This window comes from Pectobacterium brasiliense, from assembly GCF_016950255.1.
Taxonomy (GTDB): Bacteria; Pseudomonadota; Gammaproteobacteria; order Enterobacterales; family Enterobacteriaceae; genus Pectobacterium; species Pectobacterium brasiliense.
The window spans coordinates 344,447-402,117 of the sequence record NZ_JACGFN010000003.1; the positions used below are offsets into that span (position 1 = coordinate 344,447).

Below are 57,671 nucleotides of genomic sequence, written 5' to 3' on the forward strand. Positions count from 1 at the left end.
GCGTTGATGTCAATGCCGCTCAGGCGCTGAAACAGGCCGAAGCCTCCCGACCGGCTTATCTCGCACAGATCATCGCTAACGAGCAGGCGGCACTCGGTCTGGCGGTGGCTCGTAACGATCGCCTATGGGATGTCTCGCTAATCGGGGGCGCGAGTCAGGTGCGTGACCGTGCAGCACAGAGCAGCACCTCACGAACCTGGGAGAATTATGTGGGTGTTCAGGTGGAGATCCCTATCGGCGATCTCAGTACCCGTCAGGCGGAGGTGCAAGCGCGAGTCAATGTGCGTAATCAGCACATTCAGCTGGATGAAGTCAGGCAGCAACTTGAACGCGATGTCGCCAATGCGGTGCGTGATATCGGTACGCGCTGGCGGCAGTTCGAGATCTCCCAGCGTGCCCGGGATTTGTCGCGCCGCAAGCTGGAAATTGAACGAGAAAAGCTCACGGTTGGGCGTTCCAGTAACTTTCAGGTGCTGAGTTTCGAGAACGATTTACGCAACGCAGAAAATGCCCGTCTTAATGCTCTGATCGGCTACCTCAATGCGCAGGCTGAACTGGATGAGACGCTGGGCACCACATTACAAAGCTGGGATATCGCACTCAATGATTAGACATCACTTTTGGTCTCAACTGCGCCGGCGTCATCTTATTGTATTGTTGCCGCTCGTGGTGCTTGGCATGCTCATTTGGCTGCTGGCAGGGCGTACGAATGAACAGGAAAGTACGCCTCAGGGGCAATGGTTATCTGTCCAACCCCAATTATTGGAGAATCAATTAGGATTGGTTGGACGCATTCAGGCCGCGAAGCAGACAACGTTGGCGGCTCCATTTGAAGGTATTATCCGCGAGGTTCTGGTACGTGAGGGACAACGAGTCGAGCAAGGGCAAACGTTACTGATACTGGACCCCGGGCAAATCGAGATTCAGCTACGTCAGGCGCAGGCCGAAGTGCTCAAGACTCAGCGCGAGGTACAATCGCTCAGGCAGTGGGAGCAAAGCGCTGAGGTATCACGGGCGCGGCGTGCGGTAAGCTCAGCCCGGTCTACTTTTAGCAATACGCAAGCCAATCTTCGGGATACACAGGCGCTGTTCGAACGTGGCATCGTTGCGCGTATGGAGGTTGATACGTTAAAGCAGCAAATTCATGCGCAGGAGCAGGACCTGATCGCAGCACAAGAGGAGCTGCGAACTGTGCTGGCGCGTGGGAACGGTGAGGATCGTAAGATTGCGGAGATGGAGTTGACCAACGCACAGGTGCGCTATCAAACGCTGGCTACTCAGGTTGAACGACAGACCGTCAAGGCTCCGTTTAGCGGTTTTGTGGTGCGCCCGGCTACGCCTGATAACAGCAAACCTGTAGTCATCCACCCTGGTTTGCTGGTCAGTCAGGGAGCGCCGCTGTTTGGCGTTATTGCTCAGGACCGTTTTCAGGTGGCGACTCGGGTAGAAGAGACGGATCTGCATCAACTGCAAGAGGGGATGGCGGTTAACGTGACCGGGGATGGGTTTGCCGGGCAGACTCTGACAGGCAAGGTTGCGTCGATTGATATGCAGGCCGATGCCGCTGAGATGTCAGGTAGCGGCGCTTATTATGATGTGGTGGTGTCACTTGATACGCCGTTGGCGGATTTAAGGCAAAATATTCGACTGGGGATGAGCGCACGGCTGGCTATTATTGTCTATCGTAATGAGCACGGTATCGCGGTGCCTGCACAGGCTGTGCAGACTGATGAGAATGGTCATGCCTACGTGGTTTACCGTCCGACTGCTGACACACCGTCAAAGAAAATCAACGTGACGTTAGGGAAAACGGTGGCACAGGGCGTCGAAATCTCCGGGCTAGAGGCGGGTGAAGTACAGATTCCGTAATTATCGGCTTAAGCATGTGCCGGATACTAGAAACGATAATGATGAGTATGTCGGTTTCTATTTTTTGATGCAGAAGTGGGTATTAGGGGCGCTAGCACATGCTGCCGTTTATTTCCCCTGAACACCCGCCTCGAAAATTAGCGATGGTAGGATTATTGATTTTGCTTATTCAGCCTTTCCCGCAGCGGTAATATTGCTTTCCATTGGGATATTACGTGGTAAAAGCAGGTCGAACAGATTGTTCAGCGGGTTTGCATTTTTCCCTGGCTCGCCGGTCACAAAGTTGTAATCCATTTCGATTAGATGTTTGAGTCGAGATTCGTAGTTGGCGGGAGCCTGTACCTGTTCGATTAACGGCAAGCCTTCATAGTGTTCCAGAACAAGTTTGAAGAACTCGGTTTGTTTAAATTCCCCAGCATTCCATTCCTGCTTACTTTTTAACACTACCCAATGGCTCCAGGCGCTTTCCTGCTCGCTTGATTCGATTAACGCCGCCCTGCGTTCGTTGACGGTAAAGGTGTTGCTGTCGTCATAAGCAATGAGCGCGAGTTGATCGCGAGATAGCCCTTTAAATGGGTTCGTACCGCGGCCATTAGCGAAGTCATTGGCCTGTTTGGCACGAGCAAGTAATTCTGGATCATCTGTATCTGGCAATTCTTCAGCATGTGTTTTTTGGCTGTTTATGTAGCTGACACCGACTAATTCTTCAATAACGGAATGAGCATACGACGCCAATTTGCTGCGGTTGTTGCTGGTATCTCTTTCTTCTGCATGTGCAGCGGCATTACTCAGTTGTCGGGCTAGCGACGATACGCTGCTATTATCTTTAGTTATTGACTCATCGGAGGATACGGATGACGTCGGTTTGTTCGACGTGCTGCCTGTTACCGCAGATGTGTTTGTTTTTGCCGTGTCTCTAACATCAATGCTTTTGGTGGCGGGAAGGTTATTTAAATTAATCATCTTCAGGTTTCCAGGTAGCAGACTGGTATTTAAAGGATAAGCCACGCAAGAAGGTTGGCTTATCCGATTAACTCATGTTGTTGCACACTGAGCTGTTTTATCTCATTGTGATTTCAACATCCGAATCATGAGTATTGATATTGGCATAAGTAACTCGCAGATCGCATCGAGCACCGTTGCTTGGCGTTGTACCCTTCGTCCACTGTGGGATTTTATTTCCCAGAACATACTTCACAGTATAGGTCATATCAAACTGACAGACCTTGGTTCCAATCTTGTAGCGAACGTGCATTGAACTCACATCGTTGTATGGGCTGGAGATCGTATAAGAATTTGACTGTTTAGCAGATACTACATTCACTGGTGTAGGAGATGCGTTTGCTTGTGAGAAAATTTCCGCACTTGTTGTTGGCGAGAATATAGCGACATCAGTTGAAGCCGAAGCTAAATTCTTAAACGTTACGTTAAATTTCGGTCCTGCATTGGCGGCAGCTGACGCTAACAGTGCTGTTACAACAATAGACGATAACAATACTTTCTTTGTATTCACTTGAAAAACTCCATGTATTTTCATCTGAGGCTACAGTCTTTTATCCTTACTCATACCATATGGCGGAATACAGCGTCTGCGCGCTGTAGCCATAAGACTCAGACAAACCGCGATATGGGCATTAGTATAAAATCGGCAATTGAGTTAAATAACTTTAATTCTTTGTGGTTATGTTGAAATAGATTTATAGCCCGTGTTGATATATATGGCGCGCTATTTTACTGAGCTTATTATTATTTAATTCTAGTGATGTTTTATTTTAATATTATTTCCATTGAATTATATTCATTGCTAATGTTTTGATCTGACTATTCTGAATGCGTTAAATTTTAGCGCATCCTCTCGTGGTGTTATTACAGGAAAACATGGTGTTGCAAACTTGTCACCGAAGCGTGATACCCGAAGCGTTTACTTGTAGACTGCTCGCACTATTTTCACCTTGCTACCCCACATCATTCGAGTGGTGAAAACGTGTCTACACCACCGCCCGACATGTGACGTACGTCGACAAAAGGATTTACCATGTCCGCCCATTCCCCATCGTTAAAGTTTTATCTGGCTATTGGCCTGATTCAGGGGCTGCTCCTTGTCGCGGCGCTGGAAATGAAAGAGGGCGCTCTTCAGGGAATGCTCATAACGATGGCGGTGGTTGGCGGCATCAGTCTGCAATTGCTGGAACGCACTCTCTTTGTGAAAAAGACGTGGCTGTTGGCTGGCGTGCTGACCGTGCTGATGACCGCTATCAGCGGCTGGGTCCTCTTCGAAAATGGACTATTCCGGCTGCTGGATTCCTGGGTGCTGTGTGGCATCCTCCTCGGCTATATCTGCTGTACTTTCATTTGCAGTTGGCCAGACCGTGAAGGGCGATGGCCGTCCTATGACGCACTTTGTAAACACGCCTGGATCAATATTTTTACTGTGCTGTTGGCCTGGCTACTCGTTCTGGTCGTTGTGTTGCTGCTCGTGCTGTGCGGCATGCTGTTCAACATGTTGGGATTCCGGCAGGTAAGTAAAGTATTCAGTCATTACCGATTCTATATGCTGCTTTTGCCGATGGTGTTTTCTCTCGGCATATATATCGGAATGACCAAAGAAACCGTAGTCGGGTTGCTGCGCGGGATTCTACTATCGGCGTGCCGTTTCCTGTTGCCGTTTAGTGCGCTGATCACGGTGGTTTTCACGTTAACGCTGCCTTTTAGCGGTCTGGAACCGATATGGAATACCGGCCGTTCCACCGTCATTCTGTTATGCCTGATGGGCGTAAACCTCTTTTTGATTAACTGCACGTCTCAGGATGATAACGAAGGCCGCGCTTACCCGGTAGTGTTACGCCGGCTGGTTAGCGCCAGTGTGATGTGCTTGCCGATTTTAGTTGGCTTAGCGGGCTATTCCAGCTGGCTGCGCATCGAACAGTATGGCCTGACGCCTTTCCGTTTTCAGTCGATCTTCGTCGTGGCGATCGCGATGCTTTATAGCCTGGCGATGGTATGGGCCGTCATCCGCCGCTCTGGCGTCTGGTTGGGGAATTTGCGCACGAGCAATCCGCTGCTCGCTGCTGTCACCTGCGTTCTGATGGTATTGCTGCATACGCCGGTGTTAAACCCAGAAGCGTTTAGTGCGAGAAATCAGGTTCAGCGTCTGCTTAGCGGGAAAACGCCGGTCGATGATTTTGACCTGTGGGCGCTGCGCGATGAGCTAGGGACGGCGGGCAGGCAGCAGTTTACCTGGCTGTCTGAAGAATTGAAGCAAGACCGGATACTGGATGAGACAGGGCGTCAGGCACTGCGCGATCGGTTGCAGGGACGTCCTGCAAAAGTCCGCCCCGTTCAGGTCGAATGGGTGGGACCGTTGGAAGACGGGGTCGAAAGCCTGTTGCAGGGTGATAATTTTGGTAATCGATGCAGAGAGGAGGCTTGCTTGCTCTTTGCGATTGATTTGACGGGTGACGGCCATAACGAAGTGCTCATTTTTCCTCGGGTGGGCTGGGGCGGCGGTGGCAAGATCCTTGCTCGAGATGAACAGGGGCAGTGGCAGATTGCAGCCAGTCTGTTTGGTGCGATAGGTACGCAGCAACTGATTGAGCTGATTAAGGACGGTGAGGTTGAGGTTGTTACGCCACGCTTCAAGACGGTCAGAATCGGCGACCAGAATATGGAGGTCACGTATCCCTGATTCTGCGTCAAGTTAGGTATTACTTATTGATTCGATAAAGACAACGGATTGGTGATAGTGATCACATTTCTGTACTTTAGCCACATGCGAAAACACATGAGGATAAAGTGATGTCAGTAATTAATACCCAAGTTAAACCATTCAAAAACATGGCTTTCAAAGACGGTCAATTCATTGAGGTGACTGAGAAGAACATCGAAGGCAAATGGAGCGTGTTCTTCTTCTATCCGGCTGACTTTACGTTTGTCTGCCCGACCGAACTGGGTGATGTCGCTGACTATTACGACGAATTCCAACAGCGTGGCGTGGAAATCTACTCTGTTTCCACCGATACCCACTTCACGCACAAAGCGTGGCACAGCAGCTCTGAAACCATTGGCAAAATCAAATACACCATGATCGGTGACCCAACCGGCCAGCTGACGCGTAACTTTGAAAACATGCGCGAAGCAGAAGGCCTGGCCGATCGCGGTACGTTCATCGTTGACCCACAGGGCATCATTCAGGCGGTAGAAATCACGGCGGAAGGTATTGGCCGCGATGCTTCTGACCTGCTGCGTAAAGTGAAAGCGGCGCAGTACGTTGCTTCTCACCCAGGCGAAGTGTGCCCAGCCAAGTGGAAAGAAGGCGAGGCTACGCTGGCTCCGTCTCTGGATCTGGTTGGCAAAATCTAAGCTGACACCTCGGAAAATATGACTGTTTTGTCGGGTGCGTTGCACCCGATTTTTCTGGCCCGGCCTTTTGGGGCCAGCACCCGCGCGATTTTGCCTTTGTACCACCTTGCCTAATTAAGGACGACCGATGCTCGACAATACGATGAAAGTCCAGTTGAAAGCCTATCTGGAAAAATTAACCAAACCTGTTGAGTTGATTGCGACTCTGGATGACTCTGCTAAATCTGCTGAAGTCAGAACCCTGCTGGCTGAGATTGCTGAGCTGTCCGATCGGGTAAGTTTTATTGAAAAGAATGATCTGGCAGTACGTAAGCCTTCATTCCTGATTACCAATCCAGATTCCCAAAGCGGCCCGCGTTTTGCTGGTGCGCCAATGGGACACGAATTTACCTCCCTGATTCTGGCGTTATTGCAGGTGGGCGGCCATCCGTCGAAAGAGGCGAAAGAATTACTCGACCAAATCCGCCATCTTGACGGTTCGTTCCACTTTGAAACGTATTACTCGCTGTCCTGCCACAACTGCCCGGACGTGGTGCAGGCGCTGAATTTAATGGCGGTCTTGAATCCAAATATCACCCATACCGCGATTGACGGTGGCGTGTTCCAGGATGAGATCCAAAGCCGTAATGTCATGGGCGTTCCGACCGTTTTCCTGAACGGCGAACACTTCAGTCAGGGTCGGACGAGCCTGGCTGAGATTGTGACGAAAATCGATACCGGCGCGGGCGCTAAACAGGTTGAGAAGCTGAATCAGCGTGACGTCTATGATGTGTTAATCATCGGTAGCGGCCCGGCGGGCGCAGCGGCGGCGGTCTATTCGGCTCGTAAAGGTATTCGCACCGGGTTGGTTGGTGAACGCTTTGGCGGTCAGGTACTGGATACCGTCGATATCGAAAACTACATTTCCGTTCCGAAAACGGAAGGGGCCAAACTGGCAACCGCGCTGAAGAGCCATGTGGATGACTACGATGTTGATGTGATCGACGCGCAGAGCGCAGAAGCCCTAATTCCTGGTGGCGAACCGGGTAAACCGCATCAGGTGATTACCGTATCCGGTGCGACGTTGAAAGCGCGGAGTGTGATCATTGCGACCGGTGCGCGCTGGAGAAACATGAATGTACCCGGCGAAGATCAGTACCGTACGCGCGGCGTAACATATTGCCCGCACTGTGATGGCCCGCTGTTTAAAGGCAAACACGTCGCGGTGATTGGCGGCGGAAACTCCGGTGTCGAAGCGGCTATCGATCTGGCTGGCGTGGTGAAACATGTCACGCTGCTTGAGTTTGCGCCGGAACTGAAAGCGGATTCGGTATTGCAGGAGAAAGTACGTAGCTTACCGAACGTTGACATCATCCTGAATGCGCAAACGACTGAAGTGAAAGGGGATGGACAGAAGGTGATGGGGCTGAGCTACAAAGATCGTCTTACCGATACGGTGCATGATTTAGCGCTGGAAGGGATCTTCGTACAGATTGGCCTGCTGCCTAACACCCACTGGCTGGAAGGTACGGTAGCCAGAAACCGCATCGGTGAAATTGAGATCGATGCCAAGTGCGAAACCAGCGTGAAAGGGGTCTTTGCTGCCGGCGACTGTACGACGGTGCCGTACAAGCAGATCATTATCGCGACGGGTGAAGGCGCAAAAGCGTCCTTGAGCGCCTTTGACTACCTGATCAGAACCCGTGCATAACATCGGCCTGTTGAGGACGAAGGTGGATATATTTGCCATCCTTCAGTTTCTCTGACGACGATCTTAACGTTCCGCGCGGCGATGCCTCATAAAGAGGTGTCGCCGCGTTTTTGCTTTTGATCGTAAAATTTTTTCTTTCGATCGTAAAAAGTAGATCTCAGCCCTTGCTAAAGGACAATAAGAAATTCATAATGCTCGCCGCTTTGTGCTGCTGCCCGTTTTTTACTGTCTACACAGCATCATATTTCGAGCACAAGCGTTACCTCAATCCGCATCATTTTTTATCAGTTAATACAAAAAATCATATTCTTCTTAACAGACTTATCCACAGGCTGTTGATTGGTTATTTATTGATCACGCCATGTTATTGATAAAATGCGGTAGAGTATCTTATTGATATCTATTCATAAATTTTACTTATAAAATGCTATAACTATCGCTTGTACTTTTTGTGACAGTTGATTGGCAAAGGTTTTTTTTATTTATTCACAGCGTGTGCGACAAACTGATGACAATAGTTTGAGCGGCTCACGCATCACGCGGTAATCCTTTCTCTACTGCACGAATAAGTCGTTTTTTCTGTGTGGATTGGACGTCGATTCCCAGTGATGCACGACGTTCCAACTGCTGATGAATCGCCCAGTGGATATGTTCATCCAACAGTTCGCTTTCACCCAGACGGGCTTGCAGCGCCAGTACGATACTGTCCTGATAGGGGGCATTCCCCAGTGCGACGGCAATATTGCGTAGCCAGCGGAGATGGCCGATGCGCCGGATCGGTGACCCTTCCGTAATTCGCAGAAATTTCTCTTCATTCCAGCCGAATAGCGCCAGCAGTTCTGGCGTATGCAGCGCGGCACGCGGGCTGAAATCCGCCTCGTCGGTAAGCTGCGAAAACCGATTCCACGGGCAAATCAGCTGACAGTCATCGCAGCCGTAGATGCGATTACCCATTAGTGGACGAAATTCTTCAGGAATCGGACCTTCCAGTTCGATGGTCAGATAGGAAATGCAGCGGCGGGCATCAACGGTATAAGGTGCGACAATCGCGCCAGTTGGGCAGGTGGTCATGCAGGCGACACATCGACCGCACTGTTCTTCCTGTGGGCGATCGACGGGTAGGGGTAAATCGATTAGCAGTTCACCGAGAAAGAACCAGGAGCCAGCCTCTCTGTTCAGAATTAGTGAGTGTTTACCAACCCAGCCAAGCCCAGCTTTCGCAGCCAAAGGACGCTCCATAATGGGAGCGGAATCGACAAAGGGGCGAAAATTTAATTCACCGCAGTATTCCTGAATTTGGTCGCCGAGTTTTTTCAGACGTTGGCGTAATAGCTTGTGGTAATCACGGCCGAGCGCATAACGGCTAACATAGCCGAGCTCTGGGTTTTTTAAGGTACTGGCGAATGCGGCTTTGGCTGGCAGGTAATTCATACGTACGCTGATGACGCGCAATGTGCCGGGCAGCAATTCATGCGGACGCGCCCGCAGCATGCCGTGGCGCGCCATCCAGTCCATTTCCCCGTGGTATTGCTTATCCAGCCAATCCTGAAGCCGAGGTTCTTCTGCGGACAAATCAGTGTCGCAGATGCCGACCTGCTGGAACCCTAATGCCTGTCCCCATTGTTTGATGTGTTGCGCTAATTCGTTGAGATCGTAGGGGTATGACATGATGGGGCCACAGAAATAAACAAGACGTGCCGATGTTACCATATTCGCGCCGCAGAGCCGATGCCTGCTGAGACGTGGAGAATGCTGGCGGTCGTTTAGGTTGCTTGCTAATTTTAAGTCATTGTAATGAAAACTAAGAGCAGATGATGGCGGGTTATGACCGGAAGCGAGAGGATGAGTTGCCTGATTCGGTGTTTTACGCCGAGTGGGTGCGGCGTGAGGAAGCCAGAGCAGCCAGCGAGTCGGGGCTTTCGCTGTGGGAACTCATGCAGCGTGCGGGAGAAGCCGCATTTCAGGTGGCTCGCCGATGCTATCCCTCAGCTCGCCGTTGGCGGGTGCTGGCTGGACACGGCAATAACGGCGGCGATGGATATGTGGTCGCCAGTTTGGCGCTGGCGGCGGGCATTGACGTGGATGTTGTTGCCTGTGTCAGCGATAAACCACTGCCCGACGAGGCTCATCTTGCGCGCCAGCGCTGGCTGGAAGAGGGCGGTCATGTTCAGGACGCGAGTGCGCAGGATGTTGATATACCTTGGCCGGATGGGATCGATCTCATTGTGGATGGTCTACTGGGAACCGGTCTTTCTGCTGCACCGCGTGCGCCTTATGCTGCGTTAATGACGAAGGCGAATGCCCATCCCGCTCCCATTGTTTCACTGGATATTCCCTCTGGTTTAGATGCCGAAACCGGCACCTGTGCGGGCGTTGCGATTTGTGCGGCACAGACGGTGACGTTTATCGCGCTGAAACCGGGACTACTGACCGGTCGCGCCCGTGAGCACGTCGGAACATTACATTATCATTCGTTAGGATTGCAGGCGTGGCTGGGCAATCAAACCGCGCCGATACGGCGACTGACTGCTGCGCAACTTCCCGAGTGGTTGACGCCTCGTCCAGCCGGACAACATAAAGGTGATAACGGCAGGCTGCTGGTGGTAGGCGGCAACGTCGGCTTAGGCGGTGCGGTATTGATGTCTGCGGATGCGGCGTTACACAGCGGCGCAGGATTGGTGCGAGTACTTACTCACAAGCAATATCAGTCGGCGTTTCTGACGGTTCGGCCTGAGCTGATGGTGCAAGAATTGACGACAGAGACGCTGCGGCAGGGGCTGGAATGGGCCGATGTCGTGGTGATTGGACCCGGTTTAGGGCAGGATGAATGGGGCAAAAGCGCGCTGCGTCTGGCAGAAAATTGTAACAAACCCATGTTATGGGATGCGGATGCGCTTAACCTGCTGGCAATCAATCCGCATAAGCGGCAGAATCGCGTGCTGACACCTCACCCCGGTGAGGCGGCTCGTTTACTGAATTGCCGCGTCTCTGATATTGAAAGTGATCGCTTACTTGCGGCCACAAAGTTGGTAAAACGCTATGGCGGCGTTGTCGTATTGAAAGGTGCGGGAACGGTGATTGCCAGCGAGCGAGACGAGGTTGCCATTGCTGATGTGGGAAACCCCGGCATGGCGACAGGCGGCATGGGTGATGTGCTGTCAGGTATCGTTGGCGGTTTGCTGGCGCAAAAGCTCTCGCTGTATGATGCTGCCTGTGCAGGGTGTGTCGTTCACGGTGCGGCGGCCGATTGGCTGGCAGCGCGACGAGGTACCCGAGGTATGCTGGCAACCGATTTACTGCCTGTGCTGTTCCGATATGTTAATCCCGAGCGGGTGTTTCCAGAGCCGATGCTTTCAGAACCTATGTTTTTAGAACAATAGATAGAATGAAAAAAATAGTCTTACTTCTGCCGGATGAGGCAGCAACGATCTCGTTAGGTACGGCGCTGGCGAAAGCCTGTGACGGTGCTTGTGTTATCCACCTTTATGGCGACCTCGGTGCGGGAAAAACGACGTTTAGTCGCGGTTTCCTACAGGCGCGCGGTCATCAGGGCAATGTTAAAAGCCCCACTTATACGCTGGTCGAGCCTTATGCGTTATCGCCGCTGGCGGTCTACCACTTTGATCTCTATCGACTGGCCGACCCGGAAGAGTTGGAGTTTATGGGGATCCGCGATTATCTGACACAGGATGCCATCTGCTTGATTGAATGGCCTCAGCAGGGCGCTGGCGTGCTGCCCGATGCGGATATCGAACTGCATTTACGCTATCAGGATCAGGGCCGACAGGCTGAGCTGTCCGCTGTCTCTGCGGCGGGAGACGCGATGTTGCAACATTTTTCTCTTCAGCCAGGAACAACAGAATCATGATGAGTCGTATGGTTAAGCTGTTCATCGGTGTATGGCTGTTGCTGGCAAGCTCGGCGTGGGCGGCCAACCTGTCGGATATTAAGGTGGATAATGCGTCAGGTCAGGCCACTGTGCGCCTGAGCTTTAGCGGTCAGCCTATTTATGCTTTTTTCCCGCTCAGTAACCCCGCCAGAGTGGTCATCGATATTCGTCAGACTGGCATTATTCAGGGGTTACCGTTGGATTTCAGCGGGCAAAATCTGATTAAGCGTGTGCGAACCAGCAACGCGCAGGACGCACAAAGCCTGCGTTTGGTGCTGGATTTAACCCAGGCGGCTAAAACGCGGGCGGTGACGCAAAAAGAAGGGTCTGGTTACGTTGTGGTTTTCACCATCACCGGTGACAAAGCAAAAACGGTGCAAGCCTCTGCGCCTCCTGCTTCACGTCAGCAAAATAGTGCGCCGCCAGAACCGGCCAAAAATCCGTTTACCAACAAACCGACTGTTGCCGTCAATACCAGTTCGTCATCTACCCGCGTGCCAGCACGACAGGGGAATGAACGCGTCGTTGTGGCGATTGATGCCGGGCACGGTGGACAGGACCCAGGGGCGATTGGCACGAACGGGCTGCGGGAGAAAAATGTCACCATTTCTATCGCGCGTAAGCTACAAGCCTTACTGAATAACGATCCGGCCTTTAAAGGCGTGCTGACGCGTGACGGCGACTACTTTATCTCCGTCATGGGGCGTTCGGACGTGGCGCGTAAGCAGGGCGCGAATCTGTTAGTGTCGATTCACGCGGATGCGGCACCGAACCGCAATGCGAAAGGTGCGTCTGTTTGGGTACTGTCCAACCGCCGTGCGAACAGTGAAATGGCAAACTGGCTGGAACAGCATGAGAAGCAGTCTGAACTGTTGGGCGGGGCAGGCGATCTGTTAGCAAACAGCAGCGCGGATCCTTACCTCAGTCAGGCGGTACTGGATCTGCAATTTGGTCACTCTCAGCGAGTGGGGTATGACGTCGCGACCAAGGTGCTGCGTGAGCTCCAGCGCGTCGGGGGGCTGCATAAACGACTGCCTGAGCACGCGAGTTTGGGCGTGTTGCGCTCGCCGGATATTCCTTCTCTACTGGTGGAAACCGGATTTATCACCAATGTCTCGGAAGAGCGACTGCTGGGGAGTAACGACTATCAGGAAAAAATCGCCAATGCGATTTATCAGGGGTTGAGAAGTTACTTCCAAACTCATCCGATTCAATCCCTCCCAAAGCAGGAAAGCCGCCCACGACAGTCGGCGGCAAGTGATAGAGCAACGTCGGGCGGTAACGTAACCGCAGCAAAAGCGAGTGCGGGCAGCATGCGTCATACCGTTGCACGTGGTGAAACGCTCTCTTCGATTGCCCGGCGCTATGGCGTGAGTCTCGCGGCTATGCGTGACGTGAATAAGCTGAACAAGGACATTGTCTGGGTTGGACAGCGCTTGAATATTCCGGCTACTGGGACGAGGCAGGCGGCATCCACACCTGCGCCTAAAAAGGCAGCGCCAGTGAAGCATAAGGTCGTAAAGGGTGATAGCCTGAGTGCGATTGCTGCCCGTTACGGTGTCAGCATGAAAGAGATCCAACAGGCGAATAATATGCGCTCCGGCACGGTACAGCTGGGGCAAACGCTGGTTATTCCGTCTGTCTGATTCTTCATGCTGACGATGTCGATAGATTGAGGATAGTAAGAGGGATACGCCATGCCGATTCAGGTGTTGCCACCGCAACTGGCTAACCAGATCGCTGCCGGAGAAGTGGTTGAGCGTCCGGCTTCGGTCGTGAAGGAGCTGGTGGAAAACAGTCTGGATGCAGGTGCGACCCGGATTGATATCGACATAGAACGCGGCGGCGCGAAACTGATCCGTATTCGTGATAATGGTTCGGGGATCGGAAAGGATGAATTAACGCTGGCGCTGGCGCGTCATGCGACCAGCAAAATTGCCACGCTCGACGATCTGGAAGCCATCGTGAGTATGGGGTTTCGCGGAGAAGCGCTGGCAAGTATCAGTTCCGTCTCTCGTCTAACCCTGACATCGCGTACCGCCGAACAATCCGAAGCCTGGCAGGCCTACGCCGAAGGGCGTGACATGGCGGTGACGGTTAAACCCGCGGCTCACCCTGTGGGCACCACGCTGGAAGTGCTGGATCTGTTTTATAACACGCCCGCCCGCCGTAAATTTATGCGCACCGAAAAAACCGAATTCACACATATTGATGAGGTGGTGCGCCGCATCGCGCTGGCGCGTTTTGATGTCGCCATCACGCTGCATCATAACGGTAAGCTGATACGGCAGTACCGTGCTGCGCCGGATAAAAACCAGTATGAACGCCGTTTGGGCAGCATCTGCGGGGCGACGTTCCTGCAACATGCGCTGGTCGTGTCATGGCAACACGGCGATCTCACCATTCATGGCTGGGTGGCCGATCCGGTTGGGGCCAAGCAGCTGCCGGATATGCAATATTGTTACGTGAACCAGCGCATGATGCGTGACCGGCTGATTAATCATGCCATTCGGCAGGCTTATCAGGATCAGCTTAGTGACGAGCAGCAGCCCGCCTATGTGCTGTATCTGGAGATCGACCCGCATCAGGTGGATGTCAATGTGCATCCTGCCAAGCATGAGGTACGGTTCCATCAGGCGCGTCTGGTGCATGACTTCATCTATCAGGCGGTGATGTCCGTTCTGCAACAGGCATCCTCACCGGCGCTTGGCATAACAGAGCCGGAGACCGGGAAACCCGTGCAATGGCAGCAGGAAAACCGCACCGCCGCCGGTGAAAACCATTTTGCCCAGCCGTCACGCACCGATAGTTCGCCGTCGTATGGTGGGAAAACGCCGCGCGCAGGTCATTCCGGTCAGGCGAAAGAATCTGCTTATTCCGGCTATCAGCCAGCGAATCCGTACCAGAAGAAGCAGGGTGATCTGTATAAGGCGCTGCTGCAACCTGCGGATAACGCAGCAAGTGTACCGCCGTCGTCTGGCGAGCGTATTGCTGTACCGTCGAGTCACGTTATGTCGCCGGATAGGGTTGTCCCATCCTCGGTATCGCATGACGCACCGCCAAATCGAACCGCGACGGACACCGCAGCCAGCAATAACAAGCAACGTGCGCCGGTTGAATCACCGCTGGAAAGCCAATCAAACGGTTTTGGGCGGGTATTGACGGTTTATCCGCCGTGCTACGCGCTGTTGGAGTACCATAAAGGATTGGCGATGCTGTCGCTTTCCGTTGCTGAACGCTATCTGAAAGCGGTGCAGTTGACGCCATCGGAAGAAGGGTTGCGGGCGCAGCCGTTGCTGATTCCGCAGCGCCTGACGTTGAGTAAATCTGAGCTGAACGTTTTGTCTGCCCATCACGCTTTGCTGGCGCGTTTTGGTATTGATGTCGTGGTTGAGTCACAACGTGCCACATTGCGTGCCGTACCTTTACCATTGCGCCAACAAAATTTACAAAACTTGATCTCCGAACTGATAGGCTATCTGGCCGACTATCAGACGGTTGAGACACAGCAGGTGGAACCTGGCGAATTGGCGTCGTGGATGGCAACGCGATTGCAGAGTGAGCAGGAAAGCTGGAGTCATTCTCAAGCCATACAATTACTGGCGGATGTCGAGCGGCTTTGTCCGCAGTTGGCGAAAACGCCGCCGTCTGAACTTTTATCTATGATGGACATCCAGGATGCCATCAAGGCTTTAAAGCATGAGTGATGTAGAAAACGCGTCGTTGCCGCCCGCCATTTTTATCATGGGGCCGACGGCGTCAGGAAAAACGGCATTGGCAATGGCGTTACGAGAATATTTGCCAGTAGAGTTGATTAGCGTAGATTCCGCCCTCATCTATAAAGATATGGATATTGGGACAGCGAAACCGAGTGCGGAAGAGCTGGCACTGGCCCCGCATCGGTTAATCGACATTCTCGATCCGACAGAGTCCTATTCTGCGGCGGATTTTCGCCGTGATGCGCTACGTGAGATGGCGGACATTACCGCCGCCGGGCGCATTCCCCTGTTAGTCGGGGGAACGATGCTGTATTTCAAGGCGCTGCTGGAGGGACTTTCTCCTCTGCCGCCAGCCGATCCTGCCGTGCGCCAACGCATTGAAGAGCAGGCAAAAGAAATCGGCTGGGAAGCGATGCATCGGCAGCTCGGTGAGATCGATCCGGTAGCAGCAATTCGGATTCATCCAAATGATCCGCAGAGACTCTCGCGAGCACTGGAAGTTTTTTTCGTTTCAGGTAACACTTTAACTGAACTGACAAAAACGTCTGGCGACGCGCTGCCCTATCAGGTTCATCAGTTTGCTATCGCCCCGGCGACGCGTGAATTGTTGCATGAGCGGATTGAACAGCGTTTTCATCAGATGTTGGCGGCAGGTTTTGAGACAGAAGCCCGGACATTGTTTGCCCGGCATGACCTTCATACGGATATGCCCTCTATTCGTTGTGTTGGTTATCGCCAGATGTGGTCATATTTATCCGGTGAAATTGATTACGATGAGATGGTTTATCGGGGAATTTGTGCGACGCGTCAGTTAGCGAAGCGGCAAATGACCTGGTTGCGCGGTTGGGATGATGTCTGCTGGCTGGATAGCGAAAAACCGACTGAAGCACTGGACAAGGTGATACAGGTTGTTAGTGCATAGGTTGAGTGATTGTGTACAATCGGTGAGTCTCAGCGTGCAAGTTTTTTTACACCGTTATTTTAGAGCCGTAGGGTTCTTTGTTACAAACAACATACAAATAAGGAAAATATAGAATGGCTAAGGGGCAATCTTTGCAAGATCCGTTCTTGAACGCTTTGCGTCGTGAACGTGTTCCGGTTTCGATTTATTTGGTGAACGGTATTAAGTTGCAAGGTCAGATCGAATCTTTCGATCAGTTCGTGATTTTGTTGAAAAACACGGTAAGTCAGATGGTTTATAAGCACGCCATCTCTACAGTTGTTCCTTCTCGCCCAGTCTCTCACCATAGCAACAATCCAGGCGGCAGCAACAACTATCACGGTAGTAACACGACTGCTCAGCAGCAGTCGCAGGAAGCTGATGACGCCGAATAAGGCGTATTGTCAATTCACCACGGCGTGGGAGAGCTGGACGCATCGCTCGGCTCCTTCGCTGTGGTGTTTTTTGCTCGTTTGAGAGGTTACTCGCTTGTTTGACCGTTATGAATCAGGTGAACGGGCCATATTAGTTCATATTTTCTTTTCGCAAGATAGAGATACAGAAGATCTGCTGGAGTTTGAATCTCTGGTTTCTTCTGCCGGTATTGAATCCTTGCAGGTTGTTACTGGCAGCCGTAAGTCGCCTCACCCCAAGTATTTTGTCGGGGAAGGCAAAGCTGAAGAAATTGCTCAGGTAGTAAAAGAAACGGGCGCGTTTGTCGTGCTGTTTGATCATGCGCTGACGCCTGCTCAGGAACGTAATCTTGAGCGTTTGTGCGAGTGCCGAGTTATCGACCGTACCGGACTGATTTTAGATATTTTTGCCCAGCGTGCACGTACGCACGAGGGGAAATTACAGGTAGAACTGGCACAGCTGCGCCACCTTGCGACCCGACTGGTTCGCGGCTGGACGCACCTTGAACGTCAGAAAGGCGGTATCGGTTTGCGTGGCCCGGGTGAAACCCAGCTTGAAACCGACCGTCGTTTATTGCGTAACCGTATCATGCAGATACTGTCGCGTCTTGAACGGGTAGAAAAACAGCGTGAACAAGGGCGCCGGTCGCGGGTTCGTGCCGATGTCCCCACCGTTTCGCTGGTGGGCTATACCAACGCGGGTAAATCCACGCTGTTTAACACGATTACATCGGCGGGCGTCTATGCCGCCGATCAGTTATTTGCCACACTGGACCCAACATTGCGCCGCATTCAAGTGGATGATGTGGGTGATACGGTGCTGGCGGATACCGTAGGTTTTATCCGGCAGTTACCCCATGATTTGGTGGCTGCGTTTAAGGCTACATTACAGGAAACACGTCAGGCCTCGCTGCTGCTGCACGTTGTTGATGCCGCCGATCCTCGTCTTGACGAGAACATTGAAGCGGTTGATGACGTATTGGCGGAAATTGAGGCGGACGAAATACCTGCGCTGTTGGTAATGAACAAGATTGATATGCTGGATGATTTCGTTCCGCGTATCGATCGCAACGAAGAGAATCTACCGGTACGGGTCTGGCTTTCAGCACAGACTGGTGATGGTATTCCGTTGCTATTTCAGGCATTGACTGAGCGGCTTTCTGGGGAAATCGCACAACATACTTTGCATCTTCCCCCGCAGGCAGGACGCTTGCGTAGTCGTTTTTACCAGCTTCAGGCAATAGAAAAAGAATGGATTGAAGAGGATGGGCAAATTGGTCTGGTTATTCGTATGCCGATTGCTGACTGGCACCGCCTCTGCAAAAAAGAGCAGGAACTGCTGGACTATATTGTCTGATTTGACTGGTACAAACAGTCTGAGCGGCGAAATAGTCTGACGGACTCTGGGATATTGAACCTGAAGAACACCTATCATAAAGAATGGAGCTAAAACATGGCGTGGAATCAGCCCGGTAATAACGGACAAGACCGCGACCCGTGGGGGAGCAGCAGCAATAATGGCGGCAACTCTGGCGGAAATAACAATAAAGGTGGCCGAGATCAGGGGCCGCCGGATCTGGACGACATCTTCCGTAAACTGAGCAAAAAACTCGGCGATCTGGGTGGCGGAAAAGGTTCTGGCTCAAGCAACAGCGGAAATTCTGGCGGCCCAGCACTGGGTGGCCGGATTGTCGGTATCGCTGCCGTCGCTGCGGTTGTCATCTGGGCTGCTACTGGTTTCTATACCATTAAAGAAGCGGAACGCGGTGTCGTCACGCGCTTTGGTAAATTCAGCCATTTGGTTGGTCCGGGTCTTAACTGGAAACCGACCTTCATCGATTCTGTTCGCGCGGTGAACGTTGAATCGGTGCGTGAATTGGCGACGTCGGGCGTGATGTTGACGTCAGATGAAAACGTCGTGCGCGTTGAAATGAACGTGCAGTATCGTGTCACGCAGCCAGAACAATATCTGTTCAGTGTAACCAATGCGGATGACAGCCTGCGTCAGGCAACTGACAGCGCGCTGCGTGGCGTTATTGGTAAGTACACGATGGACAAAATTTTGACCGAAGGCCGTACCATTGTGCGTACGGATACTCAGCGTGTACTGGAAGAAACTGTTCGTCCGTACAACATGGGTATCACGCTGCTGGACGTCAACTTCCAGACCGCACGTCCGCCGGAAGAAGTGAAGGCCGCGTTTGATGATGCGATTGCCGCACGTGAAAACGAACAGCAATATATTCGTGAAGCGGAAGCGTACGCGAACGAAGTGCAGCCACGTGCTAACGGTCAGGCGCAACGTATTCTGGAAGAGTCTCGCGCTTATAAAACCCGTACCGTTCTGGAAGCTCAGGGTGAAGTTGCCCGTTTTGCCAGAGTTTTACCGGAATATAAAGCTGCACCGGAAATCACCCGTGAGCGTTTGTATATCGAAACGATGGAACGCGTACTGAGCCATACCCGTAAAGTTCTGGTCAATGACAAGGGGGGCAACCTGATGGTGCTGCCGTTGGATCAGATGCTGCGTGGACAAGGCGGTGAAAATACGCAAAGCAATAACAGCAGCAGCGCTAACCCACTGCGTTTGCCTGGCAACAGCAGCGGTGCGACGAATAGCAATCAAACGCGCAGCAGTAACAATGGAAATATCATGGATCAGCGCAGAGCAAATGCGCAGCGTGATGACTTCACTCGAGTAGGGAGAGAATAATCGATGCGTAAGCCCTTACTATTTATCCTGATCCTGGTACTGATGGTGGTCTATGCGTCACTGTTTGTGGTGCAGGAAGGCCAGCGCGGCATTGTGATGCGTTTCGGCAAAGTATTGCGTGATGACGACAATAAGCCGCTGATCTATGCACCGGGATTGCAGTTCAAGATTCCGTTTATCGACTCAGTGAAAATGCTGGATGCGCGTATCCAGACCATGGAAAACCAGGCTGACCGCTTTATCACCAAAGAGCAGAAAGACCTGATTGTCGATTCTTACCTTAAATGGCGTATCAGCGATTTCAGCCGTTACTATCTGGCAACGGGCGGTGGTGATATCTCTCAGGCTGAAGTGCTGCTGAAACGTAAGTTCAGTGACCGTCTGCGTTCCGAGATTGGTCGTCTGGATGTGAAAGGCATTGTTACCGACTCGCGTGGTCAACTGATGTCTGACGTGCGTGAAGCGCTGAATACCGGTACCGGTGAAACGACCGAAGCCGATAATGCGATTGCTTCTGCTGCTGCGCGTGTTGAGAAAGAGACAACGAGCAACGAACCTCATATCAACCCTAACAGTATGGCTGCGCTGGGTATTGAGGTTATCGATGTGCGAATTAAGCAAATCAACCTGCCAACTGAAGTCTCTGACGCGATTTATCAACGTATGCGTGCAGAGCGTGAAGCGGTAGCGCGTCGCCACCGTTCACAAGGTCAGGAAGAGGCTGAAAAGCTGAAAGCGACGGCCGACTATGAAGTCACCCGTACGCTGGCTGAAGCTGAACGTCAGGGACGTATCACCCGTGGTGAAGGGGATGCCGAAGCGGCGAAACTGTTTGCTAACGCATTCAGTGAAGATCCTGACTTCTACTCTTTCGTTCGTAGCCTGCGCGCGTATGAAAGCAGCTTCAGTAATAATCAGGACGTGATGGTGCTCAGCCCGGATAGCGACTTCTTCCGCTACATGAAGTCACCGGAAAGCAGCATGGTTCCACGCCGCTGATAGTCATTCACTGACGTCTTATCAAGCCCGGGTTCTTTCTCCGGGCTTTTTTTTGCCATTTTCTGGCAGAGACAAATCCAAGCGTTTGGTCCTGTTTGTACTTAAAGCAGGAAAGGGGGTGGTTATGAATTCAACGATTTGGCTGGCGCTCGGGCTGGTTTTGGTGCTCGAAGGATTGGGGCCGCTACTGTTTCCCCGCCTCTGGCGACGTATGATTTTGGGAATAGCGCAGTTGCCGGATACTATTTTGCGCCGTTTTGGCGGCGGAATAGTTGTTGCAGGGTGCGTGATCTACTACATGTTGCGTAGCCGGATGGGTGGCTAAAATTAAGCGGAAAAATGTGCGCAATCGTGTGCTAAAAGTACTGAAAGCATCCAAATGAGATGGTAGAATCCTTTTTTAAGCAACCTGGTGATTCTTGAAATGGGTAAGAACGTCGTCGTACTGGGCACCCAATGGGGTGACGAAGGTAAAGGCAAGGTCGTTGACCTGCTGACTGAACGGGCTAAATATGTTGTGCGCTATCAGGGTGGACACAACGCTGGCCACACGCTGGTTATCAACGGTGAAAAAACCGTCCTTCATTTAATTCCTTCTGGCATTCTGCGTGAAAATGTTGTCAGCATCATCGGTAACGGTGTTGTGCTGGCGCCTGACGCATTGATGAAAGAAATGACGGAGCTTGAAGCGCGTGGCGTCCCGGTACGCGAACGTCTGCTGCTTTCTGAAGCCTGTCCGTTAATCCTGCCTTATCACGTCGCGCTGGATAACGCGCGTGAAAAAGCGCGTGGTGCGAAAGCAATTGGTACGACTGGCCGTGGTATCGGCCCTGCGTATGAAGATAAAGTTGCTCGCCGTGGCCTGCGCGTTGGCGATCTGTTTGATAAAGAAACCTTTGCTGTCAAACTGAAAGAGATCGTCGAATACCATAACTTCCAGTTGGTTAACTACTATAAAGCGGATGCCGTCGACTACCAGAAAGTGTTGGACGACGTGTTAGCGATTGCCGATATTCTGACTGGCATGGTCGTTGATGTTTCCGATCTGCTGTACAAAGCGCACTTGCGTGGCGATTTCGTCATGTTTGAAGGCGCGCAGGGTACACTGCTGGATATCGACCACGGTACTTATCCGTACGTGACCTCTTCAAACACCACTGCGGGCGGCGTTGCTACCGGCTCTGGTCTGGGTCCACGCTATGTAGACTACGTACTGGGTATCGTTAAAGCTTACTCTACCCGTGTAGGTGCAGGTCCATTCCCGACTGAACTGTTTGAAGACGTGGGCGAGCATCTGTCTCAGAAAGGTAACGAGTTTGGCGCGACCACGGGTCGTCGTCGTCGTACCGGCTGGCTGGATGCGGTTGCCGTACGTCGTGCAGTACAGATCAACTCGCTGTCTGGTTTCTGCCTGACCAAGCTGGATGTTCTGGACGGCCTGAAAGAGATTAAAATCTGCGTAGGCTATCGCCTGCCGAACGGCACCGAAGTGGATACCACTCCGCTCGCTGCTGAAGGCTGGGAAGGTCTTGAGCCGATTTACGAAACGATGCCAGGTTGGTCTGAAAGCACGTTTGGTGTGAAAGATCACAGCAAACTGCCGCAGGCTGCGCTGAACTACATCAAACGTATCGAAGAAATCACTGGTGTGCCGATTGATATTATTTCTACCGGCCCAGATCGTAGCGAAACGATGGTGCTGCGCGATCCGTTCGACGCTTGATTTTGCCACCCTTAATGGGTGAGGCGAAGATGAAAAAGGACGGGATTCCCGTCCTTTTTGCTATCTGCCGTTTGGCCGTCGTGGTGTGAACGACGACGGCTTCTACCTGTTATTCCTGAACGTCTTTGGCCTTCTGCGCTTTGTTCTTCAGGCCATCCAGCAGCTTATTGTGGATATTGCCGAACCCGCCGTTGCTCATCACCAGAATGTGGTCGCCAGGCTGTGCGGTCTTGACGATGTTTTCTACCAGCGTGTCAATATCTGCGCTCCAGTGAGCGGGCTGTACGCAGGCTTCCGCAACTTCTACCACCTGCCATGGAATATGTGTCGGCTGGAAGAGGAAAACTTCATCGGCGCGGCCTAATGACGGTGCTAGCTCGTTTTTGCACATCCCCAATTTCATGGTGTTCGAACGGGGTTCAAGCACAGCCAAAATCCGAGCCGTACCGCCAACCTTGCTGCGTAGCGCCGACAGCGTCGCCAGAATTGCGGTAGGGTGGTGCGCAAAATCGTCATAAACCGTGACGCCGTGCTCCGTACCGCGTAACTCCAGACGACGACGTGCGTTGATAAATCCACCCAGTGCGCGGCAGGCATCAGCAGGCAGTACGCCAACATGGTGAGCTGCAGCAATGGCCATCAGCCCGTTGTGCATATTGTGTTCGCCCACCAGTTTCCAGTGGACTTCACCGACGAGTTCATTGTTCAGGTAAACCTGATATTGGCTGGCATCGATCGATACTTTTTGTGCCCGCCATGTGCCTTCTTCGCCAACCAGTTCCTGCTCGCTCCAGCATCCCATTCCCATCACCTGTTTGAGGTTAAGGTCATTGGCTGGCAGGATGATTTTCCCGCTGCCGGGCACCAGTCGCACAAGATGGTGGAACTGTTTCTGAATGGCTTTCAGATCGTCAAAGATGTCGGCGTGATCGAACTCAAGATTGTTGAGCACCAGCGTTCTTGGGCAGTAATGTACGAATTTGGAACGTTTGTCGAAGAACGCACAGTCGTATTCATCGGCTTCAAGCACCATGAACGGGCTGTCACCCAAGCGTGCTGAAACGGTAAAGTTGCCGGGAACGCCACCGATTACAAACCCAGGCTGATAGCCACAATCTTCCAGAATCCAGGTGACCATCCCTGCCGTGGTGGTTTTGCCATGTGTACCCGCAACGGCGATCACCCAGCGATCGCGCAGCACATAATCATGCAGCCACTGTGGGCCGGAAACATAAGGTAATCCCTGTTCCAGTACGGCTTCGACGCACGGGTTTCCGCGCGTCATCGCATTACCGATGATGACCAAATCAGGCGCAGGGCTAAGCTGTGCCGGGTCGTATCCCTGAATCAGCGTGATTCCCTGTTCTTCAAGTAAGGTACTCATGGGGGGATAAACATTTGCATCTGAGCCTGTGACATCATGCCCCAGCGAACGAGCAAGTAGGGCAAGGCCACCCATAAAGGTGCCGCAGATACCTAAAATATGAATACGCATACATTTTCCATCTTCACAGTGAGTCTGCGTCACATTCTAACGCTATGAATCCACCATAAGAAATGGATTTGACTAGGTACTCACTTTCTCTTTGGGCTACACTGCATGCGCAAACGTTGGCGGTGCAGAAATGAAACCGCTTTTCATCCGTAGATTCTGGAATAGTGTTATGAAAACGTTAGGCGAATTTATCGTCGAAAAACAGCACGATTTCTCTCACGCCACAGGTGAGCTTACCGCGCTGCTGTCTGCTATTAAACTGGGTGCCAAGATTATTCACCGTGATATCAATAAAGCGGGTTTGGTTGATATCCTGGGAGCCAGCGGTATTTCTAATGTTCAGGGCGAAGTGCAGATGAAGCTCGATCTGTATGCCAATGAGAAACTGAAAGCGGCATTAAAAGCACGTGGTGAAGTGGCAGGTATCGCCTCCGAAGAAGAAGACGAAATTGTTATCTTCGAAGGTGATAAGGCGGAAAATGCCAAGTATGTCGTTCTGATGGATCCGCTGGACGGTTCGTCGAATATTGATGTAAACGTCTCTGTCGGTACGATTTTCTCTATTTATCGTCGTATTACGCCGCTGGGAACGTCAGTCACGGAAGCGGACTTCTTGCAGCCGGGTAGTCAGCAGGTCGCTGCGGGCTACATCGTTTACGGTTCTTCAACCATGCTGGTATACACCACGGGTCACGGCGTTCACGCCTTTACCTACGATCCGTCGCTCGGTGTGTTCTGTCTCTCGCATGAAAAAGTTTGCTTCCCGGAAAAAGGGAATATGTATTCCATCAACGAAGGGAACTACATCAAGTTTCCTGTCGGCGTGAAGAAATACATCAAATACTGTCAGGAGCAGGATGAAGAGACGCAGCGTCCTTATACGTCGCGTTACATCGGCTCACTGGTTGCAGATTTCCACCGTAATCTGCTGAAAGGCGGAATTTATCTGTACCCAAGCACCGCGAGCTATCCGAAAGGTAAACTGCGTTTGCTGTACGAATGCAACCCGATGGCGTTTCTGGCGGAGCAGGCAGGCGGCAAGGCCAGCGACGGTAAAAACCGTATTCTGGATATCACTCCAGAGAAACTGCATCAGCGTTCACCGTTCTTCGTAGGAACAGAATCCATGGTTGATGACGTCGAACGTTTCATCCGTGAATTCCCAGACGCCTAATTAACACTAATTAGTCGTTAATACTAATCAGTCGTTAATATAGTCCCGTGTGGTCGGATATTTGGCTACACGGGATTGTCTTTTAAAATTGTGCTTCGAACCAGCTCTCCAGAATAATCACCGCAGAGGCAGCATCAACGCTCCCTTTATCCAACGCTTTAAAGCCACCGCGTTCGAAGAGATCGGCACGCGCTTCCACTGTACTCAAGCGTTCATCGTGTAACTCAATCGCGATGCCAAAACGGCCATGCAGTCGGTTAGCGAACTTCCGCGCCCGTGCTGTCAGGGGTTGTTCGGTGCCATCCATGTTGAGCGGCAAGCCGACGACGACCAGATCGGGCTGCCATTCTGACAACAGCTTTTCCACTTTTTGCCAATCGGGTATCCCTTCCTGCGCCTTGAACGAGGTCAGTGCACGCGCTGTACCGGTAATTTCCTGACCGATGGCGACACCGATACTTTTTGTCCCAAAATCAAAGGCAAGAATGGTTCTACTGGCCATCAGGCATGTCCTGCTTCGGTGGAGATATTATGAATATCGATGCCCAACTTTCTGGCCGCCGCCCGCCAACGTTCGGCAATCGGCGTATGGAACAGAATGTCTTTATCGGCTGGCGTTGTCAGCCAGGCATTATCCAGCAGTTCTTCTTCCAACTGGCCGTTCTCCCACGCGGAATAGCCTAAGGCAACCAGCGTATTTTTCGGCTGATTAGGCGTACCTAACGTTTCCAGCACGTCTTTTGACGTGGTGATCATGGTGTCCTCAGAAATACTGATGCTGGAACCAAAGCCGGGGCAGGGCGTATGCAGGATAAAACCACGGTCGTCTGCCAATGGACCGCCAATGAAGACGGGTTTATCCAATCGAATGGCAGGATCGCGCGGTGTCGGATCTATTTTTAGCTTTTTCAGCACATTTTCCACGGAAAACTGATCCATCGGTTTGTTGATGATCAGCCCCATGGCTCCGTCTTCATTATGTTCGCAGATATAGACCACCGAACGTTTAAATACAGAGTCCTGTAGTGCTGGCATAGCAATGAGGAAGTGATGCTGTAAATTCATTGTGTATTTTTATCGATATCCGTCAGCGTTGGAGAAACGGCCCGTATTGCGCGGGCCGGGTGGCGTGTCAGGTGTCTCTGGTCTTAGCGGGTACGTGCAGCCAGACGCTTTTCAATGGCGTCCATCAGCATGCCAGTGATGGAAACATCCGGGTAAGCCGCTTCGATTTCACGCACGCAGGTCGGGCTGGTGACGTTAATTTCTGTCAGACGGTCACCGATGATGTCCAGACCGACGAAAATCAGCCCTTTGGCTTTTAACGTTGGTGCGACATCACGGGCGATTTTCCAGTCGCTTTCGGTTAGCGGACGTGCTTCGCCGCGCCCACCGGCTGCCAGATTGCCGCGTGTCTCACCGCTTTTCGGGATACGCGCCAGGCAGTAAGGAACGGGTTCGCCATCGACCACCAGCACGCGCTTGTCGCCGTCTTTAATTGCAGGCAGGTAGTTTTGTGCCATGCAGTAACGGGTCGCGTGTTCGGTTAGCGTTTCGATGATGACCGAAACGTTGGCATCATCCTGCTTCAAACGGAAAATAGACGCGCCGCCCATGCCGTCGAGCGGTTTTAGAATGACGTCGCCGTGCTTTTCATGGAACTGGCGCAGTTTGTCTGCTCGACGCGTAACGAGCGTATCGGGGGTCAGATGCGGGAACCAGGCGGTGAACAGCTTCTCATTGCAATCACGCAGGCTCTGCGGCTTGTTGACGATCAGCGTACCTTTCTCTTCCGCACGTTCCAGAATATAGGTGGCGTAGATGAACTCCGTATCGAACGGCGGATCTTTACGCATCAGCACCACATCCAACTCTTCCAGCGCAATATCCTGCTCGCCGGAGAAATCGTACCAGCCGTCGTAATCGTACTGGACGCTCAGGCGACGCGTTGTTGCACGCGCGACGCCCGCATGCATATAGAGATCGTTCATCTCCATATAATGCAGTTCCCAACCACGGCGCTGTGCTTCCAGCAGCATGGCAAAGCTGGTGTCTTTCTTGATATTGATGGTGTCAATCGGATCCATCACGATACCGAGTTTGATCATTCTTTTCTCCTTTACCCCAAATCGCCGAAACGTACCTGTAAGGCGGTCATGGCGGTGAGTGCAGTGGTTTCTGTGCGCAAAACGCGTGGCCCCAACAGGATATCAGTGAATCCGTATTCTGAGGTCATGGTAATTTCACTGGCGGTGAGCCCGCCTTCCGGGCCGATCAGTAGCCTGACCCGAGCGACCGGCAGTGGTAACGTATTGATGCTCTGTGTGGCGCGTGGGTGCAGATTTAATTTCAACGCGTTGTCTTGCTCCGCACACCAGGCTTCCAGCGTCATCGCTGGCCGCACCTGCGGCACACAATTGCGGCCGGACTGTTCGCAGGCGGCAATCGCAATTTTCTGCCACTGGCTAATTTTTTTCTCCATTCGCTCGGCATCCAGTTTGACGCCACAGCGTTCAGAAAGCAGTGGGGTAATCACATTGACGCCCAGCTCGATGGATTTCTGGATAGTAAACTCCATCTTCTCGCCGCGCGACATCACCTGTCCCAGATGTAAATGTAGGGGCGATTCTTTATCTTCCAACTTACCTGCTGTGAAGCGAACGCGCACACTCTTTTTGCCAGCCGCGATGATTTCTGCATCAAAGACATGATTGCTTCCATCAAACAGCTGCAATGACTGACCCGTCGTCATGCGTAACACGCGACCCACATGATTGGCGGCATCGTCACTCAGTTCGACTTCACCACCGTTAAGGGGGAGCGTGTCGGGATGAAAAATGCGTGGTACTCGCATACTGGATTCAGACCTTTGAATAAAATAGAGCGGCGTAGAAACGCCAGAAATAGGCAAAACCACCGTCATCTGGCGGTGGTTTTGCTGGAAACAGATTCGCTATAGTAGGTAGACGAACTAGCGCTGGCAAGCCTGTTGAACGTAGGGATTTGGGTTTCCCTGTTTTGCGGCGATGCGCTGATTGCGGGTACATTCCCACTGGGTGACTGGGTATTGCTTATCCCAGGCTTCGAACAGCTGGGTTTGCTGGCTTGAAAGGCGTAACTGATAGCGGTCGCGCATATAGAAATAGGTACGTGCGATCTGGCCGCGGGCGCGGGCGGGCGGTTCTGCCAGATTATTTTTGAAATCGACCTTCATCTCGCATTGACCATATTGGGATGCACCGCCGTTCCATTGTCCGTACATGGCATTGCCGCGATCGCCGTTTACTTCGCCGATAGCGGGCTGCAGGTTATGCAAATCGGTTTCCATCTCGCGGTAGACGGGATCGCTGTTACAGTTCTTTCTGCCGCCATCCTGCCAGCACTGGCGCTGGTGGCCGAATTGCCAGGCTGGTACAACGTGCTCCCACTCGATACGGCTGGCACGCTGCTCATTTTTCCTCACCTGATAGCCGCAGGATTCAAGGTCGGGCGTGCCTTTCTTGCCCTGCCACGTAATCTTGCAGCCACAGTAGAACGAACCCGGCGCATCGCGATTAATGTCGACAGCGGCGGCCTTGGCCTGCGAAAAATTATTGATGTTTTGACCCAGCGCGGTGGCTGAAAACAGACCCGCGCCTACGGCGGCGATAGCGAGAATTTTGCGTAGCATATTCCAAATAATCCACAGGCTGTAAAGTTGGCAGACTACCGGATGTGTCGTCGGCAGGCAAATGCAAAAGCAGTTTTTAAAACTGGAAATTCCCTTTTAAATAGAACTTTTTACATCATGACGTAAGGTTTTCCCGCAGCGACGACAGCGATATTCTGTTTCGCCGCGTAGCACCCGATTGTGCCGGCGGATTGTCAGCTCATGCCGTTGGCAATCACACAGGTAGGTGAAGGTTTTCCCCTGTACGGATTGCACCGCAAACCGATGCGTGCGTTTTGCCGGGACGTGCAGGACGCTTTCCATCATCCAGCGCCATTCCTTGCCATGTGGTGCGACACGGCCAAAACGTGCATAAACCAGCAGATGGGCTAACTCATGGGGAACCACTTCATCGATAAAGGCTTGCTGGTTTTCTTGTAACAAGACGGGATTCAGCCGAATTTCCCAGTGTTGCAGCCAGGCCGTTCCTGCGGTTGAACCGCGTTGCTGGTAATTTACTGTTGGCTCGGTGTAGTCCGTCTGCAGGGTGAGGTTAGCCTGCTGCAATTTATCACGCAGACAGCGCATCACAGCCTGATGGCTGGCAATGGGGATTCGGGGTGTGTTCATTGTTGTGAGCATAAATTGAGTGGCAGGGAGACGCAATAGGCGAAGTGGAGGGAAATTCGGGGGAGATAGAATGAAAAACGGCGAATTTTCATTCGCCGTTTGGTCTTTATTGCGTCGCCAGATTACAGGCCAGCAGCTTCACGCAGCTCTGCGGCTTTGTCCGTTTTTTCCCACGGGAAATGTTCGCGGCCAAAGTGACCATATGCTGCGGTTTCCTGATAAATCGGATGCAGCAGATCCAGCATCTGGATTAAGCCGTAAGGGCGCAGATCGAAGAATTCACGCACCAGCAGCGTCAACTGCTCGGTGGAGACTTTCTCTGTGCCGAAGGTTTCGAGCATGATGGAGGTTGGTTCTGCTACGCCGATAGCGTAGGACACCTGAATTTCGCAGCGATCGGCCAGGCCAGCCGCGACGATATTCTTGGCGACATAGCGTGCTGCGTAGGCAGCAGAACGGTCTACTTTAGACGGATCCTTACCGGAGAACGCACCGCCACCGTGACGTGCCGCGCCGCCGTAGGTATCAACGATGATTTTACGGCCAGTCAAACCACAGTCACCCATTGGGCCGCCGATAACAAAGCGTCCGGTTGGGTTGATGAAATATTTGGTATTGGCAGACAGCCATTCTGCTGGCAGAACCGGTTTGATGATCTCTTCCATCACTGCTTCATGCAGATCTTTCTGGCTGATGTCTTCTGAATGCTGGGTAGACAGCACCACGGCATCGATGCCGGCAATCTTGCCATCGTCGTACAGGAACGTAACCTGGCTTTTTGCATCCGGACGCAGCCACGGCAGAGAACCGCTCTTGCGGACTTCTGACTGACGCTGAACCAGACGGTGTGCATAAGTCACAGGTGCGGGCATCAGGACGTCGGTTTCGTTAGTCGCATAACCGAACATCAGACCCTGATCGCCTGCGCCTTGTTCCAGCGGATCGCGGCGGTCAACGCCCTGATTGATATCAGGAGACTGCTTGCCAATCGCACTCAGTACGGCGCAAGAGTTAGCGTCAAAGCCCATTTCAGAATTGACATAACCGATATCACGCACGGTACGACGGGTAATTTCTTCGATGTCGACCCAGGCGCTGGTGGTAATTTCACCACCGACTAACACCATGCCAGTCTTTACATAAGTCTCACAAGCGACACGCGCTTTTGGGTCTTGCTCCAGAATGGCGTCGAGAACCGCATCAGAAATCTGGTCAGCAATTTTATCAGGATGTCCTTCAGAGACTGACTCGGACGTAAAAAGGTGTTTAGCCATGAGTTTCTTTACCTTCAAATCAAAGCCGTTAAGCAGTGTAATCAGTTAATCGGTATAGACGGATTAACATCTGGATGGCTATTCTAGGTCACCTTTTGGTCTCAGTGCCAGTGGTTTTTCGCATTAGCGCGCCATCGTCCTTTTATCATCGGCCGTTTTTTCTTTTACAAGAGATGACTAGCGGTAATTTTCATTTTGCTTTTCCAGCAGCATGTAGGTATAAACGGCGAGCGGTGATGCAACCCGCGACATCTTGAATTTTTATTGATAGCTGACCGCATAGCCTGCGGCGCACGTGGAGGTGGTAGGATTAATGATCCGTTGTTTACTGAGTATATTGCGTTCGCAATATGTCCCTTTTGACGCTACCGCGTCCGCGACTCAACCCTTCTTTTCCGTTTCTCGACGTAGCCTGTCTTTAAATTCGACACAGGACTCCAGGGCTGGTTAACCTGCCTGTTATTCTTTCTGCCAGAAGCGTTTAGCGTCTTTCTGGTCACGTTCGCCCGGTGATTTTCACAACGAGTTTTATCGACCCGTAACACGGAGCCTGACAACGTGTTTTACACTAATAAGAGTAATAAAGTGACGGCATACTTCACTACGCCGGTTTTTTTACTGTCGATGCCGCATGTTGCAGGTATGCTCATGTGGGCTGTTTATTCAGGTACTGATGTGATCAGCAGTCTAGAAAAAGAAGAGGTTCGTTATGTCTGACGACATGATTCATCACGGCTCGTCAGCGACGGGTAAACATGAAAATTTGCGCTCTATGCAGGAGGTTGCCATGAATGACCGTAATGCCAGCGAAATGCTTCGTACTTACAATATTGCCTGGTGGGGCAATAATTACTATGACGTCAATGAGCTCGGCCACATTAGCGTGTGCCCGGATCCTGACGTACCAGAAGCTCGCGTCGATCTGGCCAGATTGGTCAAAGATATGCAGAAAGATAACCATCAGCGCCTGCCTGCGCTGTTCTGCTTTCCGCAAATCCTTCAGCATCGCCTGCGTTCTATCAACGCTGCGTTTAAACAGGCTCGCGAATCGTTTGGTTATGAAGGCGGGTATTTTCTGGTTTATCCGATCAAGGTTAACCAGCATCGTCGCGTCATTGAGTCACTGGCTAATTCCGGTGAACCGTTGGGTCTGGAAGCCGGTTCAAAAGCGGAGCTGATGGCGGTACTGGGCCACGCGGGCATGACCCGCACGGTGATAGTGTGTAACGGCTACAAAGACCGTGAATACATCCGGTTGGCACTCATCGGCGAAAAGCTGGGCCACAAGGTTTATCTGGTCATCGAGAAGATGTCCGAAATCCGGCTGGTGCTGGAAGAAGCCGAGCGCTTGAATGTGGTGCCGCGCCTTGGCGTCCGTGCGCGTCTGGCTTCTCAGGGGTCGGGCAAGTGGCAATCCAGCGGCGGTGAAAAATCCAAGTTTGGTCTGGCGGCGGTCCAGGTGTTGCAACTGGTTGAGATGCTGCGTGAGGCTGGGAAGTTGGATAGCCTGCAACTGCTGCATTTCCATCTGGGATCGCAGTTGGCGAATATCCGTGATATCGCGACGGGCGTACGCGAATCCGCGCGCTTCTACGTTGAACTGCATAAGCTGGGCGTGAATATCCAGTGCTTCGACGTCGGTGGCGGTCTGGGCGTGGATTATGAAGGTACGCGCTCGCAGTCCGATTGTTCAGTGAACTATGGCCTGAACGAATATGCCAACAACGTGATTTGGGGCATCGGTGATGCCTGTAACGAACATGGGTTGCCGCATCCGACGGTCATCACCGAGTCTGGCCGTGCGGTAACCGCGCACCATACCGTATTGGTTTCCAATATTATCGGTGTTGAACGCAACGAGTTCAGTGACCCGACTGAGCCGGAAGAAGGCGCTCCGCGTGCGCTGGAGAGCCTGTGGTCAACATGGAAAGAAATCAAGCAGCCGGGAAAACGTCGTTCGCTGCGTGAATGGCTGCACGACAGCCAGATGGACTTGCACGATGTGCATACCCAATACACGCACGGCATGTTGGATCTGACGCAGCGCGCGAAAGCAGAGCAGCTTTATCTGAGCATCTGTCAGATGATTCAGGAACAGCTGGATCCGAGCAACCGTGCGCATCGGCCAGTCATTGATGAATTACAGGAGCGGATGGCTGACAAGCTGTATGTCAACTTCTCGCTGTTCCAATCCATGCCGGATGCGTGGGGGATCGATCAACTGTTCCCGGTAATGCCGTTGGAAGGGCTAAACAAGCCGCCTGAGCGCCGTGCTGTCGTGCTCGACATCACCTGTGATTCCGATGGTACGATCGATCATTATGTCGATGGTGACGGGATCGCGACGACGATGCCGATGCCGCCTTACGATCCAGAAAACCCGCCGCTGCTGGGCTTCTTCATGGTCGGCGCCTATCAGGAAATCCTGGGGAATATGCATAACCTGTTTGGCGATACGTCGACCGTTGACGTGTTTGTCTTCCAGGATGGCACCGTTGAGATTGAAGAATCTGACGAAGGGAATACGGTTGCTGACATGCTGGAATATGTGCAACTTGACCCCAAAGTGCTGATGACCCGTTTCCGCGATCAGGTGAAAGAAACCGATCTGGATACCGAACTTCAGGCGCAGTTCCTGGAAGAGTTTGAAAGCGGGCTATACGGCTATACTTATTTGGAAGATGAAGAATAAGTGTGACTGACTGAGTAAAAAGGGATGCGAGTGAGCATCCCTTTTTTTTCGACTATCGCTTAGATAATCGAATGACTCATATTGATGTCGGCTGCTGGTTTTGGAAGGGAATCAAATTCTTCAATGACGCTGTCTTTGAAGATAATTTTAGCAATAAGCAGTAAAGAGTTTTTATCCTGAACGCCATATTTATTCAGTAATCGTGATTTGCTGTTCAGTACGGACTTCTTATTTAATCCGATGATTTCGGCCATCGCTTCCGCTGTGTAGCCCGCACACCAATGCTGGAATACGGCATATTCAGATTTTGACAGTCTGACGGGACTGAATAAACGGCGGTCGTGAAGGTGGACAAAATCGAGTAATTTATAAAAAGAATCGATGGCTGCTGACTTTGAAATAAGAATCGTTTTTTCGTCAATGCACACGGGAGGGTGATTGGGGGAATTATTGATGATAACGAATGACGACGCCATATTATAAAAGTGAGTTCTTATCGACTCGTAGTATTCCTCAAAGCCCTCGCTGCTACCGTCAATGATGAAAATACATTTCTTCTTTCCTTGCTGCAGCGTAAACCTGTTGACGGGTTTTATCGAGAGCATAGGGATACTGGATAGGATTTCCCGTAATCCTACCGTGGTAAAATTGCATTTACTGAAAATTCTCACATCCATGATTTTTAACACATATGAGTTTATTGTCTGAAAGTGGCCATAAACCAATAATCGCTGCTGATGTTATCCAGTTATTAAGAAATCGCGATCCTGAAATGCTTTTAAATCGCTAAGAAGGTGGAGCCTCTAGAGAAACCTGCGGGCGCGACAACAGATTTTATCATATATCTATATGATCAAACTGGAAAAATTTTTATTGGTTTAACATAGTATGCTTGATTTACTGGTTTATTTCTATCTTTAAATACAGGGGGTTACTCCATCATTCTTGTTTATTGCGACGTATGTCTCTGTGCTAATCGCGATTGCCTTTTTTCCGTATGCTGCACATTTGCGGATTGCGGCTCCCAGCATCTGGAAATCTGCCGAGATTCGTTTCTTAAAAAGAGAACGGAAAGTAAATACGATTGAAAATAGCTATCTATTTATATCTATTAATTCTTAAATCCTATCATTTTGAGGATAGAAGCGATTGGAGATAGCGGTTATGTAGCAGCTTACCGTGAATATGATGGGGATGATAGTGGTCGGATGACTAGCGGGCAATTGAGATTTTTTCAATTGCCCGCGTGTGTGTTCTTTGCGAGTAATCAGCGTGTGTGATTATTTCTCGGCAGCGATACGCTCACGAATGTGTTTGGCGCGGCCTTCCGATGAAGGATGGGAATCGAACATGCTGCTCTCACGACCAGCATCAAGTTTGGCCAGTTTTTCAAAGCTGCTTGCCAGACCTTCCAACTTGACGCCACGTTTCTTCAGCAGATCGAAGGAATAGTCATCTGCCTGCGTTTCCTGAGTTTGAGAGAATTGGGAATTAACCAGTTTTTCTCCCAGATCGGCGAGTTGAGACTGTGACAGGGACGCCGCCATGCCACCCGCAGATCCAATGGCAGTACGTGCCGCAGTCGCCGCATAGGCAACCTGCATGGCTTTACGAGTGTGGCCCAGCGCAACGTGACCAATTTCGTGGCCGAGAACGCCTTCCACTTCGTTGTCAGTCATCATATCCATCAGGCCGCTGTAGACGCGGATGCAGCCGTTAGCCATTGCCCAAGCGTTAACGTCTTTTGTCAGATAAACCTTATAGTTGGCTGGTGTACCGTTGATGTCATGACCCAGCGCATCTGCAATTTTATTCAGGCGCTGTGTGTATTTGCTGTCGGCAGGGGCAATCTTTGCTTCTTTATCCATTTGCTCACAGGACTGATTGCTGAGTGATTTAACATCAGCATCGCTGAGCGTTGCCGCCTGAAACGCCTGTGCGCCGGATTGCATTAAGGTATTGGTGTTTAAATTCTGGCAGCCAGTCAGCAAGGTTGCTACACACAGCGCCAGTACAGAAGAACGAATAGCCATAAAAATCATCTCCATACGATTAATGTTTATTTTTTTAATACCAAAAAATCGGCTCTAAGGTACCCGAAAACGACATTGATAAATAGATCGGAAAATCTGATTTGTATGGTTTGCGATATCTCGTCGACGATGAATTTTTGTTTTGGTGCGTTCCAAAAAGGCGCGGTTGATAAAGGTGAACCTACTAGAAAACATGGCGTATGGCGCTGTAATCAACTGCATTTTGGTAAAAGAACCACCATTGATTCGTCAGCCGATAAATCCCTGTTTTTTGCTCACGGTTCCATGTGCATTCCCTCTGCTTTTCATGTACATTTGTAATCATATTTATTTTGTCATTCTTGTTTAAATTATTGATTTTAAATGGTTATGCAAGAAGGGCAGTCGTTCAATCCGATCTGGAGTCAAGCATGTCCTCTCGTAAAGAACTTGCCAATGCTATCCGCGCGCTGAGCATGGATGGGGTGCAGAAAGCCAAATCCGGTCACCCGGGCGCACCGATGGGCATGGCCGATATCGCCGAAGTCCTGTGGCGCGATTATCTTAACCATAATCCGGCCAACCCTAACTGGGCCAACCGTGACCGCTTCGTGCTGTCCAACGGCCACGCGTCCATGCTGATTTACAGCCTGCTGCATCTCTCCGGCTACGACCTGCCGATTGAAGAACTGAAAAACTTCCGCCAGCTGCACTCCAAAACGCCAGGTCACCCGGAATACGGCTACACCGCCGGCGTCGAAACCACCACCGGCCCGCTGGGTCAGGGGATTGCTAACGCCGTGGGTATGGCGATTGCCGAGCGCACGCTGGCCGCGCAGTTCAACCGTCCGGGTCATGAGATTGTCGACCATCACACCTACGCGTTCCTGGGTGATGGCTGCATGATGGAAGGGATTTCTCACGAAGTCTGCTCGCTGGCCGGCACCATGAAGCTCGGCAAACTGACCGCGTTTTATGATGACAACGGCATCTCCATCGATGGCCACGTTGAAGGCTGGTTTACCGACGATACCGCCGCCCGCTTTGAAGCCTACGGCTGGCACGTGGTGCGCGGCGTGGACGGTCACGATGCGGACGCCATCAAACGCGCCATCGGTGAAGCCCAACTGGTGACCGACAAGCCGTCGCTGCTGATGTGCAAAACCGTGATTGGCTTCGGCTCACCGAACAAGGCCGGTACACACGACTCCCACGGTGCACCGCTGGGCGATGCGGAAGTGGCAGCCTCCCGCGAACAGCTGGGCTGGACGCACGCGCCGTTTGATATTCCGGCTGATATTTATGCCGCCTGGGATGCGAAACCGGCCGGTCAGCGTAAGGAAGCGGCCTGGGATGAGGCGTTTGCCGCCTACGCCAGCGCGTACCCTGAGCTGGCTGCCGAGTTCAAACGCCGCACCGGCGGTGAACTGCCTGCCAACTGGCAGGCCGAGGCACAGAAATTTATCGACGATTTGCAGGCGAATCCGGCGAAAATTGCCAGCCGCAAAGCGTCACAGAACGCGCTGGAAGCCTACGGCAAACTGCTGCCGGAATTCCTGGGCGGCTCTGCCGACCTGGCACCGAGCAACCTGACCATCTGGTCTGGTTCGGTTTCGCTGGATAAAGACCACGCGGGTAACTATATCCACTACGGCGTGCGTGAATTCGGTATGACGGCGATTGCCAACGGGATTGCGCTGCACGGTGGTTTTGTGCCGTACACCGCGACCTTCCTGATGTTCGTGGAATATGCGCGTAATGCCGTGCGTATGGCCGCGCTGATGAAAATCCGCAGCATCTACGTTTACACCCACGACTCCATCGGTCTGGGCGAAGACGGCCCGACCCACCAGCCGGTTGAACAGCTGGCCAGCCTGCGCGTGACGCCGAATATGAGCAACTGGCGTCCGGCAGACCAGGTGGAAACGGCGGTGGCGTGGAAATACGCCATTGAGCGTCAGGACGGCCCGACGTCGCTGATCCTGTCTCGTCAGAACCTGGCACAGCAGTCACGTACGGCTGAACAGCTGGCGAACGTGGCGAAAGGTGGCTATGTGCTGAAAGACAGCGAAGGTCAACCTGAGCTAATCCTGATTGCCACCGGTTCTGAAGTTGAACTGGCTGTCGGCGCGTATGACAAGCTGACTGCCGCAGGCCGCAAGGTGCGCGTGGTGTCCATGCCGTCTACGGATGCGTTCGACAAGCAGGATGCAGCCTATCGTGAAGCGGTGCTGCCGAAAGCGGTATCAGCACGCGTAGCGATTGAAGCGGGTATCGCGGACTACTGGTTCAAGTACGTCGGCCTGAACGGCGCGATTGTCGGCATGACGAGCTTCGGCGAATCGGCTCCGGCGGAGCTGCTGTTCGAAGAATTCGGCTTCACCGTCGATAACGTCGTTGAAAAAGCGCAGGCGCTGCTGAAGTAATCACGCCGCATTAATCTCGATATGGGAAGCCGTCAGCTAGCGCTGGCGGCTTTTTTTCATCTTTAATTTAATCCACCTTTCAATGCGCGTTGTCTGCCCCTCGATCGCGGTTTTTTCATTTTTATGACCTATGTCACTCTTCTTGTGTGTGCCAGACGAGAATATTTCTTTTATGCATTAATTCGTTTATTCTAGCTGAAGCGTTTCAGTTGCTGCGTTGACGGCGTTTCGCTAGGGGTTCTCTGGTGTCTAAGAAGGGTATATTCTATGTATTGGGTAACCCTGTCACGACACAAGGAATCACAAAGAACGCCATGACGATCCGTATTGCGATAAACGGTTTTGGCCGCATCGGCCGCAGTGTTTTACGTGCGTTGTATGAATCAGGCCGCCGAGCCGAGATTACCGTTGTGGCTATTAACGAGCTGGCGAGCGCGGAAGGCATGGCGCATTTGCTAAAGTATGATTCCAGCCACGGCCGTTTTTCGTGGGATGTGCGTCAGGAGTGCGATCAGCTTTATGTCGGTGATGACTGTATTCGTCTGTTGCATCAGGCAGAGATTCAGTCATTGCCCTGGCGAGAACTCGGTGTCGATATCGTGCTGGATTGCAGTGGCGTCTACGGCAGCCGGGAAGATGGAGAAGCCCATCTGGCGGCAGGTGCGAAGAAAGTGCTGTTTTCTCATCCGGGAACGACGGATTTGGATGCTACGGTGGTGTTTGGCGTCAATCACCACCAGTTGGAAAGCGGGCACCGCATTGTTTCCAATGCGTCTTGTACGACCAACTGCATTATCCCGGTAATCAAACTGCTGGATGATGCGTTTGGTATCGAGAATGGGACGGTGACGACGATTCACTCGTCGATGAACGATCAACCGGTGATCGATGCTTATCATCACGATCTGCGTCGTACACGTGCCGCCAGCCAGTCGATCATTCCGGTAGATACTAAACTGTCTGCGGGGATCACCCGTATTTTTCCGCAGTTTGTCGATCGTTTTGAGGCGATCTCGGTGCGGGTACCGACGATTAACGTCACGGCAATTGACCTGAGCGTTAGCGTCAGGAAAGCCGTAAATGTGAATGAAATTAACGCACTATTGCAAAAATCAGCGCATGAGTCGTTTCGTGGTATAGTTGATTACACTGAATTGCCGTTAGTGTCGGCTGATTTTAACCACGATCCGCACAGTGCCATTGTCGATGGCACGCAGACACGGGTCAGTGGTCAGCATCTGATTAAAACATTGGTCTGGTGCGATAACGAATGGGGCTTTGCCAACCGGATGTTGGATACAACACGGGCGATGGCGGCCAGCGGTTTCTAGTACGACGGTGGCGATCTGGGGTCGCTATCTCGCTCAAGCAACTTTAAAAGAGAATCAACAAGAGGATTCACCATGTCTGTAATTAAGATGACCGATCTGGATCTGGCTGGTAAACGTGTTCTTATTCGTGCGGATCTGAACGTACCGGTAAAAGAAGGGAAAGTGACGTCTGATGCGCGCATCCGTGCCTCTCTGCCGACCATCGAAATCGCGCTGAAACAAGGTGCTCGTGTTATGGTCACTTCCCATCTGGGACGCCCGACCGAAGGTGAGTACAACGAAGAGTTTTCTCTGCTGCCTGTCGTTGACTACCTGAAAGAAAAACTGTCTTCTCCGGTTCGTCTGGCGAAAGATTACCTGGACGGTGTTGATGTCGCCGAAGGTGAGCTGGTTGTACTGGAAAACGTCCGCTTTAACAAAGGCGAGAAAAAAGACGACGAAGTTCTGTCCAAGAAATACGCGGCGCTGTGTGATGTGTTCGTAATGGATGCATTCGGTACGGCACACCGTGCGCAGGCTTCAACCCACGGCGTGGGCAAATTTGCCACTATCGCTTGTGCAGGCCCGCTGCTGTCTGGTGAGCTGGAAGCGCTGGGTAAAGCATTGAGCGAGCCAGCCCGTCCGATGGTCGCTATCGTGGGTGGCTCTAAAGTCTCCACTAAGCTGACCGTACTGGATTCCCTGTCTAAAATCGCCGATCAACTGATCGTCGGTGGCGGTATCGCTAACACCTTCGTTGCTGCACAAGGCCACAACGTGGGTAAATCCCTGTATGAAGCTGACCTGATTCCTGAAGCGAAAAAGCTGCTGGAAACCTGTGATATTCCTGTACCGAGCGATGTGCGTGTTGCGTCAGAATTCTCTGAAACTGCAACGGCAACGCTGAAGTCCGTTACGGCAATCAAAGACGAAGAGCAGATTCTGGATCTGGGTGATGTATCCGCTGAGCGTCTGGCTGAAATTCTGAAGAATGCCAAGACTATCCTGTGGAATGGCCCGGTTGGCGTCTTCGAATTCCCTAATTTCCGTAAAGGAACCGAGACCATTGCTCGCGCTATCGCAGAGAGTGATGCATTCTCTATCGCAGGTGGCGGCGATACGCTGGCTGCGATCGATCTGTTTGGTATTGCTGACAAAATCTCCTACATTTCTACCGGTGGTGGCGCATTCCTGGAGTTCGTTGAAGGGAAAAAACTGCCAGCAGTGGTTATGCTGGAAGAACGCGCTAAGCAGTAATTTAAGGTAAGGGGCGCTTTTCCTCTTTCCTGTGGTTGTCTCGATATGTGATGTTCGCAATATCGTATCGAGACAACCTGTCGATTTAACATCGATTTCTCTAACCCCTCCACGGCCAACGAAACGGGACACGTAACATGTCTAAAATTTTTGATTTCGTAAAACCCGGTGTCATCACTGGTGATGACGTTCAGAAAGTTTTCGCAGTAGCAAAAGAAAACAAATTCGCCTTGCCAGCAGTGAACTGTGTCGGTAGCGACTCAATCAATGCTGTGCTGGAAGCCGCAGCCAAAGTGCGTGCGCCGGTCATCGTTCAGTTCTCTAACGGCGGAGCAGCATTTATCGCCGGTAAAGGCCTGAAAGCAGAAGGTCAGCAGGCGGCAATTTTGGGTGCGATTTCTGGCGCTCAGCATGTGCATCAAATGGCTGAACACTACGGCGTGCCGGTGATTCTGCACACCGACCACTGCGCGAAGAAATTGCTGCCGTGGATCGACGGCCTGCTGGATGCGGGTGAAAAACACTTTGCTGCTACCGGCAAACCGCTGTTCTCTTCTCACATGATCGATCTGTCTGAAGAGTCTCTGGAAGAGAACATCGAGATCTGCTCTAAGTATTTGGCGCGTATGGCCAAAATCGATATGACCCTGGAAATCGAACTGGGTTGTACTGGTGGTGAAGAAGACGGTGTGGATAATAGCCACATGGATGCTTCTGCGCTGTACACTCAGCCAGAAGACGTTGACTACGCGTACACCAAACTGAACGCGATCAGCCCACGTTTCACTATCGCGGCTTCTTTCGGTAACGTGCATGGCGTATACAAGCCAGGTAACGTGAAACTGACCCCGACCATCCTGCGTGATTCTCAGGAATATGTTTCTAAGAAACATAACCTGCCGCACAACAGCCTGGACTTCGTATTCCACGGCGGTTCTGGTTCCAGCGCTCAGGAAATCAAAGATTCCGTTAGCTACGGCGTAGTGAAAATGAACATCGATACCGATACCCAGTGGGCAACGTGGGAAGGTATCCTGAAATACTACAAAGAAAACGAAGCGTATCTGCAAGGCCAATTGGGCAACCCGAAAGGCGAAGATCAGCCGAACAAGAAACACTATGACCCGCGTGTGTGGCTGCGTGCCTCACAGGCAAGCATGGTGACTCGTTTGGAACAAGCTTTCAAAGAGCTTAATGCCGTTGACGTGCTGTAAGTCAGACGACGTAAACATGATTTGATGCCAAGGCTCCTACGGGAGCCTTAATTTTTGGGGCTTTGGGGACTCAATGTTGCGGTTTCAGTTATGGACGTTATGCTTTCCCAGTGATTAAAAAACAGGAGCTTTTAAATGGAAGAACTTAATACGGGCCTGGATCAGGCAGGGAACTGGTTGGTGACACATCAGAACCTGTTTTTGCAGTATGCGGTGAATATCGTCGCCGCATTAGTGATCCTCATCGTTGGTCTGGTTATCGCTCGGATCGTTTCCGGCACCATCAATAAATTGATGGTTAACCGTTCTATCGATTCAACCGTGGCAGATTTCCTGTCTGCGCTGGTGCGCTATGGCATTATCGCGTTCACGCTGATTGCGGTATTGAGTCGGGTTGGCGTACAGACGGCATCAGTGATTGCTGTATTGGGTGCTGCGGGCTTGGCTGTTGGTCTGGCATTACAGGGGTCATTAGCCAACTTTGCAGCGGGCGTCCTGCTAGTGATTTTCCGGCCTTTCCGTACCGGCGAATGGGTGGATTTGGGCGGTGTTTCCGGCTCGGTCACGCAGGTACAGATTTTCTCGACGACGCTGCGCACGTCTGACGGCAAAATCATCGTGGTGCCTAATGGCAAAATTATTGCTGGCAATATCATCAACAGTTCGCGTGAACCGGATCGCCGTACCGAAATTATTGTCGGCGTAGCCTATGACGCTGATATCGACGTGGTGAAAAAGCTGCTGGGCGATATTGTCGCGGCGGATGAACGTATCCAGCACGACAAGGGCGTCACGATTCGCCTGAATGAAATGGCGGCGTCATCGCTGAATTTTGTGGTGTGGGTGTGGACAACCAACGGCAACGCGCAGGCGGTGTATTGGGATCTGCTGGAAAGCTTTAAACGCGTGCTGGATGAGCACCGTATTGGTATCCCTTATCCGCAGATGGATGTGCACCTGCATAACTTACCATCCGCAGCGAAACAGCCAGAATAACCTCTCTGACATAAGCCTTCAGGTATGCACCATGTCCTTATCGGCGTGGTGCATCGTCAGAAATTATCTTCTCGTCCGACACGGACTTCCTCTGCCTTCAGCACATTAGCTTAGCTAATGTAGCGTTAGAATATTCAATTTCACTTATCTAATCGGCTTCCATACACTCCCCGCGATAACAACAAACGGTGTAGGAGAGAAGTATGTGGGCGGTGTATTTACAGGGCGTTTTGTTGGGAGCGGCGATGATTCTGCCTCTAGGGCCACAGAATGCGTTTGTGATGAATCAGGGAATTCGCCGGCAGTATCACCTGATGGTGGCGCTGTTATGTGCGGTGAGCGATATGGTGCTGATTGCCGCTGGTATTTTTGGCGGCAGCGCGTTGCTTAGCCAGTCTTCACTGCTATTGGGGGCGGTGACGTGGGGCGGTGTTGCGTTTCTGCTCTGGTTTGGCTGGGGAGCGATGAAAACAGCCTTCAGCAAGAATATTGCCCTCGCCAGCGCCGAAGTGATGAAACAAAGCCGCTGGCGCATTATTGCTACCATGCTGGCGGTGACCTGGCTTAATCCGCATGTCTATCTGGATACCTTTGTGGTGCTGGGGAGTCTGGGTAGCCAGTTTGCAGGCGATGCTCGCAGCTGGTTTGCACTAGGGACGATGACGGCTTCCTTCACCTGGTTCTTTGCGCTGGCGCTATTGGCCTCCTGGCTGGCGCCGTGGCTGAATACGCCGCGGGTACAGCGGGTCATCAACTTTTTTGTTGGCGTAGTGATGTGGGGCATTGCTTTGCAGCTGGCGCGTCACGGTTGGCAATGATGGTTGGAAATAAATAACCTCACCTTACGCTGTGTTTCAGAAATTCACCTATATTGTGTGGAGTTGGTAATGCGTTATGTTGGTCGGTAAAGCAATCCGTCTTGTCTCTTTCATTCTGGAAGATACCGTGTTGGCACAGATAATCTATTGATACAGATAATCTGCGAACGGCATGCGTGACGAAACATAAGTAAGGAGAGAGTGTGAAGCGAGGTATGATGAAGCTCAATGCACTGGCGTTGGCCGCTGCGATAGGACTTGGTGGTGTGTCGATAGCCGCGCAGGCTGCGGAATTGCCGGATGGCCCGCATATCGTGACGTCAGGGACATCCAGCGTAGATGCGACACCGGATATCGCTCGTCTGGCGATTGAAGTGAGCGTGTCATCGAAGGATGCGGCGGAAGCGAAAAAGCAGGTCGATGCCCGCGTTGCACAATATTTTGATTTTCTGGGTAAAAATGGCATTGAGAAAAAAGATATTAATGCCGCCAATTTACGTACGCAGCCAGAATATGACTACCTGAAAACCGGTGGTTCGGTGCTGAAAGGCTATCGTGCGGTGCGTCAGGTGGAAGTCACGCTGCGCCAGTTAGACAAACTGAACGAGCTGCTGGATGGGGCGCTGAAATCGGGGCTGAATGAGATTCGCACGGTAGAATTAGGCGTTGCTAACCCAGAAACCTATCGTGATGAAGCACGTAAGAAAGCCATCGAACAGGCGACGAGTCAGGCGGAAGCGCTGGCGCAGGGTTTCAACTCCAAACTGGGGCCGATCTACAGCGTTCGCTATCACGTTGCCAACTATCAGCCGATGCCAATGGCACGTATGTTTAAAACGGCAGATGCCGCGGTGCAAACCGAAGCGGCACAAACCTATGAACAGCAAACCATTCACTTTGACGATCAGGTGGATGTGGTGTTTGAGTTGCAGCGCACGCAGTAACGTTGACGCTAAAATACGGTTGCGTAAACCATTGATGATACCAACAGGCCTGCTCAGACAGGCCTGTTATTTTTTGCACTCTCTATTTTTTACTATCTCAGTACGTTATGACTGCCGCAGTACCTGATGACCGTGCGAGAGCAGAGCGTCCGTCACTTTCCTCATCATCCGGCTTTCCGGCGCGAAGCGGTGCCAGTAGAGCATCCGGCGCTGAAACAGCCCCGGCGTCAGGTCGATTAACTCGTTATTCGCAAGCTCTCTTTCGATTTGCAGATGTGGGATCATGCAGCAGGTCGTGCCTTGACGCGCTAGCTGTACAAACGCTTCTGACGAATTCACGATGTGGCAGGGAACACTGCCAGGTGACAAATCAAAATTCTGCTGTAAAAAGGCCTGATGCATATCATCCAGATGGTCGAAGGCGACCGCCGGTGCGCGCAGCAGCGCCGAGCGCGTCACGCCATTCGGGAAATAGCGGGCGGCAAAGCTCGGCGACGCGACAAACAGATAGTCCAGCGCACCCAGTTTATCCACCAGACAGCTTGGCAGCGGCTGAGACTGAATACTCACCGCACCGACCACTTCCCCCCTGCGCAGCCTTTCCTGCGTGCGCGTTTCATCTTCTACCTGCAAATTAAGACGAATCGGTGAATCGACCAGCACCGGTTGTAACGCAGGTAGCAGCCAGGTTGCCAGACTGTCGGCGTTCACCGCCAGCGACAGCAGCAGCGGGATATCGCTGTTGGTTTCATTGCCCAGCCACTCTTCTTCCAGCAGTTCGACCTGATGAAGCAGAGCCAGCAGTTTCTGCCCTTGTTCTGTAGGACGAGGCGGGATGGTTCTGACCAATAGCGGCTGGCCGAACAGGTTCTCCAGCTGTTTAATACGCTGCGAAACGGCAGATTGGGTAATACACAGTTTTTGGGCAGCGCGTTCAAAACCACGCTCGCGGATGACGGAATCCAGAGCCTGAAGCGTTCGATAGTCCGGGCGTTTCATGAAAGTCAAAATCCTCTGAACGAGTCTGTTTTTTTTCACTATGCCACATTTTGCAGATTTGCCATGCAGAAATCTTATTTTGGCTGTTGTGCGCAATCACGATTCAGCACGGTAGGTGTGAAATGGTGCACATGAAATAATGCATGAGCGGTGAAGTGAATTTGCACGCTTTCCCCAACGTGCATGTTCTATAATACGCACACGTTTTCGTATATCGACTCTACAGGCCAGAAGCAGATTATGACGCAAGATGAACTGAAAAAAGCAGTGGGATGGGCAGCGCTCGACTACGTCCGCCCCGACACCATTGTGGGAGTAGGAACCGGATCGACGGCAGCACACTTTATTGATGCGCTGGGTTCGATAAAACATCAAATAAAAGGCGCGGTTTCCAGCTCGGATGCCTCAACGGAAAAGTTGAAAAGTCTGGGTATCCCCGTTTTTGACGCTAATGATGTGGATTCGCTGGATGTCTACGTAGATGGCGCGGATGAGATCAACGGACACATGCAGATGATCAAAGGCGGTGGTGCAGCGCTGACCCGCGAGAAAATCATTTCGGCAATGTCGCGCCAGTTCATCTGCATTGTCGATGCATCCAAACAGGTTGATGTGCTGGGTAAATTCCCGCTGCCGGTTGAAGTTATCCCGATGGCGCGGTCTTACGTGGCGCGTGAACTGGCGAAGTTGGGTGGGCAGCCAGTCTATCGTCAGGGCGTACTGACGGATAACGGCAACGTCATTCTGGATGTACACAACCTGAATATCATGGATGCGGTCGCGGTAGAAAACCACATTAATGGTATCCCTGGCGTCGTAACCGTTGGGTTATTTGCCAACCGCGGTGCAGATGTCGCGTTAGTCGGTACGGCTGAGGGTGTAAAAACCGTCGTTAAATGAGTGCGCGATCGTTCTGGCGTGGTGAACACCCACGTCAGAAATTTTTTAGCTAAAAAAATCCATTTAGTTAACGGCTCATTTTTGGTACTTAATATCACATTTTCTTATTTTGTTTATCGTCGATATGGCGATGCACATCTTTGGCAATATTTTTTGCCATAAATCAGGCGCGCTCCTCTGTGGCGCGATTTGGGCGAAGCAATCGTTTGTATTGCTGACTGCGTAATTTTTGTTATGTTGGCAGAAGCTATTGAGCACTCTGTCACATTTGAAGTCTGAAAATAAGGTCGGGAAATGGCAAAGGTATCATTGGAAAAAGACAAGATTAAGTTTCTGTTAGTGGAAGGCGTGCATCAGAGCGCGCTGGATAACTTGCGTGCAGCGGGTTACACCAACATCGAGTTCCATAAAGGTGCGCTGGATCCTGAGGCATTGAAAGCCTCCATCCGCGATGCGCATTTTGTGGGTATCCGCTCGCGTACCCATCTGACAGAAGAGATTTTTGCTGCTGCGGAAAAACTGATCGCGGTAGGGTGTTTCTGTATCGGGACTAATCAGGTTGAGCTGTCGGCCGCGACCAAGCGCGGTATCCCGGTGTTTAACGCACCTTTTTCCAATACCCGATCCGTAGCAGAAATGGTGATCGGCGAAATGCTGCTGATGCTGCGCGGTATCCCGGCGGCCAACGCGAAAGCGCACCGTGGTATCTGGCACAAGCTGGCTGTGGGCTCGTTTGAAGCGCGTGGTAAAAAGCTGGGGATCATCGGCTACGGCCATATCGGTATGCAGTTAGGTATTTTGGCTGAAAGCCTCGGTATGCACGTTTACTTCTATGATATCGAAAGCAAATTGCCGCTGGGCAATGCTCAGCAGGTGCGTCATTTATCCGATTTGCTGAACATGAGCGACGTGGTGAGCCTGCACGTGCCGGAGAATGAAAGTACGTATAATATGATGGGTGCTGAAGAACTGGCACTGATGAAGCCGGGCTCAATCCTGATTAACGCCGCTCGTGGTACCGTGGTTGATATTCCAGCGTTGTGCGACGTGTTGAGCAGCAAGCATTTGTCCGGCGCGGCGATTGACGTATTCCCACAGGAACCAGCAACCAACAGCGATCCATTCCTGTCGCCGCTGTGCGAGTTCGACAACGTGCTGCTGACGCCGCACATCGGTGGTTCCACGCAGGAAGCGCAGGAAAATATCGGTGATGAAGTCGCTGGAAAGCTGGCGAAATACTCAGACAACGGCTCTACGCTGTCTGCGGTGAATTTCCCGGAAGTATCGCTGCCTGTTCATGGCGCACGCGCCAGCCGCCTGCTGCACATCCATGAAAACCGTCCTGGCATCATTACCAAAATTAACCAGATCTTTGCTGAGCAGGGTATTAACATCGCCGCGCAGTATCTGCAAACGACACCTGAAATTGGTTACGTGGTCATTGATGTTGAAACTGACGGCGCGCAAACGGCACTGCAACTGATGAAGGCCATTCCTGGCACCATTCGTGCCCGTCTGCTGTTCTGATGTGTGATTGATCAGCTCGTTATTAATCAGCCCCGAAAGGGGCTGATTGCGTTATTACAGCGCGATAACGATCTTGCCGCGCATATGCCCTTCCAGCACTTTACCGTGAGCCTGCTTCAGCGTGTCTACCGTTAACCCTTGCAGCGCTTCGCTGGCGGTTCCCTGAAGTTTTCCTGCATCAACCAACTGTGCGACTTCGTGCAAAATATTCCCCTGTTCCGCGATATCCGGCGTGGTGAACATGCTGCGGGTAAACATGAGTTCCCAGTGCAGCGCCGCGCTTTTGAGTTTCAGAGCCGTTTGGTCGAGCGGATTTTTGTTTTCCACTATGGTGCAGATGTGTCCCATCGGCGCGATCAGTTTGCTGATGGCATCCCAGTGGCCGTCCGTGTCGTTCAGGCAGAAAATATAGTCGACCTGTTTGATCCCTTCTTTTTCCAGAGACTCGACCAGATTACGGTAATCCACGACCTTATGGGCACCGCGCTGGCGGCACCACTCTGCCGAGTCAGGCTGTGACGCGGTGGCGATGATGTTCACTGAACTGCGCAATGCTGCCAGAGAAATCGCGAGAGACCCTACGCCGCCTGCGCCGCCGATAATCAACAGCGTTTTGTTGCTGTCGGCCTGCTGTATTTTCAAATGCTCGAATAAGCCTTCCCAGGCGGTCAGTGCCGTGAGCGGCAGTGCGGCCGCCGCTGCCCAGTCCAGGGACACTGGCTTGCGCGCTACGATACGTGAATCAATTAACTGATGGGTGGTGTTGCTGCCGGGGCGGGTGATATCGCCGGCGTACCAGACTTCATCGCCTACTTGAATGTTGTTAACCGCGCTGCCGATTTTCAGCACGACGCCGCTGGCATCCCAGCCGAGAATTCGGGGCTGCTGTAATCCATTCTGACGTAACCCAGCATGAACTTTGGTATCCACGGGATTGACGGAAATGGCTTTTACGCCGACCAACAGATCGTATTCACCGGGCTCGGGAATATCCTGCGTGATGGCAATGAAATTTTCTGGCTGTTGTGGATCAACGGCTATCGCATGAGCGGTCATGGTCTGTTCCTCATTATTTTCAGAATGCGGTCTTGTGAATAAAACCTATTTTTGCATAAGCCAAAGTGTAGAACACAGAGATAGGACTGATAAGATGGACAATAAATAATGCAGTGTTCGTCTGAGGTGAACAATCATGTTTAAGCAATTGCAGGATATGGCGCTGTTTGCGCTGGTGGCCGAGTGTGGCAGTTTTACACAGGCGGCGCGAAAAGCGGGGCTGGCAAAATCCAGCCTGAGCCTGCGCATTAGCCAGCTTGAACAGCAGATTGGCCTGCGGTTGCTGAACCGAACGACGCGCCAGCTCAATCTGACGTTTGCCGGTGAGCGCTACCTGATTCACTGTCAGGAGATGCTGCAAGCCAGCGAGCGTGCCGATCTCGCCATACAGCGCCTGCGTGATAATCCCAGCGGGCGACTGCGCATCACTAGCCCGGCAGGATTAGGTTCTACGCTGCTGGCGCGGCTCACCGCCGAGTTTCAGCAGCACTTTCCGGCGGTATCACTGGATGTGCTGATTTCAGACGATGTGATCGATCTGGTGCAGGAGGGCTTTGATGTCGCTTTTCGCACCGGTAAACCGCATGACTCTTCACTGATTGGGCGTTCGCTTGGGCAAACCCCGCGATACTTGCTGGCATCGCCTGACTACCTGGCGCGGCACTTGGCATTACTTCACCCACAACAGCTCCAGCAACACCGCTGTATCGCGCATCATGCCTGGACGGAGTGGCTACTGCATCGCGGTTCGGAACTCTATCGCTGGTTACTCCCCGATTCGCATATTACGGATAACCTGCTTTACGCCCGTGAGTGCGCGATTGCGGGGGCGGGGATTACGCTATTGCCGGATTTCCTCTGTCTGGATGAAGCGGTGTCTGGAAAACTGGTCAGGGTCTTGCCGGATTGGCAGGTGGAAGCCAACGAGCTTTATCTGGTCTACCCCAGCCGCAAGCTGAATTCGCCCGCATTGGCGTGTTTTATCGACTTTGTTTTACAGCATCGCGCGTTGGATGATTACTCAACATTTTTGAAAAAGCAGTAGGGATTGTCGTACCTATAATATTTTTGTTTCATTTTTACTGATATTTTTTAATTTTTATTGAAACGTGATTTCTATCAACTTATTTTAGGTACGTTTTAGACTGAAAATGCCGATAACAATTGTGGTTCCTTTTGACTTTCTTATGAAAGGTTTGTCCTGCGTGGCATTATTGTCACAGTGATATCTGGGCTCTGCCGCACCAGCAATGGCAGAGATAATGTAGACCAGTGATGGTGAAAATGAGAATGCAACCGATGTCTGTTCAAAAAGAGAAGTTGAGTTACATCAACAATATACGTCTCGTTTCGTTATTTATTACTCTTTTTTCAATTATCCTGATTTTATTTGCGCTTTCTATTGGCACAGCGAGCTATTTCTTAAAACAAAGTAATGATTCATTGGATAAGGCTAATGAATTGTCTGATATCCGCGCTGGTATTAGCAGCAGTCTCGATCAATTGCGCGTTGCCAGATTGCTGCTTATTCAGGCGGGGGCGGCAAACCGTATTAGCGATCACGACGTCTTTAAATCCGCTTCAGACCAGGCTGCTGGTCGAGTCAGAGCCTCACAGAAGCGTCTGGATGAATATATCGCGCGTCCAGACAAGCTGGAGAGCGAAAACGCGCTGGATGACGAGATTCTTAAGGCGTATGCCAACTACCGTGATAACGCGATTCTGGCTATGCAGAAAGCGACAAACGACGGGGAATTTGAAGATACGATCACGCTGGAAAGTACGCTGGCCCGTCAGTTAGATGAAGCGTTCAGTGTTCCAGTACGCAAGAAAGTGAATGAACTCACGAAAGCTGCGCAGGCTATCAATCAGCGGGCGGAGCAGAACGCCCAACTGGGATACTGGATGATGGCGGGCTCGTTTGCGTTGTCCGTCATTATGGCATTGATGGCGTACATCATGGTACGCAATGTGATCCTTGCGCCAATCAATAGACTGGTTGAACGTATCCAGAAAATTGCAGCAGGTGACCTGACATTGCCGCCGATGGCGGTGGGACGTAATGAAATCGGCATTCTGGGAGCGAATATCCAGAACATGCAGGCGGAGCTGACGGATACGGTGACGATCGTGCGTGAAGGCGCAGATTCGATCTATCAAGGGTCGTCAGAAATTACGGCGGGTAACGTCGATCTCTCTTCGCGTACCGAGCAGCAGGCGGCCGCGCTGGAGGAAACCGCCGCGAGCATGGAACAACTGACAGCGACGGTGAAACAGAACTCTGACAATGCCCATCACGCCAGCCAATTGGCGAAAAATGCTTCTGAAAAAGCGGAGAAGGGCGGGCAGATTGTGAAGAACGTGGTGGATACCATGCAGGATATTTCTACCAGTTCACGTCGTATTTCCGAAATCACGTCGGTCATTAATAGCATCGCTTTCCAGACCAACATTCTGGCGCTGAATGCGGCGGTAGAAGCCGCGCGAGCGGGTGAGCAAGGGCGTGGTTTTGCCGTGGTGGCGGGTGAAGTCCGTAGTCTGGCACAGCGCAGCGCACAGGCCGCGAAAGAGATTGAAGGGCTGATTGGCGAATCGAGCAGGCTGGTGGATACAGGATCGGGGCTCGTGTCTCAGGCGGGTACAACCATGGGCGAGATTGTCCGCGCGGTTGTCAGCGTGACCGACATCATGGGAGAAATTGCCTCGGCTTCTGACGAACAGAGCCGTGGCATCGGGCAGGTGAGTCAGGCCGTGTCTGAAATGGATAGCGCGACGCAGCAGAATGCGGCGCTGGTACAGGAAGCCTCGGCGGCGGCCGTTTCGCTTGAAGAACAGGCTGCACGTCTAACGCAGGCTGTCGCGGTATTCAAGCTGGCTGGCGTGGCTCAGAGACTGAAGTCGTCCTTACCGAAGGCGGCACCGCAACCGCGCTTAGCGCCAGCGATGGCGCTCGCCGGAGCCAGCAGCAAAGGCAGCGATAGTCAAAACTGGGAAACGTTCTGATCGGATAAGTTAAGCCGTATTGGAAAGAAAAATGGCCCGCAATTTGCGGGCCATTTGTTTTATCACGTTAGATGACGGCTTATTTAGCGATCTTCTTGTATTTGATGCGGTGTGGTTCCAGCGCATCAGCACCCAGCGTACGCTTCTTGTACTCTTCGTATTCGGTAAAGTTACCTTCGAAGAATTCCACTTTACCTTCATCCTGATAATCCAGAATGTGTGTTGCGATACGGTCGAGGAACCAACGGTCATGCGAGATCACCATGGCACAGCCTGGGAATTCCAGCAGGGCGTTTTCCAGCGCGCGCAGGGTTTCGATATCCAGGTCGTTGGTTGGTTCATCGAGAAGCAGCACGTTGCCGCCTACCTGCAACAGCTTCGCCAGATGCAGACGACCGCGTTCACCACCGGACAGCTCGCCAACGCGTTTACCCTGATCAACCCCTTTGAAGTTGAAACGGCCAACGTAAGCGCGGCTTGGCATTTCGGTGTTGCCGATACGCATGATGTCCTGCCCGCCAGACACTTCTTCCCAGACGGTTTTGCTGTTGTCCATCGCGTCACGGAACTGGTCAACTGACGCCAGTTTCACCGTTTCACCCAGCTCAATCGAGCCGCCATCTGGCTGTTCCTGACCGGACATCATGCGGAACAGGGTCGATTTACCAGCACCGTTCGGGCCGATAATGCCGACAATCGCGCCTTTTGGTACGGAGAAGGAAAGTCCGTCGATGAGCTGACGTTCGCCGTAAGACTTGCTGAGGTTGGTGACTTCCACCACTTTATCGCCGAGACGAGCACCAGGCGGAATAAACAGTTCGTTAGTTTCGTTACGTTTCTGGTATTCGGTGTTGTTCAGCTCTTCAAAGCGTGCCAGACGTGCCTTACCTTTGGACTGACGGCCTTTAGCGCCTTGACGCACCCACTCCAGCTCTTTCTCAATGGATTTACGGCGAGCCGCTTCCTGAGAGGCTTCCTGTGCCAGACGCTGATCTTTTTGCTCCAGCCAGGAAGAGTAGTTGCCTTCCCACGGAATACCTTCGCCGCGGTCCAGTTCCAGAATCCAGCCTGCGACGTTATCGAGGAAGTAACGGTCGTGGGTAATCGCCACCACGGTGCCCTCGAAGTCGTGCAGGAAGCGCTCCAGCCAGGCGACAGATTCGGCGTCCAGGTGGTTAGTTGGTTCGTCGAGCAGCAGCATGTCCGGCTTTTCTAACAGCAGACGGCACAGCGCCACGCGGCGACGTTCACCCCCGGACAGGGTAGCGATTTTCGCATCCCACTCTGGCAAGCGCAGCGCATCGGCGGCGCGCTCTAACTGGTTGTCCAGATTATGGCCGTCGTGCGCCTGAATGACTTCTTCCAGTCGGCCTTGTTCGGCGGCTAATTTATCGAAGTCTGCATCCGGGTCGGCATACAGCGCATAGACTTCGTCAAGACGCTTCAGCGCGGTGACGACTTCAGATACCGCTTCTTCCACGGATTCACGTACGGTGTGCTCCGTGTTTAACTGCGGTTCCTGCGGCAAATAGCCGATTTTGATTCCAGGTTGTGGGCGAGCTTCGCCCTCGATGTCCGTATCAATGCCAGCCATAATACGCAACAGCGTTGATTTACCGGCTCCGTTCAGACCCAGCACGCCGATCTTGGCACCGGGGAAAAAACTGAGGGAGATGTTTTTCAGAATGTGACGCTTCGGCGGTACGACCTTACCGACGCGATGCATGGTATAAACATATTGAGCCACGTTGCGACTTCGCCTCTCTCTTATCTCTATGATTTGTCACCATAAGCAGGTGACCATATGTAGCACTGTGCTACTTAATACTCAGTGATGCAGCCTGAGAAATACCCCGGCAGCGGATCGATTATTCTAAGTATGGAGTGTAGCGGGTTTCAGCCCGCGATCCCAGCTATCCGGCGATTTGCCATGGCCGATCTGAGACGTAGGCCGCGTGATGAATTTCAGAATCGGTTTGCGGATCGGCATATCGTTGTCTGGCATGATGTGCCACACTGGATCTGCCCGATAGGATATGGGTATCGATACGATGAAGGATGCCGATAGCAAGTTCGATAACGGATGAGGTTAATGCAGGTGATAAAAGCGGGTCATTGGTGGTACGCCGTTTCGGCGATATGTCTGGCTGGGATTTCCGGCCATGCGCTGGCGGATTCTCTGGACGAACAGCGTCAGCGCTATCAGCAGGTTAAGCAAGCATGGGACAGCAACCAGATGGACACGGTCGCGCAGTTGATGCCGACGCTGCGCAGTTACCCACTTTATCCTTATCTTGAATACCGTTCGCTCACGCAGGATCTGAGTCAGGTCAGTGCGACGCAGGTGAAGCAGTTTATGGCAACGCACCCGACGTTGCCGCCCGCCCGTAACCTGACGACCAGCTTTGTGAATGAACTGGCGCGCCGTCAGGACTGGATTGGGCTGCTGGCATTTAGCCCCCAGCCGCCGAAGCCAGTCAGCGCCCGCTGTAACTTTTATTACGCCCAGTGGGCAACCGGTCAGCGCCAGGGCGTGTGGGAAGCCACGCGTGATATCTGGCTGACAGGGCGTTCGCTCCCTACCGTGTGCGATAAACTCTTCTCCGTCTGGCAGCAGGCCGGCGAACAGACGCCGCTGACGACGCTGGAACGCGCGCGCGTCTGGCGATGGACGAAGGCAGCGGCAGTCTGGTGAGCTATCTCATCAAGCAGTTACCCGACGATTATAAAACGATGGGCGATGCGTTGCTGAAACTCCAGAACGATCCGAATTCGCTGGAGAGCTTTGCCCGTACCGTCGGACCGACGGATTTTACGCGTAAAGTCACGCTCTCGGCCTTCACGCGCACGGCGCGTCAGGATGTTGATAATGCCCGCTCGATGCTGCCAGTCATTGCCCGTTTGCAGAAAATGAGCGCGACAGAACGTCAGGGGATGGAAGAAACCATTGCCTGGCGTTTGATGGGCAACGAGGCCACGCCAGAGCAGGCACAGTGGCGGGATGGCGTGGTGCGGCAGAGCACGTCGACCACGTTGCTGGAACGCCGCGTACGTATGGCGCTGGGAGCCGGCGATCGTCAGGGGCTAACGAGCTGGATGGCGCGTTTACCCGCGGATGCGTTACAGAAAGACGAATGGCGCTACTGGCGTGCGGTAGTGCTGTTGGATCAGGGCAAACGGCAGGAAGGCGAGACGCTATTACGCAGCCTGATGCAGGAACGCGGGTTCTATCCGATGGCAGCGGCGCAGAAACTGAACGAGCGCTATCCCATGACTATCATGACGGCGGTGAAGCCGGATCCTTCTTTGTCTCAGCTACCGGAAATCACCCGCGTGCGGGAGCTGATGTTCTGGCAGATGGATAATCTGGCGCGCAGCGAGTGGGTCGGGCTGGTGTCGAATCGTAGCAAACCGCAGCAGGAAGCACTGGCTCGCTATGCGTTTGAACAGCGCTGGGCGGATTTGAGCGTGCAGGCGACGATTGTCGCGAAGCTGTGGGATCATCTGGAAGAGCGTTTCCCGCTGGCCTGGAACGATGAATTCCGCCGTGAAACACAGGGGAAAGGCATCAGCCAGAGCTATGCGATGGCGATTGCTCGTCAGGAAAGCGCCTGGAACCCGAAAGCACGTTCCCCGGTTGGTGCATCGGGCCTGATGCAGTTGATGCCCGCGACGGCACAGCATACGGCCAAAATGAGTAATATCACGTTCTATACGAATAGCAGCCAACTGTTCGATCCCGAAACCAATATCCTGTTGGGAACGAACTACCTGGAGTACGTGTACCAGACATTTGGCCGTAACCGCATTCTGTCTTCCGCGGCTTACAATGCCGGGCCGTCGCGTGTGAATACCTGGCTGAGGAACAGCGCTGGGCGCATCGATCCCGTTGCGTTTATCGAAAGTATTCCGTTCTCGGAAACACGGGGTTACGTGAAAAATGTGCTGGCGTATGATGTCTTCTATCGCTATTTCCTTAATCAGCCAGCCAGTGTGCTGACGGACGCGGAATGGCAGCGGCGTTATTGAGACGTGCCGTTGCGCTCGTTGCCTGAAATTGTGTTATGCTGCCGTACTAGTTAAATAGTATGGCAGCCCGTTATGACTCCGTTATCGCTTATCGACCCGGCACTTTCTGAACAAGACAATGAGCATTGGTTACGCTTTGTCTCGTTATTGCAGCAGTCTATGGCGGAGGATCTTCAATTGCCGCTGCTTCAACTCCTGCTGACGCCGGATGAGCGTACAGCGTTAGGAACGCGGGTGCGAATTATACAGGAGCTAATGCGGGGTGAAATGAGCCAGCGTGAGCTGAAAAGCGAGTTAGGTGCGGGAATTGCGACGATTACGCGCGGTTCAAACAGTCTGAAAGCCGCGCCCCCCGCGTTAAAAAGCTGGCTGGAAGCGCAGTTGCTGTCGGCAGATAAGCCGTTGAGTGACGACGCGTAGCCGTTACGATTTTGCTGCCTGAACGGGAATCTGATAGATCGGATTATGGAACGGCACCAGTGCCAGCAGCAGCGCCTGATGGTACACGCTGGTGCGTGACAATTTGCCGTCGGTGAAGACGCCGATGGCACCACCTTTATGTTTGATATTCTGAACGCCCGTCAAACGCTCCATTTCATCGCCTAATTCCCGCCCTTCACGGATACCATGTAATATACTTTCTGGAAGAACCAGGCTTGCAGAACGTGATTCGCCACGCAGGTGGGCGTTTTCGATCACCATCCAGGCGAACGTCATGCTTTCTTCAATGCCTGCTTCGACACCGACCCAAAAATCGGCTTCTGGTCGCACCTGGCGTGCCATCATGACGCGGTTTCTTGCGCCTGTACGGGTTTCGAGAGAGCCGAGAGGCTGGCGCGGGACGCCACTGTCGACGTCAACGCCTTCTATGCGGCAGTTTTCTGCACCAAAGACATCGGTGAATGCCAGAGTAATAGCCTTAATCTTTGCCGGGTTGGTAGTTGCAGCAACAACGTGATACATAACAGTTTCGTACCTTTAGTTAATTTGACGCAGTATAACGGAAAACAACCATGTTACAGGTATATCTTGTTCGCCACGGCGAAACAGAATGGAATGTGGCTCGACGTATTCAAGGTCAATCGGACAGTGCGCTGACGCCAAGAGGTGAACAACAGGCACAGCAAGTTGCTGAACGAATCAGGACGTTAGGGATTACGCATATTTTTACCAGCGATCTCGGAAGAACGCGTCAGACGACAGAAATCATCGCTAAATCTTGTGGTGATTGCCAGATAATCCTGGAGCTCGGGTTACGTGAATTGAACATGGGCGTCTTAGAAGCCCGCGATCTGGATTCGCTGACCGCGGAGGAAGAAAAGTGGCGTAAAGGGCTGGTGGATGGCACGCCCGATGGCCGCATCCCGGAAGGCGAGTCGATGGTTGATGTGGCATTGCGCATGCATGGCGTTCTGGAGCGTTGTCTGGCGTTGCCCGCGGGAAGTCGTCCTTTGCTGGTTAGCCACGGTATGGCGCTGGGGTGCCTGCTGAGTACGGTTCTGGGGTTACCCGCATCGGCCGAACGGCGACTGCGCCTACGCAACTGCTCCCTGTCGCGCATCGATTATCAGCAAAGCCCGTGGCTGGCATCCGGTTGGGTGGTGGAAACGGCCGGAGATATTTCGCATTTGGATATTCCGGCACTGGATGAATTACAGCGCTGAGAGCGGTTCTGGATGTTGTATGGGGATAAAATACTCGCAGCGGATGATGTCGGGTATTTCCCCGTCTGTATCACGACTAGGGTGAAAACGCTCGGCATCAAACCCTTTGCGGCGTGTGAGCTGGAAGGTTGGCAGACAGGTGTCATACAGGCTGATAATAAAATCCTGTAGTTCGTCTGTCGGACCTTCAAACACGAACATCGCGTAGTCGCCGCCCGGTAGCGTGATCGGTTCACCCGTGTGGACATTATCGGGTAGATACTGTGGCTCCAGTGCCGTGGTGTAGAG

Annotated in this window: 50 protein-coding genes and 1 pseudogene (2 of these 51 running past the window's edge); 32 read left to right on the forward strand and 19 right to left on the reverse strand. The window is 52.3% G+C overall.

Annotated elements, in window-relative coordinates:
* Both H4F65_RS20930 and H4F65_RS20935 read left to right on the forward strand, forming a co-directional pair.
* A protein-coding gene (locus H4F65_RS20930; RefSeq protein WP_010287027.1) for a TolC family protein crosses the window boundary here: on the forward strand, positions 1–611 show its 3' portion. 856 nt of this gene lie to the left of the window's left edge; the window shows 611 of its 1,467 coding nt (coding positions 857–1,467); the start codon falls outside the window, past its left edge; it ends in the stop codon at positions 609–611.
* Complete coding sequence (locus H4F65_RS20935) at positions 604–1,869, forward strand: efflux RND transporter periplasmic adaptor subunit (RefSeq protein WP_010287026.1); 1,266 nt, start codon at positions 604–606, stop codon at positions 1,867–1,869. Before H4F65_RS20930 ends, H4F65_RS20935 begins: the two co-directional genes overlap by 8 nt.
* A gap of 165 nt (positions 1,870–2,034) precedes the next feature.
* Here the strand turns inward: H4F65_RS20935 and H4F65_RS20940 are convergent, their stop codons facing one another.
* Complete coding sequence (locus H4F65_RS20940; RefSeq protein ID WP_010287025.1) at positions 2,035–2,832, reverse strand: hypothetical protein; 798 nt, start codon at positions 2,830–2,832, stop codon at positions 2,035–2,037.
* 97 nt (positions 2,833–2,929) lie between these two features.
* Entirely contained in the window at positions 2,930–3,382 is a 453-nt protein-coding gene (locus H4F65_RS20945; protein ID WP_085996955.1) for a hypothetical protein, read from the reverse strand.
* Between the two features lie 522 nt (positions 3,383–3,904).
* On the opposite strand from H4F65_RS20945, the gene H4F65_RS20950 reads away from it, so the two are divergent.
* The 3 genes from H4F65_RS20950 to ahpF all read left to right on the forward strand — a co-directional run bounded on the left by H4F65_RS20950 (position 3,905) and on the right by ahpF (position 7,918).
* Complete coding sequence (locus H4F65_RS20950; RefSeq protein ID WP_039320602.1) at positions 3,905–5,554, forward strand: DUF4153 domain-containing protein; 1,650 nt, start codon at positions 3,905–3,907, stop codon at positions 5,552–5,554.
* A 110-nt stretch (positions 5,555–5,664) separates the two neighbouring features.
* Positions 5,665–6,228 carry an alkyl hydroperoxide reductase subunit C gene (gene ahpC, locus H4F65_RS20955; RefSeq protein ID WP_010287114.1) on the forward strand — a complete coding sequence of 188 codons (564 nt, stop codon included), beginning with the start codon at positions 5,665–5,667 and terminating at the stop codon, positions 6,226–6,228.
* Positions 6,229–6,355: 127 nt separating this feature from the next.
* Entirely contained in the window at positions 6,356–7,918 is a 1,563-nt protein-coding gene (ahpF, locus tag H4F65_RS20960; RefSeq protein WP_010287112.1) for an alkyl hydroperoxide reductase subunit F, read from the forward strand.
* Between the two features lie 528 nt (positions 7,919–8,446).
* Here the strand turns inward: ahpF and queG are convergent.
* On the reverse strand, positions 8,447–9,586 hold the full coding sequence (gene queG / locus H4F65_RS20965; RefSeq protein ID WP_039320623.1) for a tRNA epoxyqueuosine(34) reductase QueG: 1,140 nt from the start codon (positions 9,584–9,586) through the stop codon (positions 8,447–8,449).
* A gap of 143 nt (positions 9,587–9,729) precedes the next feature.
* Between queG and nnr the strand changes: the two genes are divergently transcribed.
* The 11 genes from nnr to H4F65_RS21020 all read left to right on the forward strand — a co-directional run bounded on the left by nnr (position 9,730) and on the right by H4F65_RS21020 (position 22,314).
* Positions 9,730–11,298 carry a bifunctional ADP-dependent NAD(P)H-hydrate dehydratase/NAD(P)H-hydrate epimerase gene (gene nnr / locus H4F65_RS20970; protein WP_010285828.1) on the forward strand — a complete coding sequence of 523 codons (1,569 nt, stop codon included), beginning with the start codon at positions 9,730–9,732 and terminating at the stop codon, positions 11,296–11,298.
* 5 nt (positions 11,299–11,303) lie between these two features.
* Positions 11,304–11,786, forward strand: coding sequence for a tRNA (adenosine(37)-N6)-threonylcarbamoyltransferase complex ATPase subunit type 1 TsaE (gene tsaE / locus H4F65_RS20975; RefSeq protein WP_010285827.1), 483 nt, complete (start codon positions 11,304–11,306; stop codon positions 11,784–11,786).
* Complete coding sequence (gene amiB, locus H4F65_RS20980; RefSeq protein WP_010285826.1) at positions 11,783–13,453, forward strand: N-acetylmuramoyl-L-alanine amidase AmiB; 1,671 nt, start codon at positions 11,783–11,785, stop codon at positions 13,451–13,453. The genes tsaE and amiB overlap by 4 nt, the downstream gene beginning before the upstream one ends.
* 51 nt (positions 13,454–13,504) lie before the next feature.
* Positions 13,505–15,514, forward strand: a complete 2,010-nt coding sequence (mutL, locus tag H4F65_RS20985; protein WP_010285825.1) for a DNA mismatch repair endonuclease MutL — start codon at positions 13,505–13,507, stop codon at positions 15,512–15,514.
* Entirely contained in the window at positions 15,507–16,448 is a 942-nt protein-coding gene (gene miaA, locus H4F65_RS20990) for a tRNA (adenosine(37)-N6)-dimethylallyltransferase MiaA (protein ID WP_010285824.1), read from the forward strand. The genes mutL and miaA overlap by 8 nt, the downstream gene beginning before the upstream one ends.
* A 113-nt stretch (positions 16,449–16,561) precedes the next feature.
* Entirely contained in the window at positions 16,562–16,861 is a 300-nt protein-coding gene (hfq, locus tag H4F65_RS20995) for an RNA chaperone Hfq (protein WP_010285823.1), read from the forward strand.
* 94 nt (positions 16,862–16,955) lie between these two features.
* Complete coding sequence (hflX, locus tag H4F65_RS21000) at positions 16,956–18,236, forward strand: ribosome rescue GTPase HflX (protein ID WP_010285822.1); 1,281 nt, start codon at positions 16,956–16,958, stop codon at positions 18,234–18,236.
* Between the two features lie 96 nt (positions 18,237–18,332).
* Positions 18,333–19,592 (forward strand): FtsH protease activity modulator HflK, encoded by a 1,260-nt coding sequence (gene hflK / locus H4F65_RS21005; protein ID WP_010285819.1) that lies wholly within the window; start codon positions 18,333–18,335, stop codon positions 19,590–19,592.
* 3 nt (positions 19,593–19,595) lie between these two features.
* A complete protein-coding gene (gene hflC / locus H4F65_RS21010; protein WP_010285807.1) occupies positions 19,596–20,591 on the forward strand; it encodes a protease modulator HflC in 996 nt (331 codons plus the stop codon).
* Positions 20,592–20,715: 124 nt separating this feature from the next.
* Positions 20,716–20,916: a DUF2065 domain-containing protein gene (locus H4F65_RS21015; RefSeq protein ID WP_010285804.1), complete on the forward strand. Its 201-nt coding sequence runs from the start codon at positions 20,716–20,718 to the stop codon at positions 20,914–20,916.
* 99 nt (positions 20,917–21,015) lie between these two features.
* The gene (locus H4F65_RS21020) at positions 21,016–22,314 is read left to right on the forward strand and encodes an adenylosuccinate synthase (protein ID WP_010285802.1); all 1,299 of its coding nucleotides are present in this window, start codon (positions 21,016–21,018) and stop codon (positions 22,312–22,314) included.
* Positions 22,315–22,423: 109 nt separating this feature from the next.
* On the opposite strand, the gene mpl is transcribed toward H4F65_RS21020, so the two are convergent.
* A complete protein-coding gene (gene mpl / locus H4F65_RS21025; RefSeq protein WP_010285801.1) occupies positions 22,424–23,809 on the reverse strand; it encodes a UDP-N-acetylmuramate:L-alanyl-gamma-D-glutamyl-meso-diaminopimelate ligase in 1,386 nt (461 codons plus the stop codon).
* A gap of 169 nt (positions 23,810–23,978) precedes the next feature.
* Here mpl and fbp point away from each other — a divergent pair, with 169 nt between their 5' ends.
* Positions 23,979–24,983 carry a class 1 fructose-bisphosphatase gene (gene fbp, locus H4F65_RS21030; RefSeq protein WP_010285800.1) on the forward strand — a complete coding sequence of 335 codons (1,005 nt, stop codon included), beginning with the start codon at positions 23,979–23,981 and terminating at the stop codon, positions 24,981–24,983.
* A gap of 82 nt (positions 24,984–25,065) precedes the next feature.
* Here fbp and ruvX read toward each other — a convergent pair whose 3' ends face one another.
* The 7 genes from ruvX to metK all read right to left on the reverse strand — a co-directional run bounded on the left by ruvX (position 25,066) and on the right by metK (position 30,536).
* Positions 25,066–25,485 carry a Holliday junction resolvase RuvX gene (gene ruvX / locus H4F65_RS21035; RefSeq protein WP_010285799.1) on the reverse strand — a complete coding sequence of 140 codons (420 nt, stop codon included), beginning with the start codon at positions 25,483–25,485 and terminating at the stop codon, positions 25,066–25,068.
* Positions 25,485–26,048 (reverse strand): YqgE/AlgH family protein, encoded by a 564-nt coding sequence (locus H4F65_RS21040; RefSeq protein WP_010285798.1) that lies wholly within the window; start codon positions 26,046–26,048, stop codon positions 25,485–25,487. Before H4F65_RS21040 ends, ruvX begins: the two co-directional genes overlap by 1 nt.
* An 83-nt stretch (positions 26,049–26,131) precedes the next feature.
* Positions 26,132–27,091, reverse strand: a complete 960-nt coding sequence (gene gshB, locus H4F65_RS21045) for a glutathione synthase (RefSeq protein WP_010285797.1) — start codon at positions 27,089–27,091, stop codon at positions 26,132–26,134.
* A gap of 11 nt (positions 27,092–27,102) precedes the next feature.
* Positions 27,103–27,837 carry a 16S rRNA (uracil(1498)-N(3))-methyltransferase gene (rsmE, locus tag H4F65_RS21050; protein ID WP_010285796.1) on the reverse strand — a complete coding sequence of 245 codons (735 nt, stop codon included), beginning with the start codon at positions 27,835–27,837 and terminating at the stop codon, positions 27,103–27,105.
* A gap of 117 nt (positions 27,838–27,954) precedes the next feature.
* Complete coding sequence (endA, locus tag H4F65_RS21055; protein ID WP_010285795.1) at positions 27,955–28,653, reverse strand: deoxyribonuclease I; 699 nt, start codon at positions 28,651–28,653, stop codon at positions 27,955–27,957.
* A gap of 96 nt (positions 28,654–28,749) precedes the next feature.
* Entirely contained in the window at positions 28,750–29,262 is a 513-nt protein-coding gene (locus H4F65_RS21060) for a SprT family zinc-dependent metalloprotease (RefSeq protein WP_039285348.1), read from the reverse strand.
* A gap of 122 nt (positions 29,263–29,384) precedes the next feature.
* The gene (gene metK / locus H4F65_RS21065; RefSeq protein ID WP_010285793.1) at positions 29,385–30,536 is read right to left on the reverse strand and encodes a methionine adenosyltransferase; all 1,152 of its coding nucleotides are present in this window, start codon (positions 30,534–30,536) and stop codon (positions 29,385–29,387) included.
* A gap of 709 nt (positions 30,537–31,245) precedes the next feature.
* On the opposite strand from metK, the gene speA reads away from it, so the two are divergent.
* Complete coding sequence (gene speA / locus H4F65_RS21070) at positions 31,246–33,228, forward strand: biosynthetic arginine decarboxylase (RefSeq protein WP_010285791.1); 1,983 nt, start codon at positions 31,246–31,248, stop codon at positions 33,226–33,228.
* A 59-nt stretch (positions 33,229–33,287) separates the two neighbouring features.
* Here speA and H4F65_RS21075 read toward each other — a convergent pair whose 3' ends face one another.
* Entirely contained in the window at positions 33,288–33,833 is a 546-nt protein-coding gene (locus H4F65_RS21075) for a helix-turn-helix transcriptional regulator (RefSeq protein ID WP_010285790.1), read from the reverse strand.
* 675 nt (positions 33,834–34,508) lie between these two features.
* The gene (loiP, locus tag H4F65_RS21080; protein ID WP_010285789.1) at positions 34,509–35,261 is read right to left on the reverse strand and encodes a metalloprotease LoiP; all 753 of its coding nucleotides are present in this window, start codon (positions 35,259–35,261) and stop codon (positions 34,509–34,511) included.
* A 410-nt stretch (positions 35,262–35,671) separates the two neighbouring features.
* On the opposite strand from loiP, the gene tkt reads away from it, so the two are divergent.
* The 7 genes from tkt to H4F65_RS21115 all read left to right on the forward strand — a co-directional run bounded on the left by tkt (position 35,672) and on the right by H4F65_RS21115 (position 44,205).
* On the forward strand, positions 35,672–37,666 hold the full coding sequence (gene tkt, locus H4F65_RS21085; RefSeq protein WP_159398224.1) for a transketolase: 1,995 nt from the start codon (positions 35,672–35,674) through the stop codon (positions 37,664–37,666).
* Between the two features lie 314 nt (positions 37,667–37,980).
* Positions 37,981–38,997 carry an erythrose-4-phosphate dehydrogenase gene (gene epd, locus H4F65_RS21090; protein ID WP_010681802.1) on the forward strand — a complete coding sequence of 339 codons (1,017 nt, stop codon included), beginning with the start codon at positions 37,981–37,983 and terminating at the stop codon, positions 38,995–38,997.
* Between the two features lie 72 nt (positions 38,998–39,069).
* Positions 39,070–40,233, forward strand: coding sequence for a phosphoglycerate kinase (gene pgk / locus H4F65_RS21095; RefSeq protein ID WP_010681801.1), 1,164 nt, complete (start codon positions 39,070–39,072; stop codon positions 40,231–40,233).
* A gap of 137 nt (positions 40,234–40,370) precedes the next feature.
* Entirely contained in the window at positions 40,371–41,447 is a 1,077-nt protein-coding gene (gene fbaA, locus H4F65_RS21100; protein WP_010681800.1) for a class II fructose-bisphosphate aldolase, read from the forward strand.
* Positions 41,448–41,582: 135 nt separating this feature from the next.
* Entirely contained in the window at positions 41,583–42,443 is an 861-nt protein-coding gene (gene mscS / locus H4F65_RS21105; RefSeq protein WP_010681799.1) for a small-conductance mechanosensitive channel MscS, read from the forward strand.
* Positions 42,444–42,646: 203 nt separating this feature from the next.
* Positions 42,647–43,261, forward strand: a complete 615-nt coding sequence (gene argO, locus H4F65_RS21110) for an arginine exporter ArgO (protein ID WP_010681798.1) — start codon at positions 42,647–42,649, stop codon at positions 43,259–43,261.
* 218 nt (positions 43,262–43,479) lie between these two features.
* Entirely contained in the window at positions 43,480–44,205 is a 726-nt protein-coding gene (locus H4F65_RS21115) for an oxidative stress defense protein (protein ID WP_039317218.1), read from the forward strand.
* A gap of 105 nt (positions 44,206–44,310) precedes the next feature.
* Here the strand turns inward: H4F65_RS21115 and H4F65_RS21120 are convergent, their stop codons facing one another.
* On the reverse strand, positions 44,311–45,204 hold the full coding sequence (locus tag H4F65_RS21120; RefSeq protein ID WP_010681796.1) for a LysR family transcriptional regulator ArgP: 894 nt from the start codon (positions 45,202–45,204) through the stop codon (positions 44,311–44,313).
* A 240-nt stretch (positions 45,205–45,444) separates the two neighbouring features.
* On the opposite strand from H4F65_RS21120, the gene rpiA reads away from it, so the two are divergent.
* Together rpiA and serA are read left to right on the forward strand one after the other, a co-directional pair.
* On the forward strand, positions 45,445–46,104 hold the full coding sequence (rpiA, locus tag H4F65_RS21125; protein ID WP_010681795.1) for a ribose-5-phosphate isomerase RpiA: 660 nt from the start codon (positions 45,445–45,447) through the stop codon (positions 46,102–46,104).
* A gap of 294 nt (positions 46,105–46,398) precedes the next feature.
* Positions 46,399–47,631 carry a phosphoglycerate dehydrogenase gene (gene serA / locus H4F65_RS21130; RefSeq protein WP_010681794.1) on the forward strand — a complete coding sequence of 411 codons (1,233 nt, stop codon included), beginning with the start codon at positions 46,399–46,401 and terminating at the stop codon, positions 47,629–47,631.
* 54 nt (positions 47,632–47,685) lie between these two features.
* Here serA and H4F65_RS21135 read toward each other — a convergent pair whose 3' ends face one another.
* Positions 47,686–48,687 carry a zinc-binding alcohol dehydrogenase family protein gene (locus H4F65_RS21135; RefSeq protein ID WP_010681793.1) on the reverse strand — a complete coding sequence of 334 codons (1,002 nt, stop codon included), beginning with the start codon at positions 48,685–48,687 and terminating at the stop codon, positions 47,686–47,688.
* Between the two features lie 136 nt (positions 48,688–48,823).
* Between H4F65_RS21135 and H4F65_RS21140 the strand changes: the two genes are divergently transcribed.
* Both H4F65_RS21140 and H4F65_RS21145 read left to right on the forward strand, forming a co-directional pair.
* Positions 48,824–49,732, forward strand: coding sequence for a LysR family transcriptional regulator (locus H4F65_RS21140; protein WP_010681792.1), 909 nt, complete (start codon positions 48,824–48,826; stop codon positions 49,730–49,732).
* A gap of 254 nt (positions 49,733–49,986) precedes the next feature.
* Entirely contained in the window at positions 49,987–51,690 is a 1,704-nt protein-coding gene (locus tag H4F65_RS21145; protein WP_010681791.1) for a methyl-accepting chemotaxis protein, read from the forward strand.
* A 79-nt stretch (positions 51,691–51,769) separates the two neighbouring features.
* On the opposite strand, the gene ettA is transcribed toward H4F65_RS21145, so the two are convergent.
* Complete coding sequence (ettA, locus tag H4F65_RS21150) at positions 51,770–53,437, reverse strand: energy-dependent translational throttle protein EttA (protein ID WP_010300532.1); 1,668 nt, start codon at positions 53,435–53,437, stop codon at positions 51,770–51,772.
* A 126-nt stretch (positions 53,438–53,563) separates the two neighbouring features.
* Complete coding sequence (locus H4F65_RS22035) at positions 53,564–53,695, reverse strand: hypothetical protein (protein WP_010681790.1); 132 nt, start codon at positions 53,693–53,695, stop codon at positions 53,564–53,566.
* 87 nt (positions 53,696–53,782) lie between these two features.
* Between H4F65_RS22035 and sltY the strand changes: the two are divergent.
* Together sltY and trpR are read left to right on the forward strand one after the other, a co-directional pair.
* Positions 53,783–55,719, forward strand: a pseudogene (gene sltY, locus H4F65_RS21155) (murein transglycosylase).
* Between the two features lie 72 nt (positions 55,720–55,791).
* A complete protein-coding gene (gene trpR, locus H4F65_RS21160; RefSeq protein WP_010681788.1) occupies positions 55,792–56,139 on the forward strand; it encodes a trp operon repressor in 348 nt (115 codons plus the stop codon).
* A 3-nt stretch (positions 56,140–56,142) separates the two neighbouring features.
* Here the strand turns inward: trpR and yjjX are convergent, their stop codons facing one another.
* Complete coding sequence (gene yjjX, locus H4F65_RS21165) at positions 56,143–56,682, reverse strand: inosine/xanthosine triphosphatase (protein ID WP_010681787.1); 540 nt, start codon at positions 56,680–56,682, stop codon at positions 56,143–56,145.
* A 50-nt stretch (positions 56,683–56,732) separates the two neighbouring features.
* Here yjjX and gpmB point away from each other — a divergent pair, with 50 nt between their 5' ends.
* On the forward strand, positions 56,733–57,383 hold the full coding sequence (gene gpmB, locus H4F65_RS21170) for a 2,3-diphosphoglycerate-dependent phosphoglycerate mutase GpmB (protein ID WP_010681786.1): 651 nt from the start codon (positions 56,733–56,735) through the stop codon (positions 57,381–57,383).
* On the opposite strand, the gene robA is transcribed toward gpmB, so the two are convergent.
* Positions 57,372–57,671 carry the 3' end of an MDR efflux pump AcrAB transcriptional activator RobA gene (gene robA / locus H4F65_RS21175; RefSeq protein ID WP_010681785.1) on the reverse strand. Its footprint extends 588 nt past the window's final position, so the window shows 300 of its 888 coding nt (coding positions 589–888); the start codon falls outside the window, past its right edge; its stop codon occupies positions 57,372–57,374. The two genes, gpmB and robA, sit on opposite strands and share 12 nt — an antisense overlap.

Excerpts from the sequence above, each read along its gene's own strand:
- H4F65_RS20935 (WP_010287026.1), top strand. The coding sequence starts at position 604 with ATGATTAGACATCACTTTTGGTCTCAACTGCGCCGGCGTCATCTTATT.
- ahpF (WP_010287112.1), top strand. The coding sequence starts at position 6,356 with ATGCTCGACAATACGATGAAAGTCCAGTTGAAAGCCTATCTGGAAAAA.
- H4F65_RS20950 (WP_039320602.1), top strand. The coding sequence starts at position 3,905 with ATGTCCGCCCATTCCCCATCGTTAAAGTTTTATCTGGCTATTGGCCTG.
- gpmB (WP_010681786.1), top strand. The coding sequence starts at position 56,733 with ATGTTACAGGTATATCTTGTTCGCCACGGCGAAACAGAATGGAATGTG.
- speA (WP_010285791.1), top strand. The coding sequence starts at position 31,246 with ATGTCTGACGACATGATTCATCACGGCTCGTCAGCGACGGGTAAACAT.
- ahpC (WP_010287114.1), top strand. The coding sequence starts at position 5,665 with ATGTCAGTAATTAATACCCAAGTTAAACCATTCAAAAACATGGCTTTC.
- pgk (WP_010681801.1), top strand. The coding sequence starts at position 39,070 with ATGTCTGTAATTAAGATGACCGATCTGGATCTGGCTGGTAAACGTGTT.
- gshB (WP_010285797.1), bottom strand. The coding sequence starts at position 27,091 with ATGATCAAACTCGGTATCGTGATGGATCCGATTGACACCATCAATATC.
- ruvX (WP_010285799.1), bottom strand. The coding sequence starts at position 25,485 with ATGGCCAGTAGAACCATTCTTGCCTTTGATTTTGGGACAAAAAGTATC.
- H4F65_RS21040 (WP_010285798.1), bottom strand. The coding sequence starts at position 26,048 with ATGAATTTACAGCATCACTTCCTCATTGCTATGCCAGCACTACAGGAC.
- hfq (WP_010285823.1), top strand. The coding sequence starts at position 16,562 with ATGGCTAAGGGGCAATCTTTGCAAGATCCGTTCTTGAACGCTTTGCGT.
- H4F65_RS21115 (WP_039317218.1), top strand. The coding sequence starts at position 43,480 with ATGAAGCTCAATGCACTGGCGTTGGCCGCTGCGATAGGACTTGGTGGT.
- loiP (WP_010285789.1), bottom strand. The coding sequence starts at position 35,261 with ATGGCTATTCGTTCTTCTGTACTGGCGCTGTGTGTAGCAACCTTGCTG.
- rpiA (WP_010681795.1), top strand. The coding sequence starts at position 45,445 with ATGACGCAAGATGAACTGAAAAAAGCAGTGGGATGGGCAGCGCTCGAC.
- H4F65_RS21140 (WP_010681792.1), top strand. The coding sequence starts at position 48,824 with ATGTTTAAGCAATTGCAGGATATGGCGCTGTTTGCGCTGGTGGCCGAG.
- fbaA (WP_010681800.1), top strand. The coding sequence starts at position 40,371 with ATGTCTAAAATTTTTGATTTCGTAAAACCCGGTGTCATCACTGGTGAT.
- miaA (WP_010285824.1), top strand. The coding sequence starts at position 15,507 with ATGAGTGATGTAGAAAACGCGTCGTTGCCGCCCGCCATTTTTATCATG.
- mpl (WP_010285801.1), bottom strand. The coding sequence starts at position 23,809 with ATGCGTATTCATATTTTAGGTATCTGCGGCACCTTTATGGGTGGCCTT.
- queG (WP_039320623.1), bottom strand. The coding sequence starts at position 9,586 with ATGTCATACCCCTACGATCTCAACGAATTAGCGCAACACATCAAACAA.
- H4F65_RS21120 (WP_010681796.1), bottom strand. The coding sequence starts at position 45,204 with ATGAAACGCCCGGACTATCGAACGCTTCAGGCTCTGGATTCCGTCATC.
- endA (WP_010285795.1), bottom strand. The coding sequence starts at position 28,653 with ATGCTACGCAAAATTCTCGCTATCGCCGCCGTAGGCGCGGGTCTGTTT.
- fbp (WP_010285800.1), top strand. The coding sequence starts at position 23,979 with ATGAAAACGTTAGGCGAATTTATCGTCGAAAAACAGCACGATTTCTCT.
- hflK (WP_010285819.1), top strand. The coding sequence starts at position 18,333 with ATGGCGTGGAATCAGCCCGGTAATAACGGACAAGACCGCGACCCGTGG.
- tkt (WP_159398224.1), top strand. The coding sequence starts at position 35,672 with ATGTCCTCTCGTAAAGAACTTGCCAATGCTATCCGCGCGCTGAGCATG.
- trpR (WP_010681788.1), top strand. The coding sequence starts at position 55,792 with ATGACTCCGTTATCGCTTATCGACCCGGCACTTTCTGAACAAGACAAT.
- tsaE (WP_010285827.1), top strand. The coding sequence starts at position 11,304 with ATGAAAAAAATAGTCTTACTTCTGCCGGATGAGGCAGCAACGATCTCG.
- mscS (WP_010681799.1), top strand. The coding sequence starts at position 41,583 with ATGGAAGAACTTAATACGGGCCTGGATCAGGCAGGGAACTGGTTGGTG.
- hflC (WP_010285807.1), top strand. The coding sequence starts at position 19,596 with ATGCGTAAGCCCTTACTATTTATCCTGATCCTGGTACTGATGGTGGTC.
- H4F65_RS21060 (WP_039285348.1), bottom strand. The coding sequence starts at position 29,262 with ATGAACACACCCCGAATCCCCATTGCCAGCCATCAGGCTGTGATGCGC.
- H4F65_RS20940 (WP_010287025.1), bottom strand. The coding sequence starts at position 2,832 with ATGATTAATTTAAATAACCTTCCCGCCACCAAAAGCATTGATGTTAGA.
- yjjX (WP_010681787.1), bottom strand. The coding sequence starts at position 56,682 with ATGTATCACGTTGTTGCTGCAACTACCAACCCGGCAAAGATTAAGGCT.
- H4F65_RS21145 (WP_010681791.1), top strand. The coding sequence starts at position 49,987 with ATGTCTGTTCAAAAAGAGAAGTTGAGTTACATCAACAATATACGTCTC.
- argO (WP_010681798.1), top strand. The coding sequence starts at position 42,647 with ATGTGGGCGGTGTATTTACAGGGCGTTTTGTTGGGAGCGGCGATGATT.
- nnr (WP_010285828.1), top strand. The coding sequence starts at position 9,730 with ATGATGGCGGGTTATGACCGGAAGCGAGAGGATGAGTTGCCTGATTCG.
- amiB (WP_010285826.1), top strand. The coding sequence starts at position 11,783 with ATGATGAGTCGTATGGTTAAGCTGTTCATCGGTGTATGGCTGTTGCTG.
- H4F65_RS21135 (WP_010681793.1), bottom strand. The coding sequence starts at position 48,687 with ATGACCGCTCATGCGATAGCCGTTGATCCACAACAGCCAGAAAATTTC.
- serA (WP_010681794.1), top strand. The coding sequence starts at position 46,399 with ATGGCAAAGGTATCATTGGAAAAAGACAAGATTAAGTTTCTGTTAGTG.
- epd (WP_010681802.1), top strand. The coding sequence starts at position 37,981 with ATGACGATCCGTATTGCGATAAACGGTTTTGGCCGCATCGGCCGCAGT.
- H4F65_RS21015 (WP_010285804.1), top strand. The coding sequence starts at position 20,716 with ATGAATTCAACGATTTGGCTGGCGCTCGGGCTGGTTTTGGTGCTCGAA.
- H4F65_RS21020 (WP_010285802.1), top strand. The coding sequence starts at position 21,016 with ATGGGTAAGAACGTCGTCGTACTGGGCACCCAATGGGGTGACGAAGGT.
- metK (WP_010285793.1), bottom strand. The coding sequence starts at position 30,536 with ATGGCTAAACACCTTTTTACGTCCGAGTCAGTCTCTGAAGGACATCCT.
- H4F65_RS22035 (WP_010681790.1), bottom strand. The coding sequence starts at position 53,695 with ATGCCAGACAACGATATGCCGATCCGCAAACCGATTCTGAAATTCATC.
- mutL (WP_010285825.1), top strand. The coding sequence starts at position 13,505 with ATGCCGATTCAGGTGTTGCCACCGCAACTGGCTAACCAGATCGCTGCC.
- rsmE (WP_010285796.1), bottom strand. The coding sequence starts at position 27,837 with ATGCGAGTACCACGCATTTTTCATCCCGACACGCTCCCCCTTAACGGT.
- H4F65_RS21075 (WP_010285790.1), bottom strand. The coding sequence starts at position 33,833 with ATGCTCTCGATAAAACCCGTCAACAGGTTTACGCTGCAGCAAGGAAAG.